This window comes from Flavobacterium sp. (assembly GCF_036759525.1).
Lineage (GTDB): Bacteria > Bacteroidota > Bacteroidia > Flavobacteriales > Flavobacteriaceae > Flavobacterium.
The window spans coordinates 61,945-119,615 of the sequence record NZ_DAIOUN010000007.1; the positions used below are offsets into that span (position 1 = coordinate 61,945).

52 protein-coding genes, 1 tRNA gene and 1 pseudogene (2 of these 54 only partly in view) are annotated in these 57,671 nt (G+C 34.1%); 31 read left to right on the top strand and 23 right to left on the bottom strand.

What is annotated here, in order from left to right:
• A protein-coding gene (nhaD, locus tag V7M80_RS07075; protein WP_333695047.1) for a sodium:proton antiporter NhaD crosses the window boundary here: on the top strand, nt 1-392 show its 3' portion. The gene continues 895 nt to the left of window position 1, outside the view; only the last 392 of its 1,287 coding nucleotides appear in the window; its start codon lies beyond the left edge, outside the window; its stop codon occupies nt 390-392.
• A gap of 10 nt (nt 393-402) precedes the next feature.
• Nucleotides 403-831: a nuclear transport factor 2 family protein gene (locus V7M80_RS07080; protein ID WP_333695048.1), complete on the top strand. Its 429-nt coding sequence runs from the start codon at nt 403-405 to the stop codon at nt 829-831.
• On the opposite strand, the gene V7M80_RS07085 is transcribed toward V7M80_RS07080, so the two are convergent.
• Nucleotides 832-2,256, bottom strand: a complete 1,425-nt coding sequence (locus V7M80_RS07085; RefSeq protein ID WP_333695124.1) for an L-serine ammonia-lyase — start codon at nt 2,254-2,256, stop codon at nt 832-834.
• A 134-nt stretch (nt 2,257-2,390) separates the two neighbouring features.
• On the opposite strand from V7M80_RS07085, the gene V7M80_RS07090 reads away from it, so the two are divergent.
• Nucleotides 2,391-4,892 (top strand): M14 family zinc carboxypeptidase, encoded by a 2,502-nt coding sequence (locus V7M80_RS07090; RefSeq protein ID WP_333695049.1) that lies wholly within the window; start codon nt 2,391-2,393, stop codon nt 4,890-4,892.
• 151 nt (nt 4,893-5,043) lie between these two features.
• Complete coding sequence (gene dnaK, locus V7M80_RS07095) at nt 5,044-6,933, top strand: molecular chaperone DnaK (protein ID WP_333695051.1); 1,890 nt, start codon at nt 5,044-5,046, stop codon at nt 6,931-6,933.
• 35 nt (nt 6,934-6,968) lie between these two features.
• On the opposite strand, the gene V7M80_RS07100 is transcribed toward dnaK, so the two are convergent.
• Entirely contained in the window at nt 6,969-7,856 is an 888-nt protein-coding gene (locus V7M80_RS07100) for a Brp/Blh family beta-carotene 15,15'-dioxygenase (protein WP_333695053.1), read from the bottom strand.
• A 110-nt stretch (nt 7,857-7,966) separates the two neighbouring features.
• On the opposite strand from V7M80_RS07100, the gene V7M80_RS07105 reads away from it, so the two are divergent.
• From V7M80_RS07105 to V7M80_RS07115, 3 genes are all read left to right on the top strand, one after another.
• Nucleotides 7,967-8,692, top strand: coding sequence for a bacteriorhodopsin-like (locus V7M80_RS07105; protein ID WP_333695054.1), 726 nt, complete (start codon nt 7,967-7,969; stop codon nt 8,690-8,692).
• Between the two features lie 423 nt (nt 8,693-9,115).
• Complete coding sequence (locus tag V7M80_RS07110) at nt 9,116-9,484, top strand: hypothetical protein (RefSeq protein ID WP_333695055.1); 369 nt, start codon at nt 9,116-9,118, stop codon at nt 9,482-9,484.
• Between the two features lie 24 nt (nt 9,485-9,508).
• A complete protein-coding gene (locus V7M80_RS07115; protein WP_333695056.1) occupies nt 9,509-10,213 on the top strand; it encodes a hypothetical protein in 705 nt (234 codons plus the stop codon).
• On the opposite strand, the gene V7M80_RS07120 is transcribed toward V7M80_RS07115, so the two are convergent.
• Together V7M80_RS07120 and V7M80_RS07125 are read right to left on the bottom strand one after the other, a co-directional pair.
• A complete protein-coding gene (locus V7M80_RS07120; protein ID WP_333695057.1) occupies nt 10,200-11,114 on the bottom strand; it encodes a bifunctional metallophosphatase/5'-nucleotidase in 915 nt (304 codons plus the stop codon). The genes V7M80_RS07115 and V7M80_RS07120 overlap by 14 nt on opposite strands.
• 8 nt (nt 11,115-11,122) lie before the next feature.
• Nucleotides 11,123-11,902 (bottom strand): 5'-nucleotidase, encoded by a 780-nt coding sequence (locus V7M80_RS07125; RefSeq protein ID WP_333695059.1) that lies wholly within the window; start codon nt 11,900-11,902, stop codon nt 11,123-11,125.
• Nucleotides 11,903-11,951: 49 nt separating this feature from the next.
• Here V7M80_RS07125 and V7M80_RS07130 point away from each other — a divergent pair, with 49 nt between their 5' ends.
• From V7M80_RS07130 to V7M80_RS07195, 14 genes are all read left to right on the top strand, one after another.
• Nucleotides 11,952-12,470 (top strand): DUF6913 domain-containing protein, encoded by a 519-nt coding sequence (locus tag V7M80_RS07130; RefSeq protein WP_333695061.1) that lies wholly within the window; start codon nt 11,952-11,954, stop codon nt 12,468-12,470.
• A 1-nt stretch (nt 12,471) separates the two neighbouring features.
• Nucleotides 12,472-13,353 (top strand): 4-hydroxy-tetrahydrodipicolinate synthase, encoded by an 882-nt coding sequence (dapA, locus tag V7M80_RS07135; RefSeq protein WP_333695063.1) that lies wholly within the window; start codon nt 12,472-12,474, stop codon nt 13,351-13,353.
• A 24-nt stretch (nt 13,354-13,377) separates the two neighbouring features.
• A complete protein-coding gene (locus V7M80_RS07140) occupies nt 13,378-13,884 on the top strand; it encodes a ferritin (protein ID WP_333695065.1) in 507 nt (168 codons plus the stop codon).
• Between the two features lie 177 nt (nt 13,885-14,061).
• Nucleotides 14,062-14,868 carry an outer membrane protein assembly factor BamD gene (locus V7M80_RS07145; RefSeq protein WP_333695067.1) on the top strand — a complete coding sequence of 269 codons (807 nt, stop codon included), beginning with the start codon at nt 14,062-14,064 and terminating at the stop codon, nt 14,866-14,868.
• A gap of 9 nt (nt 14,869-14,877) precedes the next feature.
• Nucleotides 14,878-15,195 carry a DNA-directed RNA polymerase subunit omega gene (locus tag V7M80_RS07150; protein WP_333695069.1) on the top strand — a complete coding sequence of 106 codons (318 nt, stop codon included), beginning with the start codon at nt 14,878-14,880 and terminating at the stop codon, nt 15,193-15,195.
• A gap of 6 nt (nt 15,196-15,201) precedes the next feature.
• A complete protein-coding gene (gene coaBC / locus V7M80_RS07155) occupies nt 15,202-16,413 on the top strand; it encodes a bifunctional phosphopantothenoylcysteine decarboxylase/phosphopantothenate--cysteine ligase CoaBC (RefSeq protein WP_333695071.1) in 1,212 nt (403 codons plus the stop codon).
• Nucleotides 16,403-17,290: a type IX secretion system protein PorD gene (gene porD, locus V7M80_RS07160; protein ID WP_333695072.1), complete on the top strand. Its 888-nt coding sequence runs from the start codon at nt 16,403-16,405 to the stop codon at nt 17,288-17,290. The genes coaBC and porD overlap by 11 nt, the downstream gene beginning before the upstream one ends.
• A gap of 81 nt (nt 17,291-17,371) precedes the next feature.
• Nucleotides 17,372-19,024, top strand: coding sequence for a DNA repair protein RecN (gene recN / locus V7M80_RS07165; RefSeq protein ID WP_333695073.1), 1,653 nt, complete (start codon nt 17,372-17,374; stop codon nt 19,022-19,024).
• Nucleotides 19,025-19,053: 29 nt separating this feature from the next.
• On the top strand, nt 19,054-20,247 hold the full coding sequence (fabV, locus tag V7M80_RS07170; protein ID WP_333695074.1) for an enoyl-ACP reductase FabV: 1,194 nt from the start codon (nt 19,054-19,056) through the stop codon (nt 20,245-20,247).
• A gap of 105 nt (nt 20,248-20,352) precedes the next feature.
• Complete coding sequence (locus V7M80_RS07175) at nt 20,353-22,980, top strand: T9SS-dependent choice-of-anchor J family protein (RefSeq protein ID WP_333695076.1); 2,628 nt, start codon at nt 20,353-20,355, stop codon at nt 22,978-22,980.
• Nucleotides 22,981-23,058: 78 nt separating this feature from the next.
• Entirely contained in the window at nt 23,059-24,069 is a 1,011-nt protein-coding gene (locus tag V7M80_RS07180) for a glycosyltransferase (protein WP_333695077.1), read from the top strand.
• Nucleotides 24,062-24,646, top strand: coding sequence for a dephospho-CoA kinase (gene coaE, locus V7M80_RS07185; RefSeq protein ID WP_333695078.1), 585 nt, complete (start codon nt 24,062-24,064; stop codon nt 24,644-24,646). The genes V7M80_RS07180 and coaE overlap by 8 nt, the downstream gene beginning before the upstream one ends.
• 71 nt (nt 24,647-24,717) lie before the next feature.
• A complete protein-coding gene (locus V7M80_RS07190) occupies nt 24,718-26,304 on the top strand; it encodes a sensor histidine kinase (protein WP_333695080.1) in 1,587 nt (528 codons plus the stop codon).
• A 39-nt stretch (nt 26,305-26,343) separates the two neighbouring features.
• The gene (locus V7M80_RS07195) at nt 26,344-27,060 is read left to right on the top strand and encodes a response regulator transcription factor (RefSeq protein ID WP_333695081.1); all 717 of its coding nucleotides are present in this window, start codon (nt 26,344-26,346) and stop codon (nt 27,058-27,060) included.
• A gap of 182 nt (nt 27,061-27,242) precedes the next feature.
• Here V7M80_RS07195 and V7M80_RS07200 read toward each other — a convergent pair whose 3' ends face one another.
• The 9 genes from V7M80_RS07200 to V7M80_RS07240 all read right to left on the bottom strand — a co-directional run bounded on the left by V7M80_RS07200 (nt 27,243) and on the right by V7M80_RS07240 (nt 35,721).
• Nucleotides 27,243-27,986: an acyl-[acyl-carrier-protein] thioesterase gene (locus V7M80_RS07200; RefSeq protein ID WP_333695082.1), complete on the bottom strand. Its 744-nt coding sequence runs from the start codon at nt 27,984-27,986 to the stop codon at nt 27,243-27,245.
• Nucleotides 27,987-27,997: 11 nt separating this feature from the next.
• Nucleotides 27,998-28,540 (bottom strand): hypothetical protein, encoded by a 543-nt coding sequence (locus V7M80_RS07205; RefSeq protein WP_333695084.1) that lies wholly within the window; start codon nt 28,538-28,540, stop codon nt 27,998-28,000.
• 10 nt (nt 28,541-28,550) lie between these two features.
• Complete coding sequence (gene miaA / locus V7M80_RS07210) at nt 28,551-29,495, bottom strand: tRNA (adenosine(37)-N6)-dimethylallyltransferase MiaA (protein ID WP_333695125.1); 945 nt, start codon at nt 29,493-29,495, stop codon at nt 28,551-28,553.
• A gap of 2 nt (nt 29,496-29,497) precedes the next feature.
• Nucleotides 29,498-30,340: an ion transporter gene (locus V7M80_RS07215; protein ID WP_333695086.1), complete on the bottom strand. Its 843-nt coding sequence runs from the start codon at nt 30,338-30,340 to the stop codon at nt 29,498-29,500.
• Between the two features lie 31 nt (nt 30,341-30,371).
• Nucleotides 30,372-31,733 (bottom strand): exonuclease domain-containing protein, encoded by a 1,362-nt coding sequence (locus V7M80_RS07220; RefSeq protein ID WP_333695088.1) that lies wholly within the window; start codon nt 31,731-31,733, stop codon nt 30,372-30,374.
• 39 nt (nt 31,734-31,772) lie between these two features.
• The gene (locus tag V7M80_RS07225; RefSeq protein ID WP_333695090.1) at nt 31,773-32,432 is read right to left on the bottom strand and encodes a YggS family pyridoxal phosphate-dependent enzyme; all 660 of its coding nucleotides are present in this window, start codon (nt 32,430-32,432) and stop codon (nt 31,773-31,775) included.
• A gap of 15 nt (nt 32,433-32,447) precedes the next feature.
• Nucleotides 32,448-33,665 carry a DUF1015 domain-containing protein gene (locus V7M80_RS07230; protein WP_333695092.1) on the bottom strand — a complete coding sequence of 406 codons (1,218 nt, stop codon included), beginning with the start codon at nt 33,663-33,665 and terminating at the stop codon, nt 32,448-32,450.
• A gap of 73 nt (nt 33,666-33,738) precedes the next feature.
• Nucleotides 33,739-34,629 carry a 3-hydroxyacyl-CoA dehydrogenase family protein gene (locus V7M80_RS07235; RefSeq protein WP_333695094.1) on the bottom strand — a complete coding sequence of 297 codons (891 nt, stop codon included), beginning with the start codon at nt 34,627-34,629 and terminating at the stop codon, nt 33,739-33,741.
• Between the two features lie 126 nt (nt 34,630-34,755).
• Entirely contained in the window at nt 34,756-35,721 is a 966-nt protein-coding gene (locus V7M80_RS07240) for a Gfo/Idh/MocA family protein (protein WP_333695096.1), read from the bottom strand.
• A gap of 351 nt (nt 35,722-36,072) precedes the next feature.
• Between V7M80_RS07240 and V7M80_RS07245 the strand changes: the two genes are divergently transcribed.
• Nucleotides 36,073-36,714, top strand: a complete 642-nt coding sequence (locus V7M80_RS07245) for a protein-L-isoaspartate(D-aspartate) O-methyltransferase (protein WP_333695097.1) — start codon at nt 36,073-36,075, stop codon at nt 36,712-36,714.
• 27 nt (nt 36,715-36,741) lie between these two features.
• Here the strand turns inward: V7M80_RS07245 and V7M80_RS07250 are convergent, their stop codons facing one another.
• Both V7M80_RS07250 and smpB read right to left on the bottom strand, forming a co-directional pair.
• Nucleotides 36,742-37,791 (bottom strand): Fic family protein, encoded by a 1,050-nt coding sequence (locus tag V7M80_RS07250; RefSeq protein WP_333695099.1) that lies wholly within the window; start codon nt 37,789-37,791, stop codon nt 36,742-36,744.
• Nucleotides 37,792-37,877: 86 nt separating this feature from the next.
• The gene (gene smpB / locus V7M80_RS07255) at nt 37,878-38,330 is read right to left on the bottom strand and encodes an SsrA-binding protein SmpB (RefSeq protein WP_333695101.1); all 453 of its coding nucleotides are present in this window, start codon (nt 38,328-38,330) and stop codon (nt 37,878-37,880) included.
• A gap of 139 nt (nt 38,331-38,469) precedes the next feature.
• Between smpB and V7M80_RS07260 the strand changes: the two genes are divergently transcribed.
• Entirely contained in the window at nt 38,470-39,156 is a 687-nt protein-coding gene (locus V7M80_RS07260) for an OmpW/AlkL family protein (RefSeq protein WP_333695102.1), read from the top strand.
• A gap of 131 nt (nt 39,157-39,287) precedes the next feature.
• Nucleotides 39,288-40,802, top strand: a complete 1,515-nt coding sequence (locus V7M80_RS07265; RefSeq protein WP_333695104.1) for a S8 family peptidase — start codon at nt 39,288-39,290, stop codon at nt 40,800-40,802.
• Nucleotides 40,803-40,880: 78 nt separating this feature from the next.
• Here the strand turns inward: V7M80_RS07265 and V7M80_RS07270 are convergent, their stop codons facing one another.
• Genes V7M80_RS07270 through V7M80_RS07280 form a run of 3 tightly spaced genes read right to left on the bottom strand, consistent with a single transcriptional unit; the run spans nt 40,881 to nt 44,087 of the window.
• Nucleotides 40,881-41,351: a phosphoglycerate mutase family protein gene (locus tag V7M80_RS07270; RefSeq protein ID WP_333695105.1), complete on the bottom strand. Its 471-nt coding sequence runs from the start codon at nt 41,349-41,351 to the stop codon at nt 40,881-40,883.
• A gap of 23 nt (nt 41,352-41,374) precedes the next feature.
• Nucleotides 41,375-42,922 (bottom strand): hypothetical protein, encoded by a 1,548-nt coding sequence (locus V7M80_RS07275; protein WP_333695106.1) that lies wholly within the window; start codon nt 42,920-42,922, stop codon nt 41,375-41,377.
• A gap of 10 nt (nt 42,923-42,932) precedes the next feature.
• Nucleotides 42,933-44,087: an ABC transporter ATP-binding protein gene (locus V7M80_RS07280; protein WP_333695107.1), complete on the bottom strand. Its 1,155-nt coding sequence runs from the start codon at nt 44,085-44,087 to the stop codon at nt 42,933-42,935.
• Nucleotides 44,088-44,210: 123 nt separating this feature from the next.
• Here V7M80_RS07280 and V7M80_RS07285 point away from each other — a divergent pair.
• The 3 genes from V7M80_RS07285 (at nt 44,211) to V7M80_RS07295 (ending at nt 45,178) form a co-directional block, all read left to right on the top strand.
• Nucleotides 44,211-44,284: transfer RNA gene (locus V7M80_RS07285), tRNA-Pro, on the top strand.
• A gap of 308 nt (nt 44,285-44,592) precedes the next feature.
• Complete coding sequence (locus tag V7M80_RS07290) at nt 44,593-44,886, top strand: hypothetical protein (RefSeq protein WP_333695108.1); 294 nt, start codon at nt 44,593-44,595, stop codon at nt 44,884-44,886.
• A gap of 10 nt (nt 44,887-44,896) precedes the next feature.
• Nucleotides 44,897-45,178 (top strand): hypothetical protein, encoded by a 282-nt coding sequence (locus V7M80_RS07295; protein WP_333695109.1) that lies wholly within the window; start codon nt 44,897-44,899, stop codon nt 45,176-45,178.
• Between the two features lie 51 nt (nt 45,179-45,229).
• Here V7M80_RS07295 and V7M80_RS07300 read toward each other — a convergent pair whose 3' ends face one another.
• From V7M80_RS07300 to clpB, 3 genes are all read right to left on the bottom strand, one after another.
• A complete protein-coding gene (locus V7M80_RS07300; RefSeq protein ID WP_333695110.1) occupies nt 45,230-46,408 on the bottom strand; it encodes a DUF255 domain-containing protein in 1,179 nt (392 codons plus the stop codon).
• An 89-nt stretch (nt 46,409-46,497) separates the two neighbouring features.
• Nucleotides 46,498-46,908 (bottom strand): energy transducer TonB, encoded by a 411-nt coding sequence (locus V7M80_RS07305; protein WP_333695112.1) that lies wholly within the window; start codon nt 46,906-46,908, stop codon nt 46,498-46,500.
• 131 nt (nt 46,909-47,039) lie between these two features.
• Nucleotides 47,040-49,643: an ATP-dependent chaperone ClpB gene (clpB, locus tag V7M80_RS07310; protein ID WP_333695114.1), complete on the bottom strand. Its 2,604-nt coding sequence runs from the start codon at nt 49,641-49,643 to the stop codon at nt 47,040-47,042.
• A 160-nt stretch (nt 49,644-49,803) separates the two neighbouring features.
• On the opposite strand from clpB, the gene ytxJ reads away from it, so the two are divergent.
• Nucleotides 49,804-50,193, top strand: coding sequence for a bacillithiol system redox-active protein YtxJ (gene ytxJ / locus V7M80_RS07315; protein ID WP_333695115.1), 390 nt, complete (start codon nt 49,804-49,806; stop codon nt 50,191-50,193).
• A gap of 173 nt (nt 50,194-50,366) precedes the next feature.
• Here ytxJ and V7M80_RS07320 read toward each other — a convergent pair whose 3' ends face one another.
• Nucleotides 50,367-51,548, bottom strand: a complete 1,182-nt coding sequence (locus tag V7M80_RS07320) for a hypothetical protein (protein WP_333695117.1) — start codon at nt 51,546-51,548, stop codon at nt 50,367-50,369.
• A gap of 115 nt (nt 51,549-51,663) precedes the next feature.
• Nucleotides 51,664-52,947: a fumarylacetoacetase gene (gene fahA, locus V7M80_RS07325; RefSeq protein WP_333695119.1), complete on the bottom strand. Its 1,284-nt coding sequence runs from the start codon at nt 52,945-52,947 to the stop codon at nt 51,664-51,666.
• A gap of 110 nt (nt 52,948-53,057) precedes the next feature.
• On the opposite strand from fahA, the gene glyA reads away from it, so the two are divergent.
• The 3 genes and pseudogenes from glyA to V7M80_RS07340 all read left to right on the top strand — a co-directional run.
• Entirely contained in the window at nt 53,058-54,332 is a 1,275-nt protein-coding gene (glyA, locus tag V7M80_RS07330) for a serine hydroxymethyltransferase (RefSeq protein ID WP_333695120.1), read from the top strand.
• A 116-nt stretch (nt 54,333-54,448) separates the two neighbouring features.
• Nucleotides 54,449-56,671, top strand: a complete 2,223-nt coding sequence (locus V7M80_RS07335; RefSeq protein WP_333695121.1) for a muramidase family protein — start codon at nt 54,449-54,451, stop codon at nt 56,669-56,671.
• 29 nt (nt 56,672-56,700) lie between these two features.
• Nucleotides 56,701-57,671, top strand: a pseudogene (locus V7M80_RS07340) (hypothetical protein) (its annotated part continues 135 nt past the right edge of the window); the annotation flags it as partial.

The following is a 57,671-nucleotide window of genomic DNA, read 5'->3' on the forward strand; positions in this document are numbered from 1 at the left end:
GAATTTTACTTTTGGTTTATGTATTGGAAGAAGTTGAAATTTTGAGTCAATTATCCCTATTTCTTCAAGAATCTTTGCCAAGTAATGATATCATGGTGGTTGCAATTGGAGTATTATCCTCAATTGTTGATAATGGAAGTTTAGTAGCAGCTACTCAAGGAATGTTTACACTTTCAGAATATCCATTGGATCATTCGCTTTGGGAATTCATAGCTCTTTGTGCCGGAACCGGGGGAAGTATGTTAATAATTGGTTCTGCTGCCGGAATTGCCATTATGGAAAAAGAAAAGATGACGTTTTTATGGTATTTAAAGAAAATCACACCCTTGGCCATTGCCGGATATGTTGCCGGAATTGTAACGTATTTGATTCTAAATCTACTAATGCATTAAATTTAGATGTATGAAAAAAATTTCTCTTCTCATATTGCTAGTGATTCAATCTTCGTATGCACAAGAAAAAGAAATTCAAAACACTATTGAAAGATTTTTCAACGCTTTTCACCAACGTGATTCTATTGCGTTAAAAAAGGTGTGTTCTGAAAATTTGGTTTTGCATTCTATTTCTGAATCGGAGAAAGAAGCAAAATTCTCTGTTGAAAAAGCGGCCAATTTTTATAAGTCTATTGCCACCATTCCATTAGCCATAAAATTTGAAGAGAAAATTCTAAGTTACAAAGTTCAGATCGATGGTGCTATGGCTCACGTTTGGACGCCTTATGAGTTTTATGTGAATAATAAATTAAGCCATTCCGGAGTGAATTCTTTTCAATTATATAAAGAAAATGACGGCTGGAAAGTGGTGTATATTTTGGATACGAGAAGACGTTAACTAACAATCCGCTAAATTCACCCCAACTGCCAATCCACCTTCACTGGTTTCTTTGTATTTGGAGTTCATGTCTTTGGCGGTTTCCCACATGGTATTGATTACTTTATCTAACGGAACTTTCGCATTATTGGCATCGGTTTCTAAGGCCAATTCAGCAGCATTAATGGCTTTAATCGCTCCCATTGTATTGCGTTCGATACACGGAATTTGAACCAATCCACCAATCGGGTCGCAGGTCATTCCCAAATGATGTTCCATCGCAATTTCGGCAGCCATCGTTACTTGAGCGGGTGTTCCGCCCATTAATTCACACAAGGCTCCGGCTGCCATGGCACTGGATACGCCAATTTCGGCTTGACAACCACCCATTGCGGCTGAAATTGTAGCTCCTTTTTTGAAGATACTGCCAATTTCTCCGGCAACTAATAAAAATTGTTTGATTTCCTTCTCACCGGCATTATGGTTTTCAATCACTAAATAATACATCAAAACCGCAGGAATAACGCCAGCACTTCCGTTGGTTGGAGCAGTCACAACCCTGCCTAAAGCAGCATTTACTTCATTCACAGCCAAGGCAAAACAGCTTACCCATTTTAGAATTTGACGAAATTTCACTTCGGTTTTTCTAATGGTTTCCAACCATTCTTGCGGATTGGAATAAGGAAGTTCGCCTTTTAATCCTAAATGCATGTCATACGCTCGTCTTCGCACATTCAATCCGCCGGGTAGAATACCTTCAGAATGACAACCGATGTACATACATTCTAACATCGTGTTCCAAATTCGCATCAACTCTCGATGAATTTCTTCTTCTGAACGCATCGATTTTTCATTTTCATACACAATTTCAGAAATCGATTGGTTTTCTTTTTTGCAATAGGCTAGTAATTCATCTGCTTTTTGAATTGGGTAGGGGAAAGCACATTTAATTTCTAACTTCTTTTTGGCATTTTCTCGTTCTTCTTTTACCACAAATCCGCCACCAATAGAGTAGTAGGTTTCACTAAATTCTGCATCGGAAGTGTATAAGGAAAATGTCAATCCATTGGCATGAAAGGGCAAAAAGTTTTTGTTGAAAACAATGTCTTTTTCTACTTCAAAATCAAGTTCGATTTCATTTCCTAAATTGATTTTTTTGTTCGTTTTAATTGATTGAACAATTCCGTCAATATCAGCAACAGGAATGGTTTCCGGGTCTTGACCGCTTAAGCCAAGCATCACAGCATAATCGGTAGCGTGTCCTTTCCCGGTTAAGGAAAGCGAACCGTATAAATCTACTTTGACTCGAACAGCTTGTAGCAATATGTTTTCTGCTCTGCATTCGGCTAAAAAACGTTCAGCGGCTCGCCACGGTCCTAGTGTATGAGAACTCGATGGGCCAACACCAATTTTTAACATGTCAAAAACAGAAATACATTCTTCCATAACTCTATCGATTGAATAGGGCAAATATACTATTTAGTTTGTACTAAAACTACATTTAAGAGTTTCATAAAGGGTTGTCTATTTCATTATTCGGATTTAAAATAATGTATATTTGAATTTTAAAAATACAAGTCATGAATCGAATTTTAGTTCTTTTGTTTGTAATTATTTGTAATTCAGTATTTTCTCAAGTTCAATCACCCGCTGAATTTTTACCTAATTATGGAAAACAAGTTACTTTTTACCACCAAGTTGAAGCTTATTTTAAACATTTAACAGAGCAATCTCAATGGATAAAGCATCAAACGTATGGTCAAACTACTCAAGAACGTAATTTGAATGCCTACTTCATTTCAACTCCAGAAAATTTAAAAAATTTAGAAGTTATTCGAAAAAATCATTTGCATGAAATTGGTTTGTATCCCAATAAATCCCTCGATTATAAAGATGTAAACGTAATATGGTTGAGTTTTAATGTTCATGGAAATGAAATAGGTGCTATAGAAAGTTCGTTAGCAATTGCCTTTGAATTGATAAATCCAAAAAACAGCAATACCCAAAAATGGTTGGAAGACACGGTTGTGATTTTAGACCCGTGTTTGAATCCCGATGGTTTTTCACGCTATGCCAATTGGTTACGAGATATTTCCGGTAAAAAAACGCATCCCGGTTTGACAGACCGGGAACATATGGAACCTTGGCCTGGGGGTAGACAAAATCATTATGTATACGATTTAAATAGAGATTGGGCTTGGCAAACCCAATTAGAGTCGCAATTACGTATGAATTTATATCATGAATGGATGCCTATGGTTCATGTAGATGTACATGAAATGGGGTTTAATGAGCCTTACTTTTTTCCACCGGCAGCCGAGCCATTTCACGAACAAATCACTCCTTTTCAAAGAGATTTTCATAAGAAGATTGGAGAATTGACATCGAAAAAGTTTGACAAAGAAGGATGGATGTATTATTCCGGTGAACGATTTGATTTGTTTTATCCGAGTTATGGCGATACTTACCCCAGTTTCAATGGTGCTATTGGAATGACCTATGAGCAAGGAGGCATTGGAGCCGGTAGAGCTGTAAACTTAAAAAACGGTACAGTTTTAACCATTCAAGACCGTATTGATCATCATAAAATGGCAGTTATGGCTGCGGTTGAGTTGTCTTTTGTATTAAAAGAAAATTTAAGAAAAGAATTCCGAAATTATTTTAGGGATAGTAGAAAGAAGCCTAAAGGTAAATACCAAACCTATATTGTAAAGAATAATGCCAAGAATCAAGAGTTGTTGAAGTTGTTAAATCGAAACCGTATTGAGACTTTTTTTGCAGACGAAACCCGAAAATTGACCGGATATCACTACCAATCCAATAAAGAAAAAACGTTTACCGTTGAACCCAATGATATTATAGTATCTGTCAATCAGCCTCGAGCGGTTTTAACGCAGGTATTGTTTGAACCCCATCACAAATTATCAGATAGTTTGTCGTATGATATAACGGCATGGGCTTTACCTATGGCTTATGGAGTGGACAGTTATGCCCTGAAAACTCCACTTTCTATAAAAACCAAAACTCAAATTAATTCATATACAACTCCGCTTCCATCTGCGGTTTATGCCTTCTATATTCCTTGGAATAATAGAAGTTCTGCTCGAGTTTTGAGTCAGTTGCATCAAAATAAAATAAAGGTAAGGTATGCCAAAAAAGAAGTTTTATTTGGAAACCAAAAAATTGAACGTGGAGGTTTGATTGTAACCAAAGGGGATAATACCGGAATTCAAAATTTTGAAAATACCGTATCAAAATTGATTTCAGAAAAGAGTGATTTTGTAGGTTTAGAAAGTGGTTTTGCAGAAAATGGAGGAGATCTTGGCGGAGAGAATTATCCGTTGTTATCGGCCCCCAAAGTATTAGTCTTAGGAGGAGCAGGAGTAAGTAATATCGATTTTGGTCAAGTTTGGTTTTTTATGGATCAAGTTGTAGAATATCCCTTAAGTATTGTTGAAATGGCTCATTTTAACAGAATCAATTGGAGTGACTATACAACATTGATATTACCGGATGGATGGTATAATTTTTCAGACAATCAAAAAAAGCAGATTGATGAATTTATTGATAAAGGAGGGAAAGTGATTGCAATAGATGGTGCTTTGTCGGTTTTTGAAGACAGAGAAGGTTACAGTTTAACGGCCTATGCTACAGAAGAAGAAAAATCGAATGCTCAAAAATCCAACGAAGAAGAGCAGTTAAAAAGCAGATATTTAGATTTTGAAGGCTATGAACGGAGATCCATTTCGAGTTTTATTCCCGGTGCCATTATTGAGAATCGTTTAGATAGAACACATCCTTTAGCATTTGGGTTGGGTGAAAATTATTTTAGTTTAAAAACTTCAGATCGATCTTATAAAGTATTAAAAAATGTTCAAAATGTTGTATATATACCTCAAAACTACATAAGTTCGGGGTTCATTGGTCATAAGCTTAAAAAAAATATTGAGGAAACAGTAAGCTTTGCTGTAGAATACAAAAGAAATGGTAAAATTATTTACATGATAGATAATCCGTTGTTCAGAGGTTTTTGGGAGAATGGCAATTTATTATTTAGTAATGCCTTGTTTTTGGTAGATTAAAAGTTTAAAAATGTCATAATGTCATATTTTTTCTGATTCGTCAGTCAAAATATGACATTTTTATTGGTTTTTGGACTTGGCATAATCCTTGTCATTTAGGGTAATAACTTTAACAAAACGAAATTAAAAACAAGCATACAAATTTATAATTATGGGCAAAATAATTGGAATCGATTTAGGAACTACCAACTCTTGCGTTTCTGTAATGGAGGGTGGAGAACCGGTAGTAATTGCAAATGCAGAGGGAAAAAGAACAACTCCTTCAGTAATAGCATTTGTAGAAGGAGGAGAAATTAAAGTAGGTGATCCTGCCAAAAGACAAGCAGTGACCAATCCAACCAAAACCATTGCGTCTATCAAACGCTTTATGGGGAATAAATATTCTGAAAGTGCAAAAGAGGCAGGAAATGTAGCCTATAAAGTAGTAAAAGGGGACAACGATACACCTCGTGTAGATATCGATGGTCGTCTTTATACACCACAAGAATTGTCTGCCATGACACTTCAAAAAATGAAAAAAACGGCTGAAGATTATTTAGGACAAACCGTTTCAGAAGCGGTAATCACTGTACCGGCTTATTTTAACGATGCACAACGTCAGGCTACAAAAGAAGCGGGTGAGATTGCAGGTTTAAAAGTAATGCGAATCATCAATGAGCCTACGGCTGCGGCATTGGCTTATGGTTTAGACAAAGCCGGAAAAGATCAAAAAATTGCAGTATACGATTTAGGTGGTGGTACTTTTGATATTTCTGTTCTAGAATTAGGAGACGGAGTTTTTGAAGTATTATCTACAAATGGAGACACGCACTTAGGTGGTGACGACTTTGACCAAGTAATCATCGATTGGTTGGCCAATGAATTCAACAGCGAAGAAGGAGTAGATTTACGTAAAGACCCAATGGCTTTGCAACGTTTAAAAGAAGCCGCTGAAAAAGCAAAGATTGAATTGTCTTCTTCGACTCAAACAGAAATCAATTTACCTTATGTAACGGCTACCGCTAGCGGACCAAAACACTTGGTAAAAACATTAACCAGAGCAAAGTTTGAACAATTAGCTGAAAATTTAGTAAAACGTTCGATGGAACCGGTTGCAAAAGCGTTGAAAGATGCCGGATTATCTACTTCTGATATTGATGAGGTAATCTTGGTAGGAGGTTCAACTCGTATGCCGGTTATTCAAGAGCAAGTAGAAAAATTCTTTGGAAAAAAACCTTCTAAAGGTGTAAATCCGGATGAGGTAGTAGCTATTGGTGCGGCTATTCAAGGTGGTGTATTAACCGGAGATGTAAAAGATGTTTTGTTACTTGACGTAACACCTCTTTCATTAGGTATTGAAACTATGGGTAGTGTGATGACTAAATTAATTGAGGCCAACACTACTATTCCTACCAAAAAATCACAAGTGTTTTCAACGGCTGTTGATAATCAGCCATCGGTAGAAATTCACGTGTTGCAAGGTGAAAGACCAATGGCAAATGACAATAAAACAATTGGTCGTTTCCATTTAGATGGAATTCCGCCTGCTCCAAGAGGTGTACCACAAATTGAAGTAACGTTTGATATTGATGCGAATGGTATCATCAAAGTTTCGGCAACCGATAAAGGAACCGGTAAATCCCATGACATTCGTATCGAAGCTTCTTCTGGATTAACACCGGAAGAAATTGAAAGAATGAAAAAAGAAGCTGAAATTAATGCCGAGTCAGATAAATTAGCTAAAGAGAAGGCTGATAAATTGAATGAAGCAGACAGTATGATTTTCCAAACGGAAAAACAATTAAAAGAGTTTGGTGATAAATTGTCAGAGGCAAACAAACAACCTATCGAAGCAGCTTTAACCGAATTGAAAGCGGCTTTTGAATCTAAAGACGTTGCGGTAATTCAGCCGGCCTTAGACAAAATCAACGAAGCTTGGAAAAATGCTTCAGAAGAAATGTACAAAGCTCAAGCTGAAGGTCAAGGAGCACAACAAGCTCAACCACAAGCTGATGCCAGTGGCGATCAAACACAAGATGTTGATTTTGAAGAAGTGAAGTAATTTCTTTTAAATAGAAAGAATAAAAGCGAACTCATTTAGTTCGCTTTTTTTATTTTAAACATATGGAGTATAACCCAAACATGTGGGAATGTTATGGCGGCTAATAATGAAAAAAATACAGCTTCAAAGTATTGATTTTCTTGAAAGAAAAGGAGAGTTATAACAATACCCGTAACCGAAACTAACCAATAAAGAAAGGCGGATTTAACGTACCTTTTAAAGTTTTCAAAATTTATTGACCCATATAAAAATTGCATTTGATCGCGAACAGAAGGAATACTGTGCCATAATATGAAATAAATTGAAAATCCCCATATTAAAGAGGAGGATTTAAATAGAATGGAAAAAATTAAAAAGAGAGTAATTTCATGAAGTACATATTTTTTAAAATTCGGATTGGTTTTTAAATGAATTAAACACAAAATGCAAAGCATTAAAAGGGTTATCCAAAAAAAGGAATTAAAAACAGTTTTGTTAATTTCTATTTGAGTCAAATCATAAATGATGTTTTGAACTTCTTCAATGTGAAATATAAATAACAAACTTAAAATAGACAATCCATAAAACAACCGTAAAAGTATTTCTGAGATTCTTAAATTTTCAGAATTTAGAAATTCCAAATGTTGTTCTCCAAAATGATAACCGCTTATAATAATAAATATAAGCAAAGCAATTGCAGGTTTAAAGCTAAACATCACGACACCCAAAGCCACCACAATCACATAATATCCAAATACCTTAATAAATGGTCTTTTATTGCTTTTGGATTTCATTATAAGATATAAATCATTTGAACCGTGAAGTATACCAAACGAAAAAATTAATAAAAATCCTATATAATTTAAAATTTCATCCGTTAGGAATGAGTTAAGCCACAAAGCTAAAAAGCTTGAAATTATTAAGAATTTAGTAAAATCTTTCATATCATTTTAAAAATTGTTTAAAAATAATAAAAAAAAATTAAACAAAACGTATTGTTATTGTTTAACTTTTATTAAATTTGTTTAAACAAAAAATCTAAATAAAATTAATTATGAAAACTTTTACCTTATTTGTGGACTTAGTTCCAAAGTTAGACCCAACAGATTATGTTGGTTTCACCTTTTTTGTTGGATGTATGGCTATGATGGCTGCATCTGCTTTTTTCTTTTTATCGTTAAGTCAATTTGATAAAAAGTGGCGGACTTCAGTTCTTGTGTCCGGATTGATTACATTTATCGCTGCGGTGCATTATTTTTATATGCGAGATTATTGGGCAGCACATATGGAATCTCCTACCTTTTTCCGATATGTTGATTGGGTTTTAACTGTGCCCTTAATGTGTCTTGAGTTTTATTTAATTTTAAAAGTAGCCGGTGCGAAACAATCTCTTTTATGGAGAATGATTGGTTTTTCAATCCTGATGTTAGTTACAGGTTATTTTGGTGAAGCAGTAGACAGAGATAATGCGGCACTTTGGGGCTTTATTTCGGGTGTTGCTTATTTTGTAATTGTATACGACATTTGGTTAGGTGCTGCATCCAGATTAGCAAAAGAAGCTGGTGGAGATGTTTTGGCAGCTCACAAAATTTTGTGTTGGTTTGTACTTGTAGGATGGTCTATTTATCCTTTAGGCTACATGCTGGGTACAGATGGTTGGTACAGCGGTTTGCATGGATTGAACCTTAACATCGATGTAGTTTATAACATTGCCGATGCTATCAATAAGATTGGTTTTGGTTTAGTAATCTACACATTAGCCGTTAAATCATCCAAATAATACAGTACTTTTGTACAAAAGCCGAGTTGTATACATAACTCGGCTTTTTTTATTAAAAAAATGAATTTAAAATAATTTATGTTAAAAAAAATAGTATAATTTTATAGTGGATTAAATTTTTGCTTCAGTATGCCTAAAGTTAGATTTCTCATAATTCTTTACTTTATAGTTGCATTTATAGAGATTGCTGCTGAATACTTTAGGATTTTACCTCTTATCTACATTTTCAAACCTTTACTTTCTATTTTTTTATGGGTGATATATTGGCAAACTTCAAAGGTGAAAGATGTTTTGTTTTATTTGACAATTTTTACTTCATTAATAACAAACATGCTCTTTATACATTCGAGTTTTCATTTCATTTTTTGGGCTTTGATTGTTTTTGCTATACACCGAATGATTCAAATATATTATGTTCTTAAAATGCAAATCAAAAATGATACATTATCAATAGTTTTAAGTACTATTCCTTTTTTAATGCTTTTTTGCTATGTCATTTTTGAAAGTGATTTAGCAATGGATTATCAATATTATTTGCTGTTGCTTCACACTATTTTAGTTTCTGTACTGGGAGGAATTGCACTTTCCGTTTATGTAATGAATGATAGCCAGAGTAATTCTTGGTTATTGATTAGTGTTTTATTTTTTGTTACACTTCATTTAATCGTTTTTATTGAGAAATATTATTTCCCACTTCAACTATTTCGAGCTATTGCCATGGCATTAAATGTAATAGCTTATTTTTTATTTTATAAGTATATTTTATTGATTGAAGAAAAAAAAAGCGTTTAAATTTGTTTCATATTTAACCAAAAGATGAGAGAATTTTTCAAAATACAATTATTTAAAAATTTAAGCTTTGCCTATATTGCGGTGGTGCTTTTTTTAGCTATAGTTGTATTGGTCAATCAAAACATTGTTCATGAAATCATACTGAGGACTTTATCATTACCTTTATTAATGATTTTGTATTATTTGGTTTCACCTCAAAGAAATATTTGGTATATCATGGCTTTGATTTTTGCCTCTATTTCTAATGTTTTATTTGTTTTTAATGATAGTTTGTTGCTCAACTACGGGTTGTTTGCTTTTTTACTTTTTCGGGTAATAACAATTTATTTGGTTTTAAAAGCCACTAAGAAAAAATCGTTTTTTGCCATTTTTGTTGGAAGTATTTTTTTTCTTTTCCCATTACTATACTTTATTGCATTAACACAAGACTCTTTGGGGCAAAGTTTTTACATCAGTTTGGTAAATGTAATATTGGTTTCTTTTTTGGGAGGCATTTCTTTATCGAATTATCTTTTGGAAGAAGGATTTAAGCACACTTGGCTTTTGTTGAGTACTTTGCTTTTTGCGTTCTTAGTTTTTCTATTTGTTATTCAAAAATATTACCTTTTTATACCTGTATTTCAGCCTATTAGAGTTTTGGTTTTAATGGCAGCTCATTATTTTTTTATGATTTATAGAGTTATCCATGAAAGAGAGGAGCAACACCATTTTTTGGCTAAATCTCAATAGATTTACCATTAATGCCTTTGATTTTGGTTTGTTCTAAATAAAAATCAATTCGTCCCAATTGTACACCAAAACAACCCACTTGGTTAACTAAAACCTCTTGATTGCGTTTGTTTTTAACAATTACGGGTTTTTCTAAAAACGTATGAGTATGACCACCAATAATCAAATCAATATCTTGCGTAAGGGCAGCTAGTTTTAAATCAGAAATTTTATGGGGCTCGTTTGAGTAATCGTAACCTAAATGCGAAAGAATAATGATAAGGTCACACTTTTTTTCGTGTTTTAAAATTTTTACAACATCTTGAGTTACTTCAACCGGATTAATATATCGGGTTTCTTTATACATTTTGGCGTCAACTAAACCATTTAATTCTACCCCAACTCCCAAAACGCCAATTTTTATCCCGTCTAAAGTATAGATTTTGTAGGGTTTTGTGAGCCCGTCCATAATAGTGTTAGAAAAATCGTAATTGCAATTTATGAGATCAAATTTTGCGTGTTGAATTTGTGATGCCAGTCCGTCTATACCGTTGTCAAATTCGTGGTTGCCAATAGTACTGGCATTGTAGCCTAACTTAGACATTAATGTAAATTCTAATTCTCCACCATAAAAATTAAAGTATGGTGTACCTTGAAAACTATCTCCGGCATCAAGCAAAAGTGTATTAGGGTTTTCATTACGGATTCGTTCTATTAGAGAAGCCCTGTTCACTATTCCGCCTCTTGAAGCAAACTTGGGGTGGTTTTCAGGAAAAGGATCTATATGACTATGTACATCATTGGTATGAAGTATCGTAATGTGTTTTAGTTTAGTCGATTCGAATCCGCTTAAAGCCAAACCATTTAAACCTATGAAAGTCGTTCCGGCAATTGAATTTTTTAAAAATAGACGTCTGTTCATAGAATTAATTATTTTAGGATTACTCTTTGAGAATTAGAAAATTGGAGTGTGTCGTTGTTTTTGAAATAGTCTATGATGATATTTCGTATTTTATAATCGGTTTCAAAAGTTTGGGTCGCTTTTTTGAAAAAGAGCATATTATCCCCTCCATTAGCAAGGTAATCAGAAGTGGCCACATAGTATTTTTGGTCCAATTCAAGTTCATTACCTTGAACCAAAATTTTTTCAATTTTATTTTCAGGGTTTATCACTAGGGTTAATCCGCTTAAGGGATGTGGTTTCTTTTCGTTAATAAAATAGGTAGCGAGCTCTACAACATCTTCGCCTTTGAGTTCAACTATAATTAAATTGTTTTCAAAAGGCATAACTTCAAAGGCATTTCGAGTTGTCACATTTCCTTTGGCAATCACAGACCGAATTCCACCATGATTTAAAATACAAAAGGAAAGGTTTTTACTTGTTTTAGCAGTAAAAATTTTTGCTCCGGCTTCAAAACTAATGTCTGCTAAAAAGTCACCTATATTGGTTTGCCATAGACCTTTACTTTTATCTAATGTTACAGGGTTATAAGCCAAAACACTATCCATTTCTTTGGTTAAAGCATTTCGGTAGAAAGAAATATAATTTTCAAGTTCTTGATTCAAGATATTTTCATGTTGCACAGTAAGTTGTTTACCTTCAATACGCTGAACCGAATAGGGTGAGGAGCAACCTATGAAAAATCCAAATACTGTTATAAATAACACAAATTGTTTTATTTGATGTAACTTCTTTTTTAGTTTTACCATCCTAAAATGACTTTATTTTCTGTAAATTTGTAATTCAAGTAAAGGTACAATGTTTTTAAAATTATTCAAGAATTTTTCAGCTAAAAGAGTATTAAAAAAAAGTCAAATTAATGTTGATACAGAAATTTCTAAGACACCCATTCAGACTGTTGGATTACTTGTAGATGAAACGGATTTTGACCCTAAAGATAAAATTACAAGTTATCTAATCCGGCAAGGTATTGACTCTCAAAATATTCGAGTTTTGGCGTACAAAAATAAATACAAAAAGAAAGAAGCTCCGGATTATCCTCATTTTAGCAAAAAAGATGTTACCTGGCTTGGCAGTATAGAAAACAATGAGGCAAAAGATTTCAAGCAACAACCATTTGATATGTTAATCAGTTATTACGATCAAAAAAAGACACCTCTAGTAATTGTTACTCACAAATCTAAAGCTAATTTTAAAGTAGGATTCAGTTCGGTTGATAAAAGATTAAATCATTTTATGATAGATACATATGGTTCTAAACCTGAGGTGTTTATGGATGAGTTATTTCGCTATTTAAAAATTCTTAACAAAATATAATATGCAGTCATTAGTGGGCACAGGAGTAGCCCTTATCACTCCTTTTAAAGAAGATTTATCCATAGATACCGTAGCATTAACTCGGATTGTAAAGTTTCAAATAGAAAATGGAATTAATTATTTAGTCGTTTTGGGTACAACTGCAGAGACAGCTACACTAACTTCTACAGAAAAAGAACTTGTAATAACTACTGTTATAGAAGCAAATCAAGGAAAATTACCGCTGGTTTTGGGAGTTGGTGGAAACAATACGACCGAGGTGGTTAATGAACTCAAAACTCGTGATTTTTCAAGTTTTTCAGCAATTTTGTCGGTATCGCCCTATTACAATAAACCTTCTCAAGAAGGGATTTACCAACATTTTAAAGCGGTATCTGAAGCTTCTCCGGTTCCGGTTTTACTATACAATGTTCCCGGAAGAACTGCTTCTAATATTTTGCCGTCTACCGTTTTAAGATTGGCTAGCGATTTTAAAAACATCATTGGTATTAAAGAGGCCGCAGGGGATATTGTTCAAGCTATGAAAATTATTCAAAATAAACCTAAGGATTTTTTGGTTATTTCTGGCGATGATATGATTACATTACCCATGGTTTTAGCTGGAGGTTCTGGTGTTATTTCTGTAATTGCCGAAGGGTTTCCCGCTTTGTTCTCTCAAATGGTTCAATTAGGATTAAATCGAGAAGTTGACAAAGCCTATGAATTGCATTATAAAATTGCAGATATGATAGATTTCATTTTTGAACAAGGTAATCCTGCCGGAATTAAAGAAGTTTTTAAAGTATTAGGTTTGTGCGAAAATACTTTGCGATTACCATTGGTTCCCGTTAACAATGATTTAGCAAATAGAATTGGTAATTTTATCAAGAATTCCTTAAATTAGCCATCAAAATAAAAAAATAGAACTATGTTATCTAAAAACGTATTATCAGCTCTCAATAATCAAATAAAAATGGAAGGAGATTCTTCTCAAGTATATTTAGCTATGGCTTCTTGGGCAGAAGTTCAAGGGTTTGAAGGAATTTCTACTTTTATGTACAAACAGTCTGATGAAGAAAGAATGCATATGCTCAAATTGATTAAATATGTCAATCAAAGAGGTGGTGAGGCAAAAGTGGGGGCTACTTTAGAACCGGTTTTAGATGTAACCAATCACAAAAGTTTATTTAAACAACTTTTAGAACATGAAATTAAAGTATCTGAAAGTATCAATAATTTAGTGGGTATTACTCTAGACGAAAGAGATTTTGCAACTCACAATTTCTTACAGTGGTATGTTGCAGAACAAATAGAAGAAGAAGCAACGGCTCGTTACATTTTAGATAAAATCAACTTAATTGGTGACGATAAAGGGGGATTGTATTTGTTTGATAACGAAATGAAAAATTTCATTAGCCCAATGGCAGAAAATTAAAATATTTAAAATTGTTAATCTAAACCTAAAAGATGCGATACCTATCGCATCTTTTTGTTTTTTTACAAACGATACAAGGAACAAAAAAAATGTTTTTGTATTCCGTAATTATTAACTAAATTTGCCGTTTGTTTTGCGTGACTTGTTTTGTGCAAGATGAATACTAAAAATCAATCAATGAATAAAGTATTTTTTGTTTTACTGAGTGTGTTGCTTATCAGCTCGTGTAGCCCTTTTCAAAAAGCAATGAAAAGTGAAGATGTTGCTTTGAAGTATACCGTTGCCGAAGAACAATATGAAGCTGGAAAATATGATAAAGCAATTCGTTTATTTGAACAAATTGCCCCATCATTTAGAGGTAAACCTCAAGCAGAAAAACTATTTTACATGTTTGCTCAGAGTTACTACAAAACCAATCAATACTATTTAGCAGGTTATCAATTTGAAAGCTTTGTTTCGTCTTATCCTAAAAGCGAAAAGCTGGAAGAAGCCGCCTATTTGGGTGCATTTTGTTATTCTAAATTGGCTCCGGTTTATTCATTAGATCAAACCGATACCAACAGAGCCATTGATAAAATGCAAAATTTTATTGATACGTATCCGGAATCTACCTATCAAAAAGATGCCAATTTGATAGTTAAAGAGTTACGTGAAAAGTTAGAGAAAAAAGCATTTGAAATTGCCAAACAACATTACACAATTGCAGAAGCAGTTAGAGATTACAATGCACCACTTGTGGCTTTAGATAATTTTATATCAGATTATCCCGGTACACCGTTTAGAGAAGAAGCCTACTATTTGCGATTTGAAGCAAGTTTTGAATATGCCAAGCGTAGTGTAGATGCCAAAGTAAAAATCAGACTAGAAGAGGCATTAGTTGCCTATGATAAATTGATAAAATTGTATCCAGAATCAAAGTTCAAAGAAAAGGCTGATAAAATTAAAGCCGAAATAAATAAAATGTTACAACAATATTCTAAATAATCACCAAAAATGGATTTAAAGAAAACCAACGCTCCGGTTAATACAATTACTTACGATAAAAGAGCTATCGAAGAAACTACTGGTAATGTGTATGAAGCTATTACAATAATGGCAAAAAGAGCCAATCAAATTAATTCTGAAATTAAAAAAGAATTGATTGAGAAATTAGAGGAGTTTGCTACATACAATGATAGCTTGGAGGAAATTTTTGAAAATAAGGAACAAATCGAAGTTTCTAAATTTTATGAAAAATTACCTAAGCCTCACGCCTTAGCCGTTCAAGAGTGGATGGATGGTAAAATCTATCACAGAGATACTACAAAATAAAGTACTATGTCAGTTTTAAAAGGAAAAAAAATACTACTGGGTATATCCGGTGGGATTGCTGCCTATAAAACTGCATCATTAGTTCGACTTTTTATAAAATCAGGAGCCGAAGTCAAAGTAGTCATGACTCCGGCTTCCAAAGATTTTATAACACCTCTTACTCTTTCTACACTTTCCAAAAATCCTGTTTTTTCAGATTTTTATCAAGAAGAAGATGAAAATCCGATATGGAATAATCACGTAGATTTGGCTCTTTGGGCCGATCTTTTCATCATTGCTCCTGCAACTGCCAATACCCTTTCTAAAATGGCGAATGGCAATTGCGATAATTTATTATTAGCCGTTTATCTATCGGCAAAATGTCCTGTTTATTTTGCTCCTGCAATGGATTTAGATATGTATAAACATCCTACCACTATTGCAAATTTTCACAAACTTCAACTTTTTGGAAACCAAATGATTCCTGCCGAAAAAGGTGAGTTGGCAAGTGGATTATCCGGTGAAGGTAGAATGGCAGAACCCGAGACAATTTTAGATTTTTTGGAAAAAGATTGGCAAGATAAATTACCCCTTAAAGGAAAAAAAATTCTAATTACGGCCGGCCCTACATACGAAGCTATTGACCCCGTACGTTTTATAGGAAATCATTCTTCCGGAAAAATGGGCTACGCTATTGCAAATAAAGCTTTTGAATGGGGAGCACAAGTTATTTTAATTAGTGGTCCTACTCATCTCCAAGTGAATTATCCGGAGATTGAAGTGCATAGGGTTACTACTGCATCCGAAATGTTGGAGTCATGCAAAGATAATTTTGAATCGGTAGATATTATTATTGCAGCAGCTGCAGTAGCCGATTACAAACCGAAAGTGGTTTCTGAACAAAAAATTAAAAAATCGGACTTAGAAATAGATATAGTCTTAGAAAAAACTACCGATATTTTAGCATACATGGGGGCTCATAAAAAGAAACAGTTTTTGGTAGGTTTTGCTTTGGAAACTGAAAATGAATTTCAAAATGCTTTGCAAAAAATTGAGAAAAAAAACTTAGATTTGATTGTTTTAAATTCGTTAAATGATACCGGAAGTGGTTTTGGGACATCAACTAATAAAGTTACCTTAATTACCAAGTCTTTTGAAAAAGAGGAAAGACCTTTACAGTCTAAAGAAGCGGTAGCCGAAGATATTTTAAATAAAATAATACAAAATTATGAAGTATAAAATCTGTCTTTTTGTCCTTTTGTTTTTGGTGCAATTTTCCGTAGCACAAGAATTGAATGCCATTGTAAAAGTAAATTCAGATCGGATTACTTCTGCAAACCAACAAATATTTAAAACTTTAGAAACTTCTTTAAACGAGTTTATAAATAAAAATAAATGGGGACTCAAAGAGTTTAAAGCAACAGAACGAATCGAATGTTCTTTCTTCATTAACGTTTCAGAGTTTAATAACAATAATTTTACAGCTACCCTACAAGTTCAGGCTTCTAGACCGGTTTTTAATTCAACATATAATACGCCTTTATTAAACATTAATGACAAAGAATTTAGTTTTCGTTATGTAGAATTTGAAAATTTATTCTTCAATCCCAACTCTTTTGATTCCAATTTAATATCGGTTTTGGCTTTTTACAGTTATATTATTTTAGCTGTAGATGCCGATTCTTTTGAGCCCATGGCAGGAACACCCTACTATGAACTGGCTCAAAATATTGTTAGTTTGGCTCAAACAGGTGGTTATAAAGGATGGTCTCAAGCCGATGGTTTACAAAATCGATTTTTTCTAGCCAATGATATGATGTCTAATATTTTTAAACCTATCCGTGAAGCTATTTATGAGTACCATTCGTTAGGTTTAGATGTTATGGCTGACGATGTTACAAAAGGCAAAGAAAATATTAAAAATGCCATTACAACCTTATCAGCTATACATAGCAGTAGACCCAATGCCTTTTTAACTCGTATCTTTTTTGATACCAAAACCGATGAGTTGGTTTCTATTTTTTCTGCAGGGCCTTCCATTAAGATAACCGAAATGCGAGAGAACCTAAATAGAGTTTCTCCCTTAAATGCCAGCAAGTGGAGTACGTTGAAGTAGAAACAATCTAAATTTGTTAAAACCCTTATTTTTTCCTCAAAAAGGAGTACATTGCAATTGTAATTATACACCTTATTCTTCATGCTAATCTCGTTATCTATAAGAAATTATGCATTAATCGAAAAACTTAATATTGATTTTTCGGCTGGATTTTCTATCATTACAGGTGAAACCGGAGCCGGTAAATCAATTTTATTGGGAGCCTTAGGTTTGGTATTGGGCAAAAGAGCCGATTTAGCATCTTTAAAAAACAAAGAAGAAAAATGTGTGATTGAAGCTCAATTTGACATTACTCATTATTCACTTCAAAAATTTTTTGAGGAAAACGATTTGGATTTTGAAAACAGCACTATCATCCGTCGTGAAATTCTCCCTTCCGGAAAATCTAGAGCATTTGTAAATGATACTCCGGTCAATCTTCAGGAATTGATTGAATTGGGTGATCAATTATTAGATATTCATTCGCAAAATCAAACACAATCTCTAACAGAAACCGATTTTCAATTTCAAATTGTTGATGCCATCGCTCAAAATGAAAGTCTTTTGCAGAATTATAGCAACCAACTTAAAGAGCATAAATCAGTTCAAATTCAACTTTCTCAAAAGGAAAAAGAGTTAAAAAATTTGAGTTTGGAGGAAGATTATATTCAATTTTTGTACACAGAATTGGAACAAGCTCAGTTAATTGAAGGGGAACAAGAAGAGTTGGAATCTATTTTTGAAAAAGGTCAAAATACGGAGTTAATCAAAGAGCAATTGGCCAAAAGTATTCAACTGACAGATAATGAACAATATGGTGTTTTGAGTCAGTTAAAAGAAATCAAAACGGCAATACAAAAGATAAGTTCTATTGCTTCAGAATACCAATTGGTTTTTGAGCGTGTTGAAAGTTTGCACATTGAACTGAAAGATATTTTGAATGAACTCAACCAATTATCTGAAAGTGTATATTTTGATCCTGAAGAATTAGAGCGGGTAAATCAAAAACTGCAATTGCTTTATACCTTACAGAAAAAACACCAAGTAAATTCAGTTTCTGAATTAGTACAGATAAAAAATTCGTTGCAAAGCAAAGTAAGTTCTCTTTCAGAATTGGAAAATGATATTCAAAATTTAAAAGAAGCTAAACTTCAATTGGAAAATGAATTAAAGCTTTTGGCCTCAAAAATACATTCCAATCGAGAAATTGCCATTCCAAAATTGATACATCAATTAAAAGAAATGCTCGTTTTGTTGGGTATGCCCGATGTTCAATTTAAAATAGAGTTGGATTTCACTCCAAATTTTTATTTTAACGGTTTTGATACACTTCAGTTTTTGGTTGCAGTAAATAAAGGATCAGATTTTGGTCCCATAAAAAAAGTAGCTTCCGGGGGTGAATTATCACGTATTATGTTGGTTGTAAAAGCTATTTTAGCAGATTATTCCACATTACCCACTTTGCTTTTTGATGAAATTGACACCGGTGTATCAGGTGAAATTGCCGATAAAATGGGTGAAATTATGAAAGCTATGAGTCAAAACAGACAAATTTTTGCCATAACTCATTTGCCACAAATAGCAGCCAAAGGACAAACACATTACAAAGTATTCAAGGTAACAAATGCCTACCAAACCGAGTCAAATATCACAAAGTTAAATCAAGAAGAACGTGTTTTGGAGATCGCTCAAATGTTGTCCGGGGCAAAAGTCTCAGAATCGGCATTGTTACATGCTAAAGACTTATTAAATTAAAATATAACAAACTATCAAATTTTAAAGATATGATTATTGAACCTAGAATGAGAGGATTTATTTGTTTGACAGCCCATCCAAAAGGTTGCGAACAAAATGTAAAAAATCAGATTGCTTATGTAAAATCAAAAGGTGCTATTTCAGGTCCCAAAAGAGTTTTAGTCATTGGAGCTTCTACAGGTTTCGGATTGGCTTCACGTATTACTAGTGCTTTTGGTTCAAATGCAGCTACTATAGGCGTTTTCTTTGAAAAACCAGCAGCTCCCGGGAAAACAGCTACGCCGGGTTACTACAATACAGTTGCTTTTGAAAATGAAGCTCAAAAAGCTGGATTGTATGCCAAAAGTATCAATGGTGATGCATTTTCAAAGGAAGTAAAAAGGGAAACTCTTGATTTAATTAAAAAAGATCTTGGTCAAATAGATTTAGTAATATACAGTTTGGCCTCACCTGTTCGTTTACACCCAGAAACCGGAGTTTTACACCGCTCGGTGTTAAAGCCTATTGGTCAAACGTTTACCAATAAAACGGTAGATTTCCATACGGGTAATGTGACTCAAGTTTCAATTGAACCTGCCAATCAAGAAGATATAGATAATACTGTTGTTGTTATGGGGGGTGAAGATTGGTCTATGTGGATGGAGCAATTAAAAAATGAAAATCTTTTGGCAGAAGGGGCTTTAACTTTGGCATATTCCTATATTGGACCGGAAGTTACCGAAGCAGTTTACCGAAAAGGAACAATAGGTAGAGCAAAAGACCATTTGGAAGCGACTGCTTTCGATATAACTGAAAGTTTAAAATCAATTCATGGAAAAGCTTATGTGTCTGTAAATAAGGCATTGGTAACTCAAGCAAGTTCGGCTATTCCGGTGATTCCTTTGTACATCTCATTGCTATACAAAACCATGAAAGCAAAAGGTACACATGAAGGTTGTATCGAACAAATTCAGAGACTTTACAGTCAGCGACTATTCACAGGTGGAGATATTCCTACCGATGCACAAGGAAGAATACGCATTGACGATTGGGAAATGGATGATGAAATTCAAAATCAAGTTTCAAAGTTATGGGAAGTAGCCACAACCGATAATTTGCCGGAAATAGGTGATTTACAAGGCTATAAACAAGACTTTTTGAATCTTTTTGGATTTGGGTTTGATGGTGTAGATTATTTGGCAGATACTAACGAAATGGTAGAGGTTCCGAGTATTAAATCCTAAATAATTGCTTTTTTTTATACGAAAATCCCTTTTTTTTACAGAAGGGATTTTTTTTATGTTAAAAAAAGTTTAAATTTACCGTGATAAACTATTAAACATTAAACTATGAGAAAAATTACTTTATTTTTTCTATTACTGATGGGAACTACGGCTTTTGCTCAGTTTCCAGAAAGTTTCGAGGGTGCTTTTCCTCCAACCGGATGGACAACCTTCAGAGGTGTAAACAACATCGGTGTTTTGCAAGATTGGACTACATCAACTGCAGTTGCTGATGTGAACACAGGTACGAGAGCTGCTTATGTTCGATGGGAGGACGTTAATGGAGGTTTAGCTGAGGATTGGATGGTAACCCCGGCATTTACAGTATCGGCCTCGAACCCGGTTTTGTCTTTCTTTCAAAGACAAACTTTTACTGCGGAATATGGAACAGTATACACCATTCGTGTATCTACAACATCACAAACCGATCATGCTACATTTACTGTGGTCAATACGCAAACGGAATCTGATGTGCCAACGGTAAGAGCTGCTAAAGCAATTGATTTATCTGCTTATATTGGTCAAACTATTTATGTAGCTTTTGTAATGACTAATGACGATGGAGATACATGGGCTATAGACGATGTTGACATGATTGCACCATTACCTGCTGCTCCTGAATGTGCTACTGTAGTTTCGCCCGCTAATGGTGCAACAAATGTGGTTCCCGGTGGAATTACTTTCGCATGGGAGCCTTCTGCTACGGGGTCAGCAGCAACTTCTTATGATTTATTTTATGGTTTAACTCCCGGAAATGCTACTATTTTAGTAGGGAATTATACCACTACTTCTCAAGTTATTAATGTAGACGGTTTCAATACTACTTTCTATTGGAAAATAGTTCCTAAAAATATTTCTGGTAATGCAGTTGGATGTGTAGAATGGAGTTTTACAACTTCAGCACCAACTGGATTTTGCCTTGGATCGCCTAATGGTCAATTTCCGGCAACAGCCTACACGCCCGCAACTTGTGATGGTATTACTGTTAATACCATTGCCAATAATTCTTGGACAGGAGAGTATTCTGTAGTGAACGTTGTTGCAGGAGAGACTTATATCTTTAATAGTTCCGTAGCAACTGATATTGTAACTATAAGTACTGATAACGGTGTTACTGCTGCAGCATTTGGAACAGCACCATTGACTTGGGTATCAACTTTAACAGGAACTGTACGTTTTTATTTACATAACAATATCAATTGTGAGACCTCTCAAGTAAATAGAGTAAAATCTATTGTTTGTGGTGTTCCTACTAGTGATCAACCGGATTATGTGAATTTACAATTCCCGGGCTCAGCAACCATAGCTCAAAATTCTACCGTTACGGTTTATGCTCAAATTTATGAAGGAGGTTTAACCGATGTAGCTCCAAATATTGTAGGGCAAGCTCCTGGTATTACAGCTTGGATTGGTGTAAGCCCAGCAGGTGAAAATACAAATCCTGATACATGGACAAACTGGATTCCTGCCACTTGGAATGCCGGAAGTGTTGGAAATAATGATGAATATCAAGTAGAATTAGGTACGGGTTTAACTCCTGGTACTTATTATTATGCATCGCGTTTCAGATTAAATAATGGTCCTTTTGTATATGGCGGTTACAGTGCTGGAGGTGGAAATTTCTGGGATGGAACCAATCATATATCTGGTGTATTAACTGTTCAGGAGCCACCTTTTACGGGATGTTTAAATGCTCCTAATGGATTATGGCCTACGGCTACATTTACACCTACTTGTACGGGAAGTGCTCAGGTTATTACTACTGTAGGTTATGCAGGTGAGTATTCTAATGTACAAGTTCAAACGGGTACAGAGTATACTTTTTCAAGCAGTATAGTAACTGATAGAATTACTATTTCAAATGCTGATGGGACTTCTGTATTAGCATTTGGTGTAGGAAGTGTTACATGGACTTCGTCTGTTACAGGTGTAATTAGATTTTTTACCCACGAAGATAATGCTTGTACAGATAATGAAGATTCAAGAACTAGAAGAGTTCAGTGTGGTGTAGTACCACCAGCACCAGCAAATGATGAATGTTCAGGAGCTATTGCTTTAACTCCGGGCGGTGTTTTTGATCAAAATGCAATTGTTGGTACAAATTTTGGAGCAACAGCTTCAAGCTCAGAAGTTGCACCAACATGTGGCTTGTTTCAGGGCAGTGATGTTTGGTATAGCGTTGTAGTTCCTAATTCAGGTACATTAACTATTCAAACTTTAGCTCAAACCGGAGGAGCCATGACAGATTCAGGCTTGGCAGTATATTCAGGATCTTGTGGAAATTTAACTCAGTTGGCCTGTAATGATGATAATCCATCAGGTGGAAACTTCTCAATCATAACAGTAACAGCTGCAGCCGGTACTACCCTATATGTTAGAGTATGGTCATTTGGCTCTACTTCTCAAGGTCAGTTCCGTATCTCTGCTTATGATGCTTCTTTGAGCACTGCAACTTTTGATAACAACAGTTTAAGATATTATCCAAACCCAGTGAGAGATGTTTTAGATATTTCTTATGCTACAGCAATTCAAAAAGTTACGGTTACAAACTTATTAGGTCAACAAATGTTACAAGCTACTATTAACGCAACAGAAGGTCAAGTTAATTTATCATCTTTATCTGCAGGAGCTTATTTAGTTACTTTAACAACAGAAGATCAATTGCAAAAAACATTTAAAATTATTAAAAATTAATTTTTTCTAATTTCAAATCTAAAGCCACGCTACAAGCGTGGCTTTTTTGTTTTTGTGTATATTTGTTAAAATTTATACATGTATTTTTCAATTGTTATACCGGTTTACAATAGACCCGATGAATTAGAGGAACTGCTTCAGAGTTTGGTACTTCAAGACTTCAGAAAACCATTTGAAGTTGTTGTAGTTGATGATGGTTCAACTCTAAGTTCGTATGAAGTGGTTTCTAGATTTGAAAGCGAATTGAATTTATCCTTCTATTACAAAGCGAATTCCGGTCCCGGTGATTCTAGAAATTTTGGGATGAAAAAAGCAAAAGGCGATTATTTTATAATTTTTGATTCTGATTGCATAATTCCTGAAAACTATCTTTCACATGTTGAAGCTGCCCTTAATCAGAACTTTTCCGATTGTTTTGGTGGACCAGATGAGGCACACCCAAGTTTTACTTCAATCCAAAAAGCGATAAATTTTAGCATGACATCTGTTTTAACAACCGGTGGAATTAGAGGAGCTTCTGAAAAAACCCAAAAATTTCAGCCTCGAAGTTTTAATATGGGTATTTCCAAAAAGGCATTTGAAGCTTCAAATGGATTTGGGTTAATTCATCCCGGCGAAGATCCTGATTTGTCTATAAGACTCTGGAAGTTGGGTTTTGAAACGCAACTTATTTCCAAAGCATTTGTATATCATAAACGGAGAATTGATTGGTCTAAATTTGCCAAACAAGTATATAAATTTGGAAAAGTTAGACCCATTTTGAATACGTGGCATCCGGAGTTTACCAAATTAACGTTTTGGTTCCCAACTCTATTTATTATAGGATTGGATATAGCTTTACTAATAATGTTATTTGGCATTTTTATCCCAATTTATTTTTACATCAGCTATTTTTTCATTCTTTTAATAACTTCAAGTTGGCATACTAAAAGTTTGAAAATTGGGTTTTTATCTATAATAGCAGTTTTGATTCAATTTTATGGTTACGGAATTGGATTTTTAGAATCTCAAATTAGCCTCAATATTTTGAAAAGAGATCCTGAAAAACAATTTCCCGACTTATTTTTTAAATCTAAATTTCATGACTAAAGTTATAGGTTTAACAGGAGGAATAGGTAGTGGAAAAACTACAGTAGCTCGGTTTTTTTCCGATCTAGGAGTTCCTGTTTTTATAGCGGATAATGAAGCTAAAACAATTAGTGAAAGTGAAGAAGTTCGACCCTTACTTCAAAGTTTGTTTGGAGATAATGTTTATAAAGCAGGGAAATTAGACAGGAAATATATTGCTAGTCAAGTTTTTTCGAATCCCGATTTACTACAAAAATTAAATCAAGTTGTTCATCCCAGAGTTCAAAAAAAATTCGAACAATGGCTCAAAATCCACAGTAAAGCAAAATACGTAATTAAAGAAGCAGCCATTTTATTTGAGTCAGGAAGTTACAAACAGTGTTTTAAAGTAATTTTAGTAACAGCACCGCAAGAAATAAGAATAGAAAGAGTTCTAAAGAGAGACGAAACCGATTATGATTCTGTAGTGAAAAGAATTTCAAACCAATGGTCAGACGAAATCAAAATTCCGTTAAGTGATTTTGTTATTGAAAATGTAAATTTATCACATACTAAAAGTCAAGTACTTGAAATTCATAATGTTTTGAATAAAATATAAAAAAATGGCAACATGTTAATGTTTGGTTAATCTATTTACAATACAAATGTTAAAATCCTAATTTTGTGTCGATGAATAAAGTATTATTTAGATTGCTTGTTTTCTTAATGAGTTTGTCGCTCATTGGAATTATTCTGGTACAAGTATATTGGTTTAACTCTTCACTCGAAAACAACCAAGAGCAATTTAAATTTCATGTAAAGCAAGTGCTAGCAAGTGTTGCCGATGATTTACAACAAAAAGAAATATTAGCTTTTGTTGATCGAATCAATCAATTTAAAGACAGTACGGGTAACGATAAAGTTGTAAATACAGATTTTTTAGAATTTGGGTATTACCAACGCAATGCACAAACCAATGAAACAATAATTTATTCAAATAGTATCAATTCGCAAGATTTTACTATTTCGCCATCGTTCTTTGATAAAAAAATTGACAGTTTAAAGGTTAAGAGCTTCAGTTCAAAACGAAAGACAGAGATTTACACCAAAGGAGCTTTTGATAAATCGGATTTGCAAAAATCAATTTCACCCGATATTAAAGTTGAAAAGTCTGGAAATGTAAAGGTGTTAGACAAATTATTGTACGATATTTCTTTCAATGATATTGCTTCAACATATCCCATTCAGAGACGTGTTTCTAAAGAAAAGTTACAAGAACTTTTACGAAGACAACTTAATGAATACGGTGTAAACACTCCATTTGAGTTTGGAATTTACAGTAATGGTTTAGCTACTAAAGTAAAATCGGAAAAATTTAAATTTAACAAAAACGATACGTATAGTACACCCATTTTTATGGATAATGAAGGAGTTAGTAAGTATCAGCTACTCGTTAGTTTCCCTGAAAAGAAAAAATTCATTTTTTCAGATTTAATTGGAATAGCCGCATTATCCTTAGTGTTTACTTTAATTATCATTATTGCCTACAGCAACGCTTTGAACCAATTATTTAAACAAAGACAAATTTCCGAAATCAAAACTGATTTTATCAACAATATGACTCATGAGTTTAAAACACCCATAGCAACTATAAATTTAGCTCTGGATGCTATTAAAAATCCTAAAGTTATTGAAGATAAAGAAAAGGTTCACAGGTATTTGCAAATGATTCGAGATGAAAACAAAAGAATGCATGCTCAAGTAGAAAATGTATTACGTATTTCTAAATTGGAGAAAAAGGAGCTTGAAATTGCCAAAGAACCTAAAGATATAAATGAAATTATTGGTGATGCAATTGAACATGTTAGCCTAATCATTGAAAACCGTCAAGGCACTATCAATACTCACTTTAAAGCTACCCGAACAACGGTACTTTTAAATGATGTTCATTTTACAAACGTGTTGGTTAACATGTTGGATAATGCCATAAAATACTCGCCAGACACCCCTTTAATTGATATTTATACAGAAAATTTAAACGATTTTATTATAATAAAAATTAAAGATCAAGGGGCCGGAATGTCTAAAAATGCTCAAAAACGAATTTTTGAAAAATTTTACAGAGAACATACCGGAGATATTCACAATGTCAAAGGACATGGTTTAGGGTTAGCCTATGTTAAAAGAATTGTGGAAGAACACAACGGAAAAATTTCCGTAGAAAGTGAAAAAGGGAAAGGAAGTACCTTTAGCATTAAATTACCCTTAATAAACTAATATTTAAAAAAACTAAATTACCTCTAAATAAATTAACCTATGGAAGCAGAAAACAAAAAAATTCTTTTAGTAGAAGACGACCCCAATTTTGGTGCTATATTGAAAGATTACTTAATGTTGAACGATTTTGATGTCGTTCTGGCCAAAAACGGAATGGAAGGTTTTGAGAAATTCAAAAAAGACACCTACGATTTGTGTATTTTGGATGTCATGATGCCTTACAAAGACGGCTATACTCTTGCTAAAGAAATTCGTGAGAAAAATAAAGACGTGCCTTTGATTTTCCTTACCGCTAAATCAATGAAAGAAGATGTATTAAAAGGATACAAAGTTGGAGCCGATGATTATTTGAATAAACCTTTTGATTCAGAAGTGTTGTTGATGAAAATTAAAGCTATCATGCAACGCAAACAAACCGAAAGTAAAACCGATAATTTGAAATTCGAATTCCAAATTGGTAAATTCCATTTGAATTCTAAATTGCGTTTCTTGACTTTTGGGAATGACGAACCCATCAAATTATCACCTAAAGAAAACGAATTATTAAAAATGTTGGCTCTTCATGAAAATGATTTGATGCCACGTGAATTGGCCTTAACCAAAATCTGGAGAGATGATAACTATTTCACTTCCAGAAGTATGGACGTATATATTGCCAAATTGAGAAAATACCTTAAATCTGACGAAGATGTTGAAATTTTAAACATCCACGGCGAAGGTTTCCGATTGGTAATCAAAAACAAAGTTGCCCAGTAACAAGAAAAGCTCTCAATTTTTGGGAGCTTTTTTTTGAACCCTTCTCCAGCTTTTCACTACAAGATTTTGTGCAAAAAAAAAGAATTCTACAAACCCAAAAGAGCTTCCTCCGGTCGCTTTTTCGCTTTAAGAATTCTAGTTTTTTTTACCCAAAATGCTTTCCGTTACAATCTGGGGTAGGATTACCTGCTATATTCCAATTTCAGTGCAAAACTGGTTTTTCCACTCTTGGTTACCGTCATCAATTCCGGATTTTCTTCCAATGAAGTTTGAATTTCTATTTCGTCATTCCAATGCAATTCCCTCAAAAAATTCAGGTCAAACGCCTGAACTTTATTTTTCAAAATAACATTGGCATTCAAACCATCCAAACACCATTCTAAATATTTTACATTGTTGGCATGATTCACTATATCCAAATCCGATAACACTATAGTTTTTTGTTTTAAAAATTGCAAAGCACCATTCAAATCAATTTTCTCAAAAGATTTAACTGTAGGTAACCTCTCCGGATAAAAAGTAAAATGTTCAAAAGGTAAAGCTAATGCTTCCGGTTTCCGTAATTCGGTATTGATAACCACCCAATAAGTGAGTGCTCCGGCCAACTTTCGGTCTCCCAAATACAACTCCAAAGCCCTAACCGAGCGTGAATCTTTCATTTCAACAATCCACGTTTTTACGGTAACCACATCACGCCATTTGGGTAAATCACTTACTTCAACACGCATTCTACTCAATACCCAAGCTTGATGAAAAACTTGCATATCGCTAAAACTCAATCCACCCAACTCGGCATGTAAACCTGCCGTAAGTTGCAAAATGTTACACAATTCGGTATGTTTCAACTGTCCGTTTGGATAGCATTGAATAAAATTAATTTCCCAATCTTTGGAAAATTCGGAAGTAAAAAGGGGGGATATGGGCATTTTAATGGTATTTATTGAACTTCAAAAGTGAAGGTGTTACTCTCTAATTCACTGAAATCTGTAACCAAAGAATGTCGCGTAAAATTGCAACCCACCTGATTCGGATTATAGGAAGCTATGTTGTAAACGGTGAGTGTATAAGTGCCGCTTTCCAGTAACTTTATACCAAATTTACTTTTAAAAGTGTCATTTTCTGGGGTTAAAATTACCGTATTAGATTCTGCTTCTCCCTGTTCCACAACCGATGTATTATCGTTTAAATACAAATAAAAAAAAGTGTTGTAAACAGAAGATTTTTTTAAGTCAATATAATAACTGAGTTTGGTATCGAAAGAAAATAAATCTATTGCTGCATTTCCATTATTTTGATTGCGATCTACAATAGCAGACAACCACAATACATCTCCAACAGTATAGGTCGTTTGTTGATTTTCTATGGATATCAAATTTGGTATTTGCCATTCCACATAACGACCACAAGGACGTTCATCTTCATCACATTGTGTAGCTAGTAGAAAAGGAAACAAAAATAAGATAAGGGCAATTTTTTTCATATCATTTAATTTATTGGGGTTCGTTGGAAATTAAATTTGCTATACGTTGATTGATTTTAGATCTATCATCTTCAAAATCAAACCAATTGACATTTTCAGTTCGTTTAAACCAAGTGAGTTGACGTTTCGCAAAACGACGCGTATTTTTTTTGATTTCATCAATGGCAAAATCTAAGCTGGTTTTACCCTCAAAATAATCAAATAATTCTCTGTAACCAACGGTTTGCAGGGCATTTAAGTGTTTATTTGGGTACACGTTTTTGGCTTCTTCCAATAAACCTTCATTCATCATCAAATCCACTCTTCGGTTAATTCGTTCATACATCATTTCTCTATTGGCATCCAAACCAATAATAATCGGAGTGAAGTTTCGCTTATTTTTTTTCTGATTCAAAAAAGAAGAATACGGTTTTCCGGTTCCCAAACAAACTTCTACAAATCGCATCATCCGTTGCGGGTTTTGCAAGGTTTGCGGATTTTCAGAACTTATTTTCTCAAAATAAATCGGATCTAAATCTTTCAATTTGTCCTGTAAATAATCTAAACCTTTTGATTTATATTCGGCTTTAATTTCTTCACGAATGGAAGGTTGAATATCCGGAAAATCATCAAAACCTTTCAAAATAGCCTCTACATATAATCCTGAACCCCCCACCATAATTTGAATGTTATTTTTTTCAAATAATTCATCCAATTTCAAAAGAGCTTCCCGTTCAAAATCACCAACATTGTACGACTCAAAAATAGATTTATGTTGGATAAAATGATGAGGTGCCGCTTTCAATTCCTCTTCATTTGGAACAGCGGTTCCTATTTTCATTTCTTTAAAAAATTGACGACTGTCGCATGAAATGATATCACAACCAAAATGTTGAGCCAAAGCAATACTCAAAGCGGTTTTGCCTATAGCTGTTGGACCAATAATTGTAATAAGGTAATTTGTTTTTGTCACAATTTTTATGAATTTTCGTCTAACTCTTCTCCGCAATTGTAGCAAAATTTGGAATCTTCACCGTGGTCATCTTTACCACAATTCATGCAATGATGTCTTTTAGAATCACGACCTCTTTTGTATTCTGAGCGAGCAATCTCAGCAGTCACAATTCCGGTAGGAACGGCTATAATTCCGTAACCCATAATCATTACAATAGAAGCTATAAATTGACCTAAAGGTGTAATAGGAGAAATATCGCCATATCCAACAGTGGTTAAAGTCACAATGCACCAATAAATACTAGTGGGAATACTGGTAAAACCGGCTTCTTTTCCCTCTACTACATACATCAATGAACCAATCAAAATACAACTGATTAAAACAAAATACATAAATGCCACAATTTTTCCTCTGCTGGCAATTAATGATTTTCTTAAATGTTGCGACTGACCCGAAAAATGAGGATGGTTCAATATTTTGAATAATCTCAGTAATCGTAAAGCCCTAACAATCACCAATAAATGGGTGTCAACAAAGAATAATGATAAATACATTGGTAAAATGGCAATTAAGTCGATTATGCCATAAAAACTCAAAATGTAACGCCAAGGTTTATTGATACAAATAATCCGAAGGATATATTCAATACTAAAAAAAATGGTGATTATCCATTCTAATAAAATGAGTTGGTCATGGTATTTTTCATCAAATCCGGTAACGGTTTCCAACATAACCAAAACCACACTGAGTAAAATTAAACCCAAAAGAATTAGATCGAATAAACGTCCTGCTACCGTGTTGGTACCGTAAATGATGATATGGGCTTTTTGCCGGAAAACATCAAATTTCGATTTTACTTCTTTCATTTTACAACCCTTTACTACAAATATACTTAAATTAAAACGGAATAATCTTCATGACTTTGTGCTTTCGCAAATAGCCATTGATGATGTTTTTGGTATCACGATTATTTTGCATGGGGATAATAATATTTCGTAGCACCTCTACATTAGTAATCTGATAATTCAAATCAAAAAAACAATAGCCTTTATAAATGCCATTTTCAATCAATACAGCCGAACGTTCTTCCAAACTTCTGCCTCTGTCGATAATGATTCGATTCTGGCTTTCAAACTCATTATTGTCTATAAATTCCTGAACTCTATCGTTGTATTCCTCAGGGCTAATTTCTCCTATACACGCACCGTCACATTCTTTAATTTTATATTTGAAACACGAATTTTGGGTTTCATACAAGCCATTAATTTTTTGGCATAAATGGTACTGGTCAGTAATCTTAAATAAGGCATTTTTTCCTTCTTGAATAGACGAAAAGGAAGTAATTTCTTTTTTACGGCCGTCTGTTTTTTGGAGGGAAAGACAAATGTACCCATTATCGTTTTTTACAGGATACAAAGCCCATTGAAATAACGTTTTTCGTTGTGCCCGATTGTAAATGGGTTTGTTAATCTTTATTTCTTCACTTTCTTTCAAAAGGGCAATGAGTTCGCTACCGGTTTCTTCATACGTAACCGTATACACTTCCATTTGAATTTTTTTGCACTTTCGGCTTGTTCCGGTAAAATGTTGATTGACACGCTTTTTAATGTTTTTACTTTTGCCAATGTAAATCAAATCCCCTTTTTCATTATGAATATAATAGATTCCGGTTTTAGAGGGAAGATTTTCTACAATATCCAGTAATTTAGGCGACATGCCCGATTTAATTTCAGTTTTTACGGAGCTTTTTAAAATTTCTTTTTCAACATCTTTTGCCAAAAGCATTTTGAATAATTTCACCGTTGCCATCGCATCACCACTGGCTCTATGGCGGTCGGCCATTGGAATTCCAAGTGCACGAACCAATTTTCCTAAACTATACGAAGCATGACCCGGTAATAATTTTTTGGATAACTCAACAGTACAAAGGGTAGGTTTTTGAAATTTAAAGCCCAGTCTTCTGAATTCAGTTTGTAAAATTCGATAATCAAACGAAGCATTATGAGCCACCACTATACAACCTTCGGTTATTTCAATGATGCGTTTGGCTACTTCATAAAACTTAGGAGCCGAACGCAACATGGCGTTGTTAATACCGGTTAATTTTACCACAAACGGCTGAATCGGAATTTCAGGATTCACCAAACTGATAAATTGGTCCACGACGTCATGACCATCAAATTTATAAATGGCAATTTCGGTGATTCCTTCTTCGTTGTATTGACCTCCGGTGGTTTCTATGTCTAAGATTGCGTACAAAAAAAAGTGATTAGTAATTAGTGAATAGTAATTAGTTTATTATCTGCTACCAAATATACTGCTTCCAATTCGAATCATCGTACTTCCGCATTCAATAGCGAGTTGGTAATCGCCGCTCATGCCCATGGATAAAGTGGTCAGTTGGCAGTTGGCAGTGTTCAGTTGGTTGTATTGGTCAAAAATAGATTTCAAATGTAAAAATTCGCGTTTGATTTGCTCCTGATTATCTGTAAATGTAGCCATTCCCATTAAACCGACAATACGAATATTTTCAAAGGTTTTCAATTCTTCTGAATTCAGAATTTCATATAATTCTTTTTCATCCAAACCAAATTTTGTGTCTTCTTCCGCAATGTGAATTTGCAACAAACAATCAACTGTTCTTTTCCATTTGGCTGCCAAGCGATTGATTTCTTTTAATAATTTCAAACTATCTACACCATGAATTAAACTCACGTACGGAATCATGTATTTTACCTTATTCGACTGAACATGACCAATCATGTGCCATTGAATGTCTTTGGGCATTTGTTCCCATTTTTCCGTCATTTCCTGAATTTTGTTTTCACCAAAAATGCGTTGCCCGGCATGGTAGGCTTCCATCAAATCTGCAATTGGTTTGGTTTTGGAAACGGCAACTAGGGTTACGTGGGAGGGAAGGGAGGATATTATTTGTGAAAGATTTTCTGCTATATTCATTTTCAAATTTTCAAATTACAATTCATACACCATCAACCCACTTCTAAACTTCGGTTCAATGTAGGTGCTCTTCGGAGGCATAATCATATTGTTATCTGCCAAGGCTTTAATCTCCGAAATATCCGATGGATAAAGCATAAAACCTACTTCAAATTCGCCTTCATCTATCAACTCTTTGATGGTTAAAACAGATTGTTTTCCGGGTATGTACTCAATACGTTCATCATTACGCAAATCTTCAATACCAAGTAAAGGATGCAAGACTTTATCATATAAAATTTGAGCATCTAAGTTTTCTAAAATCGTGGGATTGTTGTTTTCCAATTTATAAAACAAGGCGTAAAAATTTCCATCCAAATACATCCCAAACTCAAATTTACTTTGGGGTTTCCACAATTCTTGTTCTTTGTTTTTGATGATAAAATGTTCATCTAATTGGGCTAAAAAATCATTGACTTCATAACCATTCAAATCACGAATAATCCGATTGAATTCATATATTTTCACTTCACTTTCGGCAATAAGGAAACTCATGAAATAGTTCAAATTGTCATTTCTCTCAGCTTTATATTCATCATGTAATAATTCTGCCGAAGCTGAACGGTGATGTCCATCGGCAATATACAACTCCGGAATTTGTTCAAATTGTTGTTGCAACCACTCAATTTCTGCTTCATCATCAATTTTCCATAACTGATGTTTCTCCTTATTGGTGGTGGCATAATTGTATAGAGGAATACTTTTTTTCTTTTCAGTAATCCATTGATTAATTGAATTATTATCCGGATAAGTAATCAAAACCGGCTCTGTATTAAAACCGGTTTGATGTAAATAATCTTTGAACAATTCCACGCGATATTGCAACGTGTCTTCGTGTTTTTTGATGACATTATTTTTATAATCGTCTATGGAAGTTCCGGCTACAATTCCGGTAAACGAATTGGTTTTCGTCTGGATTTCATACACAAAAAAAACCGGTTTTGTTTCTTCAACAAAAACACCATCGGCCTTAAAATCTTGGTATTTATGAGCTACACCTTTGAAACGTTTATCTAAGGTGATTTTTTGCGAATGTACATACGCCGGATGAATTACATGCAAAAACGAATACGGATTAAAACTCAACCAAGCCGCCAACTCAGCCGAACTGTAATCGTCATAATTTCTACACGTAACCAAGCCCACTTTATCCGCAGTGGGACGAACGGCTTTGAAGGGGATTATTTTGCTCATGATTTAAAGTGAATAGTAACTAGTGAATAGTAATTAGTGGCCGCTAATCACTAATTACTATTCACTAATCACTCTATTTTATAAACTGCCTCGAAACTTTTTCCGCTTTCTTACTCTCCGAATAATCATAAAATCCTTCTCCGGATTTTACACCTAATTTTCCGGCCATCACCATATTTACCAGAAGTGGGCAAGGAGCATATTTTGGGTTTTTGAAACCGTCATACATTACATTCAAGATGGAAAGACAAACATCCAAACCAATAAAATCGGCTAGTTGTAACGGTCCCATTGGGTGAGCCATTCCGAGTTTCATAACCGTGTCAATTTCTTGAACGCCGGCTACTCCGTTGTATAACGTTTCAATCGATTCATTAATCATGGGCATTAAAATGCGATTAGCCACAAATCCGGGATAGTCGTTCACTTCCGTTGGCGTTTTACCTAATTTTACAGATAAATCCATGATGATTTTAGTCACTTCATCCGAAGTGTTGTACCCACGAATGATTTCAACCAATTTCATAATCGGCACCGGATTCATAAAATGCATGCCAATTACGCGTTCAGGATGCACCACCTGAGCTGCAATTTGCGTAATGGAAATAGATGAAGTATTCGTTGCTAAAATCACATTATGGTCGCAAACCTCACTCAGTTGTTTAAAGATGTTCATTTTTAACCCCACATTTTCAGTGGCGGCTTCCACCACTAAATCCGTTCCAACTACACCATCTTTTATATCGGTGTACGTGATAATATTAGAAATCGTTTTGTGTTTGTCGTCTTCCGAAATCGTTCCTTTAGCCACCATTCTATCCAAGTTGGAAGCAATCGTTGCCATTCCTTTTTCCAATGATTTTTCGGAAATATCAATAAGTTTTACGGTAAATCCGCTTTGAGCAAAGGTGTGGGCAATTCCATTTCCCATCGTTCCTGCTCCAATTACTGCGATTGTTTTCATTATGTATGTTTAGTTTGTTTTTGTTTCAAGTTTGCTTCGCCAGTCGCCTTTCAGGCTCGTGTCAGGTTTCAAGTTTCAAGTTTCAGATTTAGCAATAACGTGAAACCTGAAACTTGAAACAAATTATTATTTCCCCATCGAATCAATAATCATATATGCTACTCTCAAAGCATTTGTTCCATCTTCCAACGTTACCACCGGAGTCGTATTATTGTTTATCGCATCGGCAAACGTTTCCAATTCATCCAAAATGGCATTGTTCATCGAAACCACCGGGTTGTCAAAATAAATTTGTTTTTTCACACCTTCGGCATTCTGCAAAATCATATCAAAATCACCCGGAACTTCGGGGGCGTCTTTCATTTTTACCACTTCACACACTTTGTCCAAATAGTCCACCGAGATGTACGCATCTTTTTGAAAAAAGCGTGATTTCCGCATGTTTTTCATCGAAATTCGGCTCGAAGTCACATTCGCCACACAACCATTTTCAAACTCAATTCGAGCATTGGCAATGTCGGGTGACTGACTCAACACCGAAACACCACTCGCATGAACCGCTTTCACTTTCGATTTCACCACACTCAGAATCGCATCAATATCATGAATCATCAAATCTAAAACCACGGGAACATCGGTTCCTCTCGGATTAAATTCTGCCAATCGATGGGTTTCAATAAACATCGGGTTGTCAATTTGATTTTTCACCGCAATAAAAGCCGGATTAAATCGCTCCACGTGACCCACTTGACCTTTAACATTGAATTCTTTAGCTAAAGCAATAATTTCTTCCGCTTCTTCAACGGTGGTAGAAATTGGTTTTTCAATAAAAACATGTTTGCCCGATTTAATCGAAACTTTAGCACATTTATAGTGCGAAAGCGTAGGAGTTACAATATCAATCACATCCACAGCGTGAATTAATTTGGCAATCGTATCAAATCGTTTATAGCCAAATTCAGCCGCTATTTTCTCGGCATATTCGGCATTTTCGTCATAAAAACCAACTAATTCGTATTTGGAAGATTGATTGAGTAATCGCAAGTGTATTTTTCCAAGGTGTCCGGCACCCAAAACGCCAACTTTAAGCATAAATGTAAATTTTATCAAAAATAGTAATTATGAGAGCATATTGCAATCAAATTGTAAAATTCATAAATCAAAATTTAGAATTGTATTTTTTTGAGCCTTTTCCCGCTTTTCGTTACAAGATTTTTTGTCCACTTGGCCTTTTCTAAGCCAAAAAATGGGCTCCCTCTGGTCGCAATTTTTTGGCAAGAAAAGGATCAAGTGGCCTGCAAAATGCTTTCCACTACAATCGGGGGCAGGGGAGTGTTCTGTTTTTAGTTTACAGTCTCAGTTTTCAGACAACCGACAACCAACAACAAATTTGCAAGTTCACTATTTATACTTTAATTTTACCCAAACAAACCCAAACCCCAAGTGAGAGATACAGAAAAACATCAAGGACTTCGCAATCAGTTAGTAAAACATTTAGCTGAAAAAGGGATTACCAATAAAAATGTATTAGAAGCCATAAAAAAAATCCCCAGGCATATGTTTCTTGATTCCGGTTTTGAACAATTTGCCTACCAAGACAAAGCTTTTCCCATTGGTGCCGGACAAACGATTTCACAACCCTATACAGTAGCTTTTCAATCCCAATTATTGGAGGTAAAAAAAGACGATAAAATTCTTGAGATTGGTACCGGTTCCGGCTATCAAACGGCTGTTTTATGTACTATGGGAGCCAAAGTTTATTCCGTAGAACGTCAAAACGAATTATTCAAAGCAACGTTTAATTTATTGCCTAAATTAGGAATTAGACCCAAATATTTAGCGTTTGGAGATGGGTATAAAGGTTTACCCAATTATGCACCGTTTGATAGCATCATTGTAACTGCAGGAGCACCAATTATTCCTAAACCCTTAATGGCTCAATTAAAAATTGGAGGAAGGCTAGTTATTCCACTTGGTGAAAAGGAACAAATTATGACCTTACTAATTCGTAAAAACGAAACCCAATTTGAAAAACATGAGTTTGGAGAATTCCGATTTGTACCGTTGTTGGAGGATAAGAATTAAAATATAACCCGCCGAAGCGGGCTTTTTTTAACCAATAATATTGATATATCGCTCTAAACTTTCCTTTTCAATTTGGGCAATAAAAAGTAAAAAATCTTCTTTATTGCCATTTGTTTGGGCAATTTCTAAAGCAGTATAATACTTCATTCGGTTGTCATAATCACCTTTTATATTGGCAATTACATATCCGTGTTGTAATAAAATTAAATTCATGACCAAGCGTGAGGTTCTACCATTTCCATCAATAAACGGATGGATAGTAACCAATCGTTCATGCATTTCTGATGCCAAAACCACCGGATGCATTTTGTTTTTATGGGTTTCATACCAAATAAAATAATCTTCCATTTCTTTTGCTACATTATAAGGTTGTGGCGGCATGTGGCTGCTTCCTTTTATCATAACTTGAACACGACGATATCTTCCGGCATCTTCCGGAATAATTCCTCTCAAAATGAGATTATGTATGGTTAATAATTCTCGTTCTGAAAAGCTAAATCCTTTTTCCATTAATTGTTTAATATAACCAATTGCCTCTTGATGATTAATGGCTTCCAAATGCTCACGCATACTTTTTCCGGAAACGGTTAGACCTTCATTAATAACTAAATCTGTTTCTCTTAGTGTTAGCGTATTTCCTTCAATTCGATTGCTTTCAAAAGTATATTCTAATTCCAGTGCTTGTGCAATTCTATAACTGTCCAATGCTCTTTTTTGATCTAAAACTTTCTTTAAAGCATCAATTTCATTTAGTATACTTTTTAATGAATTTGAAATCGTGTCTCGTTTAAAAGCGGCATTGTATTTCATTTCACTTTCTGCAACCATAAGTGCTTTTAGACCAAAATTTTCATCATCTCCTATTTCATATAATATTTTTTCCTTCAACCAAGCTACCATCAATGTTTCATAATCTATTTCTAAAATTGAGGCTAACTTAACTATTTGTTCACGGGTTGGTTTTCGATTACCATTTTCAAACTTACTAACCAAGGCTTGATCAATTCCTAATAGTTGTGCTACTTCTCTGGTTTTTAAATTTTTATTTTCACGAGCTGTTTTTAATAAGTTTTTCATTTTTAAATTATTTTGTCATGACAAATTTAGTCATAAATTTAAAAATATCAAAAACAATCATCTATTATTTAAAATTTTATTATAAATTAGAAGTTCTTTTTAATTCGATCAATGTCTCTTTTGCTGTCGCGGTCTTTAATGCTTTCACGTTTGTCATAGTTTTTCTTTCCACGACAAAGTGCAATTTCCATTTTGGCGTATCCTTTTTCGTTGATATATAAACGAAGTGGTATGATAGTGAGGCCTTTGTTTTGTAAATCTTTTTCCAGACTTTTTAATTCCTTTCTATTTAAAAGTAGTTTTCTTTCGCTTTTTGCTTTATGATTATAATGTGTGCCAAAGGAATACTCTTCAATATTGGAGTTGATTACAAATAATTCTCCATTATTAAATTCACAAAAACTCTCGGCTATAGAAGCTTTTCCAAGTCGAATGGATTTAATTTCAGTACCCGTCAATACTATTCCGGCATCGTATCGATCTAAAATTTCGAAATCAAATTTGGCTCGTTTGTTTAATATGTTTATTGTTTTTTGCATCGGATTGCAAATGTAGCAACAAAAATTAGGAAAACTAAAAATTATTACTGTAGAAATTCATTTCAGACAATGATTTTTGTCAGGTTTTTACTTTTTTCTTGACGTTATTTTTGAACTGTTAATTTTAAACAACAATAACATGAAAAAAATAGGAATTTTAATGCTTACACTGACACTATTAGTCGGTAATAGTTTGTTTGCTCAAGAAGAAAAACCGGCACCGGAATTTAAAAAATGGCAAATGCGATTACGTGCCATAGGGGTAGTACCCAACGAGAGTGCCAAAATTGGTATCATAGGTGGTGATGTTGCCATTTCGAACACCATTGTTCCCGAACTTGATTTCACATATTTTTTTACAAAGAATTTTGCAGCAGAATTGATTTTAGGAACTACCAAACACGATGTTAATACTGTTGGCTCTGACATCTCTGCTATTGGCGGGCCTACAAGTTTTGATGTAGATTTAGGCAGTGTATGGTTATTACCTCCAACTTTGACGGCTCAATATCATTTTTACCCTTTACAAGAGAAAAAATTTAAACCTTATGTTGGTGCCGGAATTAATTATACCATTTTTTATAATGTCAAAGAAGGAAGTGTAGTAAAAGATGTGAAGTACGACAATGCTATCGGATTTGCAGCTCAGGCCGGTTTTGATGTTTTTATTAATGATACCTATTTTATAAATTTTGATGTAAAAAGATTGTTCTTGAAAACCGATGTAACCGTTGATGCTTCAAATTTAGCTGCTGGTTTGTCTATTCCTGCAGAGGTAGAAATTAATCCCTGGATAATTGGTTTAGGTTTTGGGATGAGATTCTAAGTTTTAGATTGGTTAGTTATTCCAAAGAATTTTGGAATTGTAAAGTCCGATACTTTAAGTGTCGGACTTTTTTTTAATACGTAAGAATATTTTAGTATATTCGTTTAAATAGTCTTAAAAAAATAGTAATTATGGTAAAAAAATCACTTTTTGTTTTGGTTTCCTTCTTCTTGATTTTAGTTTCTTGTTCTCAAGATGAAAATTTAAATGAAACGAATGATTCATTTCAAATGAATCAAGAACCTTTAACGGCACGACAAGTAAACGATATTATCAATTCGTTTAACAGCAACGGAACTAAGTTTTACTGGAAAAATGTTACCATTCATACTTTATGGAGTGCAATAAAGATTGGAAATAATCTAGCAACCGTTGGTTATGGTACTTCAAGTACCGATTTTGAAAAATCAAATACTTCAACCCATCAGTCACAACAACAAAATTTGTTGCAACTTATTTCTAAATCTGAGGAGAAATCTATTAGTGAAATTTTGGTTTACCAAAGTGAGCATTTGAAATTATTTGATGTAAAAATAACCAAACCCCAAACCCTTGAATTACTTCGTAAAAACAAGAATGTACGTTATGTTGAACCGGCAGATTATAAATATTTTAGTTATGAAAATTCTGGAAACTCTGATGAGTATCAAGTTTTTTCAAGCTCAGGTTGTGGATATAGTTCGGCTACGTTAAGCAGTCTGGATTTTACAACGGTTACCCCAAATGCTCGTGTACCATGGTCTTTTTACAGACACAATATACCTGCAGCTTGGAATTTGACCTCAGGTTCCGGAGTTGGTATTGGAATTGTTGATACCGGTTTATCTCCGCAACAATCTCTTATGAATGGTAGTTTTAATAGTGGACTCTCAACTGGAAGATACGTTCAAAAGTACGGAACCTACGTAGATTCAATTTGGCCATGGTCTACAACAACAGATGGGGTAAACGATTTATGTAGTCATGGTACCAGTATGGCATCTGTGGCAACAGCACCTCGAAATTCGGTTGGTTTACCTGTTGGGGTAGCCTACAACTCTAATTTAATTTCTTATCGAGCTTCATCTGATGTAGTTTTGAATGGATATCATGAACAACGGGGCGTTGAACAAGCATTTACAGCATTGGGAAATAGAACAGATGTTAAGATTATTTCTATGTCAATGGGTCATATCTTTTCAGTTGGTCGAATAGAAGATGGGGTACGTTATGCCAACAATAGAGGAAAGCTTATTTTTTGTGCCGGAGGGACATCAACTTCGTTTACCAATTTTGTAGGTGTAATTTTCCCAGCTTGGATGCCAGAAACAGTTGCGGTTACTGGAATTAAAGAAGCATCAACCTATCAAAAATGTGATGTATGTCATACCGGATCAGAAATTGATTTTACAATTATGATGCAAAGAGCGGGTAGTAACAATACTGTACCTGTCTTAAGTTATTACAACAATCAAGCCGATTATGTTGGCGGTTCTTCTGTGGCAACGGCAACTACTGCAGGTATTGCGGCTTTGGTTTGGGCCAAAAACCCAACATGGACAAAATCTCAGGTATTGACCAAAATGAAGCAAGCTTCACAATTTTATCCCACCAAAAATTCTCAGTTTGGACATGGTATAATTAATGCCTTAACTGCAGTTCAGTAAATTGATATTGCAAAAAGCATATTCAGTAAATGCTCCAAAAAGTTAGATACGATTTGGGGCATTTTTCATGAGAAGTTTTTAATTATAAACAACTAAATCATGGGTAACTTTTCCCTCTTCTATTTTTAGGGTATAAAGACTACCAAAGTTATTTTCATCAAGTAGAGGATATATTTCTGAACCTAAAAAAGTGTTGATATATTTAGGAATGGTATTGCTATGGCCAACTATCAAAATTGTTTGTCCAAGATGTTTTTTGTAAATTTCTTCTATTGAAAACCTAGATGCCTCATAAAATATCATTTCTTTTTGCTTGGTAGTTGCTATGTAACTGCATGTCATTTGAGTTCTTTGGGTTAGTGTAGTATAAAAAACAGTAATAGGAATTTTTTCAAAAAAAGCAGCCCATTTTAAAGCTCTTTGTATGCCTTCTTCAGATAATTCCGGATTGGATGAACTATTGGTTTTTTCGGCATGCCTAATAAAATACAACGTAGTTGTTTGTGACTGAGATTCGTAAAACCAACCTACAGTCATAATTATAATCATCCAATTTCTTATTAATTTACAAATTAAGATTCGGCTATTCCTTTCCATTTTCGTATAGATTTCGATAGGATAAACATAAAAATTATTGACAAAATAAGGTTAATGCCCAAGAAGTTACCAACAAAAGATTCTAAAAATTCAATTTCAGGAAAATGAGTGGCATTCCTTTGATCGTAAGACACCTTATAATAATTTTGGGTCAACTTCATAATCTCAATGATTAAATAATACACTAGAATGGGTAGAAATTGAAAGTGCCAAATTCCTAAATTTAGTATTACAGCAGAAATTTTTTTGGTTCTACTTTTCCAGACAATTACAGCAAAGTATACTATAAAAAACAGAATAATACCAATCATTACACTCAAACGTGTACTAGGCTCTAAGCGAAGTGAAAATACGGCACCAATCAAAATGCCTAGCGTTATAGTTGTTAGTAAACTGATTAACCAACTTCTTCCGGATGTAAAACGGAAGGAGAAAAACAGGAATGAAAATCCAAAAACAATATGGAAAAATAGAGTTAGATACTGAAAATCTATTGTTGGACTTGTCCATGCCCTAGAAATGGTATCATAGGCATCTTCCATATGTTTAGAATTCACATAGTATTTGTAGTAATAATTTTTGACACCGTTTTTTAATTTAAAATCAAAGGATTTGGGGTCGTACTCAATATTGGATGAGGCAGATTCTATCACGGCTTGTACTGCTGTTGTGTCTGCAATAACTTCTTCATCATAATAGTCTTCAATGTAATAATCCTCCGCATTAATTCGTTTTCCAATTTTGTAGTAATTGGTAAATTCCGGAAAATCGTATACTTTTTGAAACCATTCTTCACCCGAAATGTTTGATTCTAAATTGTGACTGTCTAAGATTTTAAGGAATTGATTCAATACCTGTTTGATTGAATCTTGTTGATTGGCAATCATCCATTTTTTTACCTTTATTACATTAAGAGAATCCTTTTGGTCATCCAAAATAGAAAAGCTTGTATACCCTTTATTGATTAATGATTCTAAAGCATATTTTCTGTTTTCAAAATCAAAAGAATCTCTTCGTACTTGCTTCCAATTTCCTGCTCCATCCTCTACCGTAATGTAATAACCTTCTTGATAAGAACCATCTAGGAAAATACTGGCTTGTGTGATAATTTCACAACGGGATATAAACTCAGATTCTGTAAAATAATCACGTGCTCTTTTTTCCTGAGCAAAAAAGTATGTGGGAATGTACGATAAATTTAAAGTACAAATTACCAAAATAAACAACCATTCTTTGAAGATAGAAACGCCACTTTTTGGATAAAACGATTTGAAGGCATTGTTTTTAAAATACAATAAGGCCCAACTTATGAATACCAATATACTCAAAAGAATACTAAAAATAATAACTACAGATTCTTGATAGTTGTAGTTGTCCCGATTAAAATTTAAGGCTCCATCTTGATAACCAAGACCAAAAAAAATCAGATTAAATAAGATTAAAATGAATAGAAACGGTAAAATTTTGGTATTCCATGCTAAAGGATGTTTTAATAGCAAATACGAATTTATTTTTTGGAACATGATGTGGATTTTAAGTTAGAAAAAATCTGCGGGTAGAGTTTGAAATATCTCGGTAGTAATTCATAGGTATTTGAGCATCATGAACAATTTTTAAAAAATCGAAACTCGTAAATTCATGGTCAAACTCGGCTATAAATGTACTTCCATTAAAGTGAAGTGAAACTAAATGGTGTTTTCTTAACAAATCGTCTAAAGCATTTTGAGTCCAAGTCGTTTCAAATTCTACAATGAAATTCAACACTCTTTCTGTAGTTGATGCAGAATTTTCATGTAGATTTTTTTGTTGTCCATTTTTTAAAAATACCACTTGGTCTGATGTCTTTTCAACTTCATATAGTTGTTGAGAACTCAAGACTATTCCCAGTGGTCGAAAAGGAGATTTGGCTATGGTTTTAAAATCCTCCAAAATGGTTTGTTGGGCAAGAATATCCAAGTTAGCCAAAGGCTCATCAATAAGTAAAATTTTAGATTTTCGAAGTAACAATCTAGCCAATTCAAATCTCATTTTATAACCTGACGATAAGTCTTTCCATTTGTGTTTTCTATATTTACGTAAACCTAATCGAGCCAATACCAGTTCTACAACCCATTTATTTTCAGAAGGTTTATAACCATAATGAGTTGCCGTAAATTGCAAATTTTCAAACATAGACCCATGCCAGGTTTCGGTTCTTTGCGGAATGTAAACCAATTGTGTGCGTAAATCATACAAATCGGTGTACTCAAAATGATAAGTTAAAATCCCAGATGTAGGTGTGAATTCACCACATAATGTTCGTAGCAAGGTGGTTTTACCATTTCCGTTTTCACCTACTAATCCTATAATTTCTCCTTCGTGAATGTTCAATGAAATGGGGCCAAGTGAAAAGCCATTAGAGCTGTATTTTTTTGTCATTTCTTGACAAGAAACCAAAAGCTTTTTTTGAGGCTCTGTTTTATTCTTTAAAAAAGCATACAGTTCTGATAGTATTTTTTGACATTCTATTTTTATATCTTCAGTAGAAGGTTGACTATCTATGTAGTCTAAAAAAGCAACAGTTCGGGAATAAAAGGATTCGTTTTCGGTATCCAAAGTTAAGTCGATAATACGTTTGGTAACCCAATTGAAGTCCTCAAATTGAAGGTTATTGAGGATGTTTTGATATTGTTTTTCAAATTCAGACATAAAATAGATGTGTTTTTTCAAATGTAGTCAATTCTTTACGAATGGATAACGAATATTTGAAAAGAATATTTTTAAAAATAATTGTGATATTGATTCTAAAAACTTACTTTTGCCATCACTTTTCGGGATGTAGCGCAGCCTGGTAGCGTACTAGCATGGGGTGCTAGGGGTCGCTGGTTCGAATCCAGTCATCCCGACAGTAAAATCTCTTGAGCTTAGCTCAAGGGATTTTTTTTTTGAAGCTTTACAGATTTTACCAGAATCAAACCCTTTTTTGGATCAAGAAATAATCCAATCCTAACGACACTCCAAAATCCAAAGTTTTACTTAAGATATTTAACCCAGCATAGGTAAATGAATTTTTGTTTTTGAAACCGTTTAAATTTTACGGGAAACCACAAAAATTAGTACTAATTATAAAAAAAGTACAGTATTTTTTAAAAGGTATTGTTTTTTTGTTAAATTTGAGTCCCCTTAATCTAATTATTAACCTAAATTCAGTACTATGGCCTCTCTTTACGAATCCATTGAAAACGAGAAAATTTCTTCTCTCGTCTTTCCAAAGTCTGATGTATTACAAAAAAATGAAGCAATTCATCAGCGGTTATCCGAATTAAAATTAGCCTTGTCATTTGGAAATTTAGATTACTTTAAAATCAAAATTTATTTTGAGGATAATGAGTCTAAAAAAGTTGTTGAAGCAAAGGTCTGTGGTGTTACCAAAAAACGGGTAATACTTAATCAAGGAATTGGAATTCCAATTAATCGTATTTACAGAACTTTCAAATTTTATACCTAATAATTTTTACATGACAGCCACATTTGAACCCATTGAGAAGGAAAATATCCACTCATTGGTATTTCCTAATACAGATGTTCTTGAGGACAAAGAACTGAAGCGAAAACGTATTTCTGAATTATCTAGAGCTTTGTCTTTGGGTAATTTAGAACAATTGAAGACAAAAATATTTTTTGAAGATTGCTCTTCTAAAAAAGTAGTAGAAACCACTATTTGGGGAGTAACCGACGATAAAGTGATATTGAAACAGGGTATGATAATACCCATAAATAGAATCTATTACTCGCAATAGATTAGTTAGTTTGTTAAGTTAAAACGCCAATGTTTCATTGGCGTTTTTTTATTACAATTGATTTAGAAGTTCTGTATCTAAACCTGATTTTTTATAGAAATCTAATGCCTTTTGTTTTTTGGAATTTAAATTTGAAAAGTCTTTTAATTTTTGGTAACAAATTAATTCTTGTAACATCAAATCGCCTTTTTGTTCGGCTTCCATATCCGATTTCATGAGTTCTTGAATTGAAACTAAAATCGTTTTTATTACTAGAGGTTCATTAGCTCTATTCACAAAATAATCTGTGATATATAAAGAAGAATAAATGTTTTTGCTTTGGTTTAACAGGAGTTTGAATAGATTTTGAGTTTCTTCATTTTCATTGTATTTTATGAGAAGGTTTACTTCATCTTCCCAGAGAAAATCATTTCCATCTTTAGACATACCCAAATTTACCGTGATTTGTTTGACCTCTTTAATTTTTGATAAATCCCAATCTTGTTTTTCGTTTCGGATGGATTGAATCACAATTTGTTCCAGTAGTTTTATTTCGGTTCCGGAATTGGGTCCTTTTTCGAATCCGGTTAATTTATCTTTATTTTCATACCAATATTTAAAAAAGCCATTATCAATACTAGTTACAGCATTTTTAAGAATCAGATAACTTTGATGCGAACTCAAATTTTGCTTGGGGTATACCTCATAAAGTTGACTGGTAACTTTGTTGGCCATCGCATAATCTTGTTGAAGTTGGAGTAAATCTGTGTAACTGTATAACGTTTTGATACTTCTGTCACCGGCATTGTATTTGTTTTCAACATTTCCTAACCTTTCATCTTTGTTTAAAGCTTTTTTACCAATGTTTAATATATAATTTACGTCGTTTTTGGCTCCCGAATAATGAATAAAATTTTTAGCATTATCAAAAAACAAGAAAAATGGAACACCTGAGAATTTAAGCTTGGTTTGAGCCATGAAAAGACTATCTTGACCATTAAGTCCATTTTTTAAGTTCATTTTATAACTTACAAAATTAGAATTGTAAAACGCAGCTATTTCAGGATTATCAAAAAGAGGTTCAATGCTTTTGCAAATTGAACAATCGGTATTGTAGTATTCAATAAAAACTATTTTATTGTTTGCTTTTGCTTTTTCAAAAGCGGTCTCAATAGATTTTTCAAAATTTACAGATTGTGAATATATCCATTGTATTGAACTCAATAAAAATAGTATGGTGTATTTTGACATAATTTTCATGTTTTTGCTAAAATACAATTTTTACTATTTTTGACCTATTTGAATGCTGTTTTTAGAATAAATTTAACCCCTTCTGTAGTTTATAACCGATCAAATTGGATAGGATAAATTATCTGACATCTCACTTGTTGGTTATTTTTAACTGCCGGATACCAAGGTTCTTTAAACAAACTTAAAACTCTGATGGCCTCTTTTTTATATGATTCGGAAATGTTGTTTACCACTTTAACATCCGAAATAGTGCCATCTAATTCTATTACGAAACTACAAACAATTTTGGGAATCGCTCGTTCGTTTGGAAATTTGAAATTGCGAGACATAAAGCGATACATGGCATTTTCACCATACATTAATTTTGGTTTTACATCCACCTCACTTTCTAAGTACACTTTTTCTCCTGGTAAATTGTGATGTAATTTTTTGGCATATTCTTCAGAGTTTTGGGCAAAACCTGTTATTGAAAAAAGGAGAAAGAAGATAATAGATTTCATAATTTTAATTTATTTTTATAAAACTCAATTTTTTTTATAAAAGTATAGTTTTGAAAAAAAATATCAAAAAGCACCAACTCATTTCTAAATTGGTGCTTTACTCTTAACTAATCAATGTATGAAAAAACTACTTACTTTACTAATTCACTTTGGTTTCTAAAAACCAACTCGTTATTAAAACTATCAAGTAAAATAATACTGTCGGTTTTAACAGTTCCGCTCAAAATTTCCTTTGATAATTTGTTTAGCACTTCGCGTTGAATCACTCTTTTTACAGGACGAGCTCCAAATTGAGGGTCATACCCTTTCTTGGCTAAATAGTCAATGGCTTCCGGAGTGGCATCCATCGTGATGTTTTGCTGAGCCAACATTTTAGTAACACTTTTTAACTGCAAGCCAACAATTTCTCTAATGTTTGCATTGGATAAAGGTGTGAACATGACAATTTCATCAATTCGATTGATAAATTCCGGACGAACAGTTTGCTTTAATAATCCCAACACTTCTACTTTTGCAGCTTCGGTAGCGGCTTCAATGCCGCCGGTTAAATTTTCAAATTTTTCCTGAATAATATGGCTTCCCATGTTGGAAGTCATAATGATAATGGTGTTTTTGAAATCGGCTACGCGACCTTTATTGTCGGTTAATCTTCCTTCATCTAACACTTGCAATAAAATATTGAACGTGTCGGGATGAGCTTTTTCAATTTCGTCCAACAATACTACTGAATACGGTTTACGACGTACAGCTTCAGTCAACTGACCGCCTTCATCATAGCCCACATATCCGGGAGGAGCACCAACCAATCGGCTTACGGCATGACGCTCTTGGTATTCGCTCATATCAATTCGGGTCATGGCATTTTCATCATCAAATAAATATTCAGCTAACGCTTTGGCTAATTCGGTTTTTCCGACTCCGGTTGTTCCTAAGAAAAGAAAGGTTCCAATTGGTTTTTTCATATCTTGCAGTCCGGCTCGACTTCTTCGAACCGCATCACTAATCGCTTCGATTGCTTCTTGTTGACCCACCACACGATGGTGTAATTCGTCTTCTAATTTTAGTAACTTTTCGCGTTCACCTTGTAGCATTTTTGTCACAGGAACACCGGTCCATTTGGCTACAACTTCTGCAATATCTTCACGGGTTACTTCTTCTTTAATTAAGGAAGTTCCGGATTGATTTTCTTGTAATTGCATTTGTAATTTATCCAAACGTTCTTGAGCTTCTTTGATTTTTCCGTAACGGATTTCAGCAACTTTTCCATAATCGCCATCACGCTCAGCACGTTCGGCATCCAATTTAAAGTTTTCAATTTCAATTTTCACGTTTTGGATGTTATCTACCACTTCTTTTTCCGATTTCCATTTGGCAAAAATCTCGTTGCGTTCTTCTTTTAAGTTGGCTAATTCCAGACCTAAAATTTTCAGTTTAGCTTCGTCATTTTCGCGTTTAATGGCTTCAATTTCAATTTCCAATTGCATGATTTTTCGATCTAAAACATCCAATTCTTCGGGTTTGGAATTGATTTCCATTCGCAATTTTGAAGCAGCTTCGTCCATTAAGTCGATGGCCTTGTCCGGCAAGAATCGATTGGAAATATAACGTTGTGATAATTCAACAGCCGCAATAATAGCTTCATCTTTGATTCTAACTTTATGATGGGTCTCATATTTTTCTTTTATACCTCGTAAAATCGAAATGGCACTTTCGGTATCCGGTTCATCCACCATAATTTTTTGGAAACGTCGTTCTAGAGCTTTGTCTTTTTCAAAATATTTTTGGTATTCGTCTAAAGTCGTTGCACCAATTGCACGCAATTCGCCACGAGCCAAAGCCGGTTTAAGAATATTGGCAGCATCCATCGCACCTTCGCCACCTCCGGCACCTACTAAAGTGTGAATTTCGTCAATGAAAAGTACAATATCGCCTTCTGAACTAATTACTTCTTTTACAACCGATTTCAAACGCTCCTCAAATTCACCTTTGTATTTAGCTCCGGCAATCAAAGCTCCCATGTCTAATGAGAAAACGATTTTTTCTTTCAGGTTTTCGGGAACGTCGCCAGCCACAATTCGATGTGCCAAACCTTCGGCAATGGCGGTTTTACCCACACCGGGTTCACCCACCAACATCGGATTATTTTTAGTTCTGCGTGAAAGAATTTGCAACACTCTTCGGATTTCTTCATCACGACCAATGACGGGATCGAGTTTGCCGTTTTTGGCTAGTTCGTTGAGGTTTTTGGCATATTTATTCAAGGAGTTATACGTTTCTTCAGCTGAAGCCGAAGTAACACGTTCACCTTTCCGCAGTTCAGAAATGGCGGTTTCCAATCCTTTTTCGGTTACACCTTGGTCTTTTAAAATTTGTGCAACTTTGCTTTTGGATTTAAAAATAGCCAAGAGTAAATGTTCGATTGAAACATATTCATCGTTCATTTTTTTGGCAAGGATAGAAGCTTCATTTATCGTGTTACCGGTTTCACGTGAAAGCATTAATTCGCCACCGGAAACTTTTGGAAAACTTTGAATCGTACTCTCTAAAATCTGAGTAAATAAGTTCACATTCACATTCATTTTTTTCAAAATAAACGGAGCAACGTTTTCATCTACTTCCAAAATTCCTTTGAAAATGTGTTCGTTTTCCAGTTGTTGTTGACCGAAACCTTGTGCAATTTGCTGAGCTTGTTGCAGTGCTTCTTGCGATTTAATAGTTAAATTTTTTAAGTTCATAATGTAGTATATTTTTTATCAGATGATTTCTAAATTGATTTTCAATATCTTTGTTGTGTTAATGTCAATATGTATTCCAAATCAAAAAAGAAGACAAAATGGCTTGTTTTTGATTAATATGGGTGCAATTACAAGTCAAAATGTCTTAAAACAAGTCAAAATGAGTTTTTTTACCAATTTATTCGGAAGTTCAGAAAATGAAAAACCATCCAAAGTAGGATGGAGGATGCTCACCGATTTAGGACAGCTCACCGAACTTATCGAATTATCTCATCAACAAGCGGTTTTGATTTTCAAACACAGTACGCGATGTAGCATCAGTCGGTTTGCCTTGAAAAATTTTGAAAACGAATATGATTTTTCTGAAGAAGAATTGCATATGTATTTTTTAGACTTGTTAGAATACAGAAATATATCAAACGAAATTGCCATACGTTTTGAAGTGATGCATCAATCGCCACAAATTCTTTTAATTAAAGAGGGAAAATGTATTTATCATGAATCACATGATGGGATAGAAGTTGAGAGTTTGAAGAGATTAGTAAAGTAGTTTACAGTCTCAGTTTACACAAATAGTTTATTCTCAATCTTGTCATTCCGACGAAGGAGGAATCTCATAATTTATGTAAAAATAAGTTTAAAATATCCACTTGGTATGAGATTTCTCCTTCGTCGAAATGACAAAAGGCTGCATAAATTCGGCATATTAAGAAACCAAAAAACTTACCTTCTAATCCTATTCCTACTAATAATATCCTTCAATTTTGCTTTCAAATCTTCGCCGGTATCAAAAACCATTTGTTCATTACTTGGAAACGGAACGGCTCTTCTGCCAAAATAAGTGATATATTGTTCATCAAAAGCCCGACGATCACCTCTAAAAGTAGCATAAATGTGTTCAAAAATGAACTCACTCGCCAAAGGAAATGAATTAATAAGTTGATTATTATTGAAGTCAATATAATCTACTTTTGCCGATACTTGACACGCTTTGAATTGTGTAAATTCATAAGCCGTGCCTTTCACCGTTATAAATCGATCTACTTTTATGGGATTACCTAAACTATCGCGAACGATATTTCCATTGGCATCCACCAGGTTTTTTACACCGTCTTTAATTTGTTTTTCTTGAATGACTTGTTTTTCTCTGATTTGTTCCGGTGAAATATTGATTGCTCTAAAGTTTAATATAATACCAAAATCATAGGTAATACCTTGTTGTCTGTTGCTATGATAAACCGTCCATTTATCATTTAAACCGTATGTGCTAAAATCTAGTAAGTCATTTTGTAAGCGATTTGGAATCATGATATTCGTTTCATTTTTAGCAAAAACGTGAACAAAATCAGTACCTTTAAATTGAGCTTCATTAATCAATTGGTTTACCTCTTTAAATCCGGGATTGATAGAATTTAAATACCTTAAATCGTCAAAAATTTTGCGAGATTCATACTTATTCGCATTTTTTAAAGCATTTTGAGAATGGGTATACAAATAATTGGATAGAGCGTTTTTACTATCAATAATTTCAGTGGAGTAATCTTCCAATGGAAAAATAGCATTTCTCCCTTCTTTGTGAAGTGGTAAAGGGAGAAGAGGTCTTACCAATTCTTGACGGTTATTTAACCTAACATAAGTATTATAAATTTTATCTAGATTTTGAGGGTTGGCATCTTTTGACCATCCGGCTATATTACGTAAATCACGTTCCTTTGCTTTAGCAAAAGCTTCTTCTAGAAGATAAACATAGTCTTGTTTACCCTTGGCTGTTTTATTTCCTCTCAAACCGGAAACAGCTAATTGTATAGCCGCATCATACTCTCCGGAAGTCAACATGTTACGGGTTTGTTTTACACCACAAGATAGAAGTAAGGTACTAATGAAAAACAGAGTCATTTTTTTCATGGAAAAATATTTTTAGCAAATATAAATTTTTTAGGAACTCAGAAATTAAGAATAATTTAATTCTCTTTTATTTATTTAAAAAAAAACTCCGGTTAAAAACCGGAGCAGCTATTTATTATTTTCGAACAAAAGGAGGGAGTAATTTGGATGAAACTTCTCCAAATCCGATTCGAACTAAACTGTTTTGACAATACCCTTTCATAATAACGGTATCATTGTCATTTATAAATTTACGTTCACTACCATCTTTAAGAATTATGGGATTTTTACCACCCCAAGTGAGTTCAAGCATAGACCCAAAACTATCCGGGGTTGGTCCGGAAATCGTTCCACTTCCCATCATGTCTCCTGAATTAACCTTACATCCGTTAGAAGTATGATGAGCCAATTGTTGAGCCATAGACCAATACATGTATTTAAAATTTGATTTGCATACTAATGAGGGTTCATGATTCTCGGGTTCTATATAAACTTCCAAGTTAATGTCGTAGGCATGCTTACCTTTTAGTTGTAAGTAGGGAAGAGGTGCGGGTTCTTGTTTTGGGCCTTTCGTTCTAAAAGGTTCTAACGCATCCATGGTAACAATCCATGGCGAAATTGAAGAAGCAAAATTTTTAGCTAAGAACGGTCCAAGTGGTACATACTCCCATTTTTGAATATCCCGGGCACTCCAATCGTTTAAGAGTACCATGCCAAAAATATAATCTTCTGCTTCACTAACCGGAATATTTTCCCCCATTATATTGGCATCTGTAGTTATGAAAGCCATTTCCAATTCAAAATCAACTAACCTCGAGGGGCCAAATACAGGCTGTGATTCACCATTGGGTAATGTTTGCCCCATGGGTCTATGTACTGGAATTCCAGAAGGAACAACAGAAGAACTACGGCCATGATATCCTACCGGTATGTGGAGCCAATTGGGCAATAAGGCATTTTCAGGGTCTCGAAACATTTTGCCAACATTCGTTGCATGTTCTCTGCTGGAGTAAAAATCAGTATAATCACCAATTAATACCGGAAGTTGCATTTCAACTTCATTAATATTGAAAATGATGATATCGCGATGTTCTTTATTATCTCTAAGTTTCGGATTGTTTATGTCAAAAATATCTCCAATTCGGTTCCGAACCAATCTCCAAGTTTTTTTTCCATCAGAGATGAAGTCATTCAGGGTATCCTGCATAAACATATCATCAGTAAGTTCGATACCCTCAAAGTAATTGAGTTGTTGCATCGCTCCTAAATCAATAGCATAATCACCAATGCGAGTTCCTATCGTAATGATGTCGTCTTTAGTTAAAAAAACACCAAAAGGTATATTTTGAATAGGAAAGTCACTATGATCAGGGACATTTAACCAACATTTTCGGTTTGGGTCGTTTGTTTTTACGGGCATAAGTTTGAGTTCAATTAGTGTTGAAAAATTATCAATCAAATATATTATTTACTATTAATTTAACAAACGATTTTCGTAATTTTGAGCTCAATTTAACGAAATATTACCAAATGCAACGCGATGAACAAATTTTCGATCTGATTTTAGACGAACAAGACAGACAAATTCATGGATTAGAATTGATAGCTTCAGAAAACTTTGTAAGCGATCAAGTTATGGAAGCAGCAGGTTCCGTTTTAACCAATAAATATGCCGAAGGATATCCCGGTAAGCGATATTATGGCGGTTGTGAAGTGGTGGATCAAGTTGAGCAAATTGCTATAGACAGAGCCAAAGCATTATTTGGGGCCGAATATGCCAATGTACAACCGCATTCAGGATCTCAGGCCAATACAGCAGTTTTCTTTGCTTGCTTGAAACCCGGGGATAAAATATTAGGTTTTGATTTATCTCATGGAGGACACCTTACACATGGTTCACCGGTCAATTTTTCGGGTAGACTTTATCAACCCGTTTTTTATGGTGTTGAAAAAGAAACCGGTATGCTTGATTATGATAGAATTCAGGAAATTGCAATTCAAGAGCAACCCAAAATGATAATCGCTGGAGCCTCTGCCTATTCAAGAGATATGGATTTTAAACGTTTTAGGGAAATAGCAGACCGAGTTGGAGCCATTTTATTGGCAGATATTTCTCATCCAGCCGGTTTAATTGCAAAAGGATTGTTAAACGACCCTGTACCGCATTGTCATATTATTACAACAACAACTCATAAGACTTTACGAGGACCAAGGGGGGGTATGATTTTGATGGGCAAAGATTTTGAAAACCCTTTTGGATTAAAAACTCCAAAAGGCGATATACGTATGATGTCTTCTCTACTTGATGCTGCAGTATTTCCGGGTAATCAAGGGGGGCCGCTAGAACATATAATCGCTGCTAAGGCAGTTGCATTTGGAGAAGCCTTATCTGATGAGTTTTTCCGTTACGCTCTTCAAGTTCAAAAAAATGCAAAAGCTATGGCCGCTGCATTTGTAGCCAGAGGCTATCATATTATTTCCGGTGGCACAGACAACCACATGATGTTAATTGATTTAAGAAATAAAAACATTACCGGTAAAGAAGCCGAAAACGCATTGGTAAAAGCTGAAATAACCGTTAATAAAAACATGGTTCCATTTGATGATAAATCCCCATTTGTAACTTCAGGTATTCGTGTGGGTACTCCGGCGATTACTACAAGGGGATTAGTAGAAGCCGATATGGAGGTTATTGTTGACTTTATAGATCGAGTTATAACCAATTATACCAATGAAGATTTGCTTGAAGAAGTTGCTGACGAAGTAAATGAATTTATGGGCGAAAGACCGATGTTTGTGTATTAAAAAATTGTTAATAAAAATCTTAATAACAACCTTTGAGCTACAAGTTAGTTCAAAGGTTTTTTTGTAAATTTAAAGATTAAAAAGTAGGTTTTTATTTACTATTGTAGTATTGCCCAATGAATAAAATTAAAATTTTGTATGTAATCTTTTTTCACTTGATTTTTTTTGCTGTACAAGCACAGGAAACCACTGTAAATCATGTTGTTAAAAAAGATGAGACGGTTGTACAGATAGCTCAAAAATACAAAGTTACCCCTAATGATTTGTATAAGTTAAACCCCGAATTACTAAATGGTATTCAAGAAGGGCAAACCCTTTTAATACCAACTTCTAAAGTAAAAGTTATTTCCACTCAGCCTAAATCTAATTTACAAACCGGATCAACGGCAGTCAATTCTAATGATGAGGTTGTATATTGGGTACAGCCAGGAGAGACCAAATTTGGTTTGTCCAAAAAATTCGGAATATCTATAGCTCAATTGGAAGAGCAAAATCCTCATATTATTAATGGATTACAGGCCGGTCATAAATTGATTCTTAAAAATGGACTTGGTACAGCTTTGGGTTCTAATTCAGCTTCTGTTTCGAATAGCGATTCAAATACACCCAAGGATTTAACTCAGTACACCGTTTTGCCAGGAGAGACTTTGTATGGGATATCTAAACGTCATGGATTAACTGTAAATCAACTCCTAGAAATAAACAAAAACTACATAAGTGGAGTTTTAAAAAGCGGACAAACGATTCAAGTACCTATGGCACAGGCAATCGCGGTATCAAAAAATGAGCCCCAAAATCCACAAGTTAGAACAGAAACTTTCGTTCATGTTGTACAGGCGGGTGAAACCAAGTTTGGATTATCCAAAAAATACAATATTTCAATTGCTGAATTGGAAAGGTTGAATCCGCAAATAGTCAAAATGCTACAAACAGATCAAAGGCTTATGGTTCCAAAATCGGTTCAGAATTATTTAAAAGAGCCTAAAGAAGTTGTTGTAAGTCAGAAAGTCAATACGGAGCCAAATCCCCAACCGGATACTATCGCAAAACCAAAAGAGGCTGAAAAAAAATCTGTTGAGATTTTACCCACTGTAAATTGGTATGATTACGAAGTTCAACCTAAAGAAACTTTATTCGGGATAGCCAAAAAATCCGGAACTACAATTGAGGAATTGATAGCAAAAAATCCACAATTGTCTGACGGATTAAAAGCGGGGTCAGTAATCAAAGTTCCGACAAATTTAGAATGGAATAATCAGACTTTGGTTAACAAGTCAGCAATAAAAACCAATTCGTATTCAGAATTACTTTCAAGATCAAATACCAAAGTTTCTAAATCAGTTACCTTTATTTCATCAAAACAAATTACAAGCATTTCAGATTTTGAAGCCTATATAAAAAATTCTAATTCGATAGAATCTGAAATAGATTTTTACAAAGGTGCACTTTATGCCATTGATTCTCTTAGAAAGTTCAATTTTGAAATAAATGTTGATTTCCAAGAGGTTTCACAGTTGACTATTCCATCAAAAAAAGAAAATAAAACACTAAAATCGAATATTGTTATTAATTTTTCGGATTTAAAAGTCACTCCGTTTGTATCAGATTATTGCCTTAAAAATAATGTGCCAATACTAACTCGAACACCAATTGAAAATGAAAAAAGAAACCTAAATTTTATAGCTCTTCCCGGTAAGGAAGAGATGAATCGAGTTGTGTTTGATTATTTAAGTGCCGAAAAAGCCAATATCATAGTTGTAAATGAATTTGAGAGTGCATTAAATCCTTTAAACGGTCTTGCTCATTTTTCAGATTTCCAAATCATTCAAACAAATGATAAGGGTATTTTGGACACCGATTTACTAAAATCTAAATTATCCAAAAATTTAAAAAATTATGTTGTATTAAATTCAGAACGTGTAGGTACGGTATTAAATACAACTACTTTTTTACTTCAAGTATCCACGGTTTACCCTTTACAATTAGTACTTTTACAACCAATTGATCAATTTTTAAATGAAAATTATTCGGTAAACCGATTCAAAGCTTTGAATACTTTATATCCTGTTGTGAATCAATCCAATCCTGATGAAATTAAAGGGTTTCAAAACAGCTATTTCAAGAGATATAAAACAACACCCAACGAAAATTTTATTTCAGGATTTGATATTACTTATGATGCATTAATTCGTTTGTATCAAGATTTATCGTTTGAAACTTTAATTAAAGATTATCAAACTAAGGGGTTGATGTATCAATTTTGGTATAAGAAAAACAATGATTTAATTTATTCGAATCATGGAGTAAAAATAGAACAATTTTCTACTTCAACAGATTAATAACAATACTAATAGATTTTCCAAATTTTATGGAATCACAAATTTCAGATATAAAAAAAACAGTTTTCCTACAATCCCTAAAAAAAATTCTTTTTATAGGAATCTTTTTCTTTACTATTCTTGGTTTTGCTCAGTGTCCCACTGTAACAAATACTTCACAGTCATTTTGTGATATACAATCTCCAACGGTCTCCAATTTGCAGGCTATTAATAATGGTGGAGGGGTTCGTTGGTTTCCAACAGAAACGGCAACAGTTCCTCTTTTACCTTCTGCAGGTCTCGTAAATGGAGAAGATTATTTTGCAGATTCAAATGGTGGAAATTGTGGTACTCGTGTACGGGTTGTTGTTACTATATATGGTCCACCTACCGGACTCAATTTTCAGGGGCGTTGCGTAGATTTTCCTGAACAAGCAACTGTTGCCACTTTGGTAGCAAGTGGAAATAATGTTCAATGGTATAATGTCCCAAATGGCGGAACTCCACTTCCGCTTTCTACAGTTTTAGTTCCCAATACTATTTATTATGCCAATCAGGAAAATCCAGATACCGGTTGTAGAACATCTCGATTGTCCGTTTTTGTTACAGTAGGTGTTGTGCCTGTACCTGTAGGGCCAAAAGTGCAACTTTTTTGTGAAGACCCTTCAAATCCGCCCACTGTAGCCAATCTGGTTGCATCCGGAAATAATAACTGGTACTCAACTTCTACCTCAGCATTGCCATTAGAATTAGATACACCTTTAATTGATGGACAGTTTTATTATGCTACAACTGTTGATCCGCCTTGCGAAAGTGAAGAAAGATTAGAGGTGTTAGTTTCGATTCAGCCTAGAAATAACGCTGGAGGCAGTGCTGTTATTCAGTTTTGTGAAACACAGTTGACAACTCAACCTTCGGTTAATTTATTCGATTACCTAACGGGTATACCCTTTACAACGGGAGTATGGTCTGGTCCTTTTTTAACTACAAATGGAAGTTTAGGAACTTTAGATTTAACCTT

Excerpts from the sequence above, each read along its gene's own strand:
- V7M80_RS07080 (WP_333695048.1), top strand. The coding sequence starts at position 403 with ATGAAAAAAATTTCTCTTCTCATATTGCTAGTGATTCAATCTTCGTAT.
- V7M80_RS07215 (WP_333695086.1), bottom strand. The coding sequence starts at position 30,340 with ATGAAAGAAGTAAAATCGAAATTTGATGTTTTCCGGCAAAAAGCCCAT.
- fabV (WP_333695074.1), top strand. The coding sequence starts at position 19,054 with ATGATTATTGAACCTAGAATGAGAGGATTTATTTGTTTGACAGCCCAT.
- V7M80_RS07145 (WP_333695067.1), top strand. The coding sequence starts at position 14,062 with ATGAATAAAGTATTTTTTGTTTTACTGAGTGTGTTGCTTATCAGCTCG.
- V7M80_RS07320 (WP_333695117.1), bottom strand. The coding sequence starts at position 51,548 with ATGAAAAAAATGACTCTGTTTTTCATTAGTACCTTACTTCTATCTTGT.
- V7M80_RS07140 (WP_333695065.1), top strand. The coding sequence starts at position 13,378 with ATGTTATCTAAAAACGTATTATCAGCTCTCAATAATCAAATAAAAATG.
- V7M80_RS07180 (WP_333695077.1), top strand. The coding sequence starts at position 23,059 with ATGTATTTTTCAATTGTTATACCGGTTTACAATAGACCCGATGAATTA.
- V7M80_RS07110 (WP_333695055.1), top strand. The coding sequence starts at position 9,116 with ATGCAAATCAAAAATGATACATTATCAATAGTTTTAAGTACTATTCCT.
- coaBC (WP_333695071.1), top strand. The coding sequence starts at position 15,202 with ATGTCAGTTTTAAAAGGAAAAAAAATACTACTGGGTATATCCGGTGGG.
- recN (WP_333695073.1), top strand. The coding sequence starts at position 17,372 with ATGCTAATCTCGTTATCTATAAGAAATTATGCATTAATCGAAAAACTT.
- dapA (WP_333695063.1), top strand. The coding sequence starts at position 12,472 with ATGCAGTCATTAGTGGGCACAGGAGTAGCCCTTATCACTCCTTTTAAA.
- glyA (WP_333695120.1), top strand. The coding sequence starts at position 53,058 with ATGCAACGCGATGAACAAATTTTCGATCTGATTTTAGACGAACAAGAC.
- V7M80_RS07300 (WP_333695110.1), bottom strand. The coding sequence starts at position 46,408 with ATGTCAAAATACACCATACTATTTTTATTGAGTTCAATACAATGGATA.
- V7M80_RS07195 (WP_333695081.1), top strand. The coding sequence starts at position 26,344 with ATGGAAGCAGAAAACAAAAAAATTCTTTTAGTAGAAGACGACCCCAAT.
- porD (WP_333695072.1), top strand. The coding sequence starts at position 16,403 with ATGAAGTATAAAATCTGTCTTTTTGTCCTTTTGTTTTTGGTGCAATTT.
- V7M80_RS07250 (WP_333695099.1), bottom strand. The coding sequence starts at position 37,791 with ATGAAAAACTTATTAAAAACAGCTCGTGAAAATAAAAATTTAAAAACC.
- V7M80_RS07235 (WP_333695094.1), bottom strand. The coding sequence starts at position 34,629 with ATGAAAACAATCGCAGTAATTGGAGCAGGAACGATGGGAAATGGAATT.
- ytxJ (WP_333695115.1), top strand. The coding sequence starts at position 49,804 with ATGAGTTTTTTTACCAATTTATTCGGAAGTTCAGAAAATGAAAAACCA.
- fahA (WP_333695119.1), bottom strand. The coding sequence starts at position 52,947 with ATGCCCGTAAAAACAAACGACCCAAACCGAAAATGTTGGTTAAATGTC.
- V7M80_RS07240 (WP_333695096.1), bottom strand. The coding sequence starts at position 35,721 with ATGCTTAAAGTTGGCGTTTTGGGTGCCGGACACCTTGGAAAAATACAC.
- V7M80_RS07265 (WP_333695104.1), top strand. The coding sequence starts at position 39,288 with ATGGTAAAAAAATCACTTTTTGTTTTGGTTTCCTTCTTCTTGATTTTA.
- V7M80_RS07105 (WP_333695054.1), top strand. The coding sequence starts at position 7,967 with ATGAAAACTTTTACCTTATTTGTGGACTTAGTTCCAAAGTTAGACCCA.
- V7M80_RS07120 (WP_333695057.1), bottom strand. The coding sequence starts at position 11,114 with ATGAACAGACGTCTATTTTTAAAAAATTCAATTGCCGGAACGACTTTC.
- V7M80_RS07290 (WP_333695108.1), top strand. The coding sequence starts at position 44,593 with ATGGCCTCTCTTTACGAATCCATTGAAAACGAGAAAATTTCTTCTCTC.
- V7M80_RS07260 (WP_333695102.1), top strand. The coding sequence starts at position 38,470 with ATGAAAAAAATAGGAATTTTAATGCTTACACTGACACTATTAGTCGGT.
- V7M80_RS07125 (WP_333695059.1), bottom strand. The coding sequence starts at position 11,902 with ATGGTAAAACTAAAAAAGAAGTTACATCAAATAAAACAATTTGTGTTA.
- V7M80_RS07270 (WP_333695105.1), bottom strand. The coding sequence starts at position 41,351 with ATGATTATAATTATGACTGTAGGTTGGTTTTACGAATCTCAGTCACAA.
- V7M80_RS07150 (WP_333695069.1), top strand. The coding sequence starts at position 14,878 with ATGGATTTAAAGAAAACCAACGCTCCGGTTAATACAATTACTTACGAT.
- V7M80_RS07175 (WP_333695076.1), top strand. The coding sequence starts at position 20,353 with ATGAGAAAAATTACTTTATTTTTTCTATTACTGATGGGAACTACGGCT.
- V7M80_RS07230 (WP_333695092.1), bottom strand. The coding sequence starts at position 33,665 with ATGAGCAAAATAATCCCCTTCAAAGCCGTTCGTCCCACTGCGGATAAA.
- V7M80_RS07280 (WP_333695107.1), bottom strand. The coding sequence starts at position 44,087 with ATGTCTGAATTTGAAAAACAATATCAAAACATCCTCAATAACCTTCAA.
- V7M80_RS07225 (WP_333695090.1), bottom strand. The coding sequence starts at position 32,432 with ATGAATATAGCAGAAAATCTTTCACAAATAATATCCTCCCTTCCCTCC.
- V7M80_RS07085 (WP_333695124.1), bottom strand. The coding sequence starts at position 2,256 with ATGGAAGAATGTATTTCTGTTTTTGACATGTTAAAAATTGGTGTTGGC.
- V7M80_RS07190 (WP_333695080.1), top strand. The coding sequence starts at position 24,718 with ATGAATAAAGTATTATTTAGATTGCTTGTTTTCTTAATGAGTTTGTCG.
- coaE (WP_333695078.1), top strand. The coding sequence starts at position 24,062 with ATGACTAAAGTTATAGGTTTAACAGGAGGAATAGGTAGTGGAAAAACT.
- V7M80_RS07305 (WP_333695112.1), bottom strand. The coding sequence starts at position 46,908 with ATGAAATCTATTATCTTCTTTCTCCTTTTTTCAATAACAGGTTTTGCC.
- V7M80_RS07115 (WP_333695056.1), top strand. The coding sequence starts at position 9,509 with ATGAGAGAATTTTTCAAAATACAATTATTTAAAAATTTAAGCTTTGCC.
- V7M80_RS07100 (WP_333695053.1), bottom strand. The coding sequence starts at position 7,856 with ATGAAAGATTTTACTAAATTCTTAATAATTTCAAGCTTTTTAGCTTTG.
- smpB (WP_333695101.1), bottom strand. The coding sequence starts at position 38,330 with ATGCAAAAAACAATAAACATATTAAACAAACGAGCCAAATTTGATTTC.
- V7M80_RS07090 (WP_333695049.1), top strand. The coding sequence starts at position 2,391 with ATGAATCGAATTTTAGTTCTTTTGTTTGTAATTATTTGTAATTCAGTA.
- V7M80_RS07130 (WP_333695061.1), top strand. The coding sequence starts at position 11,952 with ATGTTTTTAAAATTATTCAAGAATTTTTCAGCTAAAAGAGTATTAAAA.
- V7M80_RS07295 (WP_333695109.1), top strand. The coding sequence starts at position 44,897 with ATGACAGCCACATTTGAACCCATTGAGAAGGAAAATATCCACTCATTG.
- dnaK (WP_333695051.1), top strand. The coding sequence starts at position 5,044 with ATGGGCAAAATAATTGGAATCGATTTAGGAACTACCAACTCTTGCGTT.
- V7M80_RS07335 (WP_333695121.1), top strand. The coding sequence starts at position 54,449 with ATGAATAAAATTAAAATTTTGTATGTAATCTTTTTTCACTTGATTTTT.
- V7M80_RS07200 (WP_333695082.1), bottom strand. The coding sequence starts at position 27,986 with ATGCCCATATCCCCCCTTTTTACTTCCGAATTTTCCAAAGATTGGGAA.
- V7M80_RS07205 (WP_333695084.1), bottom strand. The coding sequence starts at position 28,540 with ATGAAAAAAATTGCCCTTATCTTATTTTTGTTTCCTTTTCTACTAGCT.
- clpB (WP_333695114.1), bottom strand. The coding sequence starts at position 49,643 with ATGAACTTAAAAAATTTAACTATTAAATCGCAAGAAGCACTGCAACAA.
- V7M80_RS07275 (WP_333695106.1), bottom strand. The coding sequence starts at position 42,922 with ATGTTCCAAAAAATAAATTCGTATTTGCTATTAAAACATCCTTTAGCA.